Source organism: Photobacterium arenosum (assembly GCF_014841115.1).
Lineage (GTDB): Bacteria > Pseudomonadota > Gammaproteobacteria > Enterobacterales > Vibrionaceae > Photobacterium > Photobacterium arenosum.
The window spans coordinates 1-57,671 of record NZ_JACYTP010000015.1 but is presented as its reverse complement, the minus strand read 5'-3'; the positions used below and the strand labels follow the sequence as shown (position 1 = coordinate 57,671).

50 protein-coding genes (1 of these 50 running past the window's edge) are annotated in these 57,671 nt (G+C 53.2%); 26 read left to right on the top strand and 24 right to left on the bottom strand.

All coding sequences use genetic code 11. From position 1 onward, the window contains the following. The 3 genes from IFO68_RS18675 to IFO68_RS18665 all read right to left on the bottom strand — a co-directional run. A protein-coding gene (locus tag IFO68_RS18675; protein WP_192017323.1) for a hypothetical protein crosses the window boundary here: on the bottom strand, window positions 1-96 show its beginning. It extends 495 nt beyond the left edge of the window; 96 of the gene's 591 nt are visible here — the first part of the coding sequence; its start codon is at window positions 94-96; its stop codon lies beyond the left edge, outside the window. Window positions 97-387: 291 nt separating this feature from the next. After that, a complete protein-coding gene (gene groL, locus IFO68_RS18670) occupies window positions 388-2,028 on the bottom strand; it encodes a chaperonin GroEL (protein WP_192017322.1) in 1,641 nt (546 codons plus the stop codon). A gap of 41 nt (window positions 2,029-2,069) precedes the next feature. After that, window positions 2,070-2,360 (bottom strand): co-chaperone GroES, encoded by a 291-nt coding sequence (locus IFO68_RS18665; RefSeq protein ID WP_027254091.1) that lies wholly within the window; start codon window positions 2,358-2,360, stop codon window positions 2,070-2,072. Window positions 2,361-2,576: 216 nt separating this feature from the next. On the opposite strand from IFO68_RS18665, the gene IFO68_RS18660 reads away from it, so the two are divergent. Then, the gene (locus IFO68_RS18660) at window positions 2,577-3,968 is read left to right on the top strand and encodes an MATE family efflux transporter (protein WP_192017321.1); all 1,392 of its coding nucleotides are present in this window, start codon (window positions 2,577-2,579) and stop codon (window positions 3,966-3,968) included. Between the two features lie 87 nt (window positions 3,969-4,055). Here the strand turns inward: IFO68_RS18660 and IFO68_RS18655 are convergent, their stop codons facing one another. Both IFO68_RS18655 and IFO68_RS22040 read right to left on the bottom strand, forming a co-directional pair. Further along, window positions 4,056-4,610 carry an FxsA family protein gene (locus IFO68_RS18655; protein ID WP_192017320.1) on the bottom strand — a complete coding sequence of 185 codons (555 nt, stop codon included), beginning with the start codon at window positions 4,608-4,610 and terminating at the stop codon, window positions 4,056-4,058. 9 nt (window positions 4,611-4,619) lie between these two features. After that, on the bottom strand, window positions 4,620-4,754 hold the full coding sequence (locus IFO68_RS22040; protein ID WP_272872739.1) for a hypothetical protein: 135 nt from the start codon (window positions 4,752-4,754) through the stop codon (window positions 4,620-4,622). 226 nt (window positions 4,755-4,980) lie between these two features. Here IFO68_RS22040 and IFO68_RS18650 point away from each other — a divergent pair, with 226 nt between their 5' ends. Both IFO68_RS18650 and IFO68_RS18645 read left to right on the top strand, forming a co-directional pair. After that, window positions 4,981-6,843: a protein-disulfide reductase DsbD gene (locus IFO68_RS18650; protein WP_192017319.1), complete on the top strand. Its 1,863-nt coding sequence runs from the start codon at window positions 4,981-4,983 to the stop codon at window positions 6,841-6,843. Window positions 6,844-6,981: 138 nt separating this feature from the next. Continuing rightward, window positions 6,982-7,620, top strand: coding sequence for a response regulator transcription factor (locus IFO68_RS18645; RefSeq protein WP_192017318.1), 639 nt, complete (start codon window positions 6,982-6,984; stop codon window positions 7,618-7,620). Between the two features lie 4 nt (window positions 7,621-7,624). On the opposite strand, the gene IFO68_RS18640 is transcribed toward IFO68_RS18645, so the two are convergent. After that, window positions 7,625-9,373, bottom strand: a complete 1,749-nt coding sequence (locus IFO68_RS18640; RefSeq protein WP_192017317.1) for a potassium/proton antiporter — start codon at window positions 9,371-9,373, stop codon at window positions 7,625-7,627. Window positions 9,374-9,778: 405 nt separating this feature from the next. Here IFO68_RS18640 and IFO68_RS18635 point away from each other — a divergent pair, with 405 nt between their 5' ends. Next, window positions 9,779-10,045, top strand: a complete 267-nt coding sequence (locus IFO68_RS18635; RefSeq protein WP_192017316.1) for a DUF4212 domain-containing protein — start codon at window positions 9,779-9,781, stop codon at window positions 10,043-10,045. A 14-nt stretch (window positions 10,046-10,059) separates the two neighbouring features. Next, window positions 10,060-11,763, top strand: a complete 1,704-nt coding sequence (locus IFO68_RS18630; RefSeq protein WP_192017315.1) for a sodium:solute symporter family protein — start codon at window positions 10,060-10,062, stop codon at window positions 11,761-11,763. Between the two features lie 185 nt (window positions 11,764-11,948). Here IFO68_RS18630 and IFO68_RS18625 read toward each other — a convergent pair whose 3' ends face one another. Then, window positions 11,949-15,410 carry a PAS domain-containing hybrid sensor histidine kinase/response regulator gene (locus IFO68_RS18625; protein WP_192017314.1) on the bottom strand — a complete coding sequence of 1,154 codons (3,462 nt, stop codon included), beginning with the start codon at window positions 15,408-15,410 and terminating at the stop codon, window positions 11,949-11,951. A 115-nt stretch (window positions 15,411-15,525) separates the two neighbouring features. After that, the gene (locus tag IFO68_RS18620; RefSeq protein ID WP_192017373.1) at window positions 15,526-16,698 is read right to left on the bottom strand and encodes a 3-phenylpropionate MFS transporter; all 1,173 of its coding nucleotides are present in this window, start codon (window positions 16,696-16,698) and stop codon (window positions 15,526-15,528) included. Between the two features lie 246 nt (window positions 16,699-16,944). On the opposite strand from IFO68_RS18620, the gene IFO68_RS18615 reads away from it, so the two are divergent. The 14 genes from IFO68_RS18615 (at window position 16,945) to IFO68_RS18550 (ending at window position 33,119) form a co-directional block, all read left to right on the top strand. Continuing rightward, the gene (locus tag IFO68_RS18615) at window positions 16,945-18,774 is read left to right on the top strand and encodes a DUF294 nucleotidyltransferase-like domain-containing protein (RefSeq protein WP_192017313.1); all 1,830 of its coding nucleotides are present in this window, start codon (window positions 16,945-16,947) and stop codon (window positions 18,772-18,774) included. 22 nt (window positions 18,775-18,796) lie between these two features. Then, window positions 18,797-19,423, top strand: a complete 627-nt coding sequence (locus IFO68_RS18610) for a 3'-5' exonuclease (protein ID WP_192017312.1) — start codon at window positions 18,797-18,799, stop codon at window positions 19,421-19,423. Window positions 19,424-19,622: 199 nt separating this feature from the next. Then, the gene (gene acs, locus IFO68_RS18605) at window positions 19,623-21,572 is read left to right on the top strand and encodes an acetate--CoA ligase (RefSeq protein WP_192017311.1); all 1,950 of its coding nucleotides are present in this window, start codon (window positions 19,623-19,625) and stop codon (window positions 21,570-21,572) included. A gap of 490 nt (window positions 21,573-22,062) precedes the next feature. Further along, on the top strand, window positions 22,063-22,515 hold the full coding sequence (gene aroQ / locus IFO68_RS18600; protein WP_161446882.1) for a type II 3-dehydroquinate dehydratase: 453 nt from the start codon (window positions 22,063-22,065) through the stop codon (window positions 22,513-22,515). A gap of 22 nt (window positions 22,516-22,537) precedes the next feature. After that, complete coding sequence (accB, locus tag IFO68_RS18595; RefSeq protein WP_192017310.1) at window positions 22,538-22,996, top strand: acetyl-CoA carboxylase biotin carboxyl carrier protein; 459 nt, start codon at window positions 22,538-22,540, stop codon at window positions 22,994-22,996. A gap of 11 nt (window positions 22,997-23,007) precedes the next feature. Next, entirely contained in the window at window positions 23,008-24,351 is a 1,344-nt protein-coding gene (accC, locus tag IFO68_RS18590; protein WP_120513540.1) for an acetyl-CoA carboxylase biotin carboxylase subunit, read from the top strand. Between the two features lie 201 nt (window positions 24,352-24,552). Beyond that, window positions 24,553-24,834 carry a YhdT family protein gene (locus IFO68_RS18585; RefSeq protein WP_192017309.1) on the top strand — a complete coding sequence of 94 codons (282 nt, stop codon included), beginning with the start codon at window positions 24,553-24,555 and terminating at the stop codon, window positions 24,832-24,834. Further along, on the top strand, window positions 24,827-26,302 hold the full coding sequence (gene panF, locus IFO68_RS18580; protein WP_192017308.1) for a sodium/pantothenate symporter: 1,476 nt from the start codon (window positions 24,827-24,829) through the stop codon (window positions 26,300-26,302). The genes IFO68_RS18585 and panF overlap by 8 nt, the downstream gene beginning before the upstream one ends. Before the next feature lie 143 nt (window positions 26,303-26,445). Next, on the top strand, window positions 26,446-27,330 hold the full coding sequence (gene prmA / locus IFO68_RS18575) for a 50S ribosomal protein L11 methyltransferase (RefSeq protein ID WP_192017307.1): 885 nt from the start codon (window positions 26,446-26,448) through the stop codon (window positions 27,328-27,330). Between the two features lie 155 nt (window positions 27,331-27,485). Next, window positions 27,486-28,451 carry a tRNA dihydrouridine synthase DusB gene (gene dusB, locus IFO68_RS18570; protein WP_192017306.1) on the top strand — a complete coding sequence of 322 codons (966 nt, stop codon included), beginning with the start codon at window positions 27,486-27,488 and terminating at the stop codon, window positions 28,449-28,451. Between the two features lie 22 nt (window positions 28,452-28,473). Then, window positions 28,474-28,770, top strand: a complete 297-nt coding sequence (gene fis / locus IFO68_RS18565; RefSeq protein ID WP_027254108.1) for a DNA-binding transcriptional regulator Fis — start codon at window positions 28,474-28,476, stop codon at window positions 28,768-28,770. A gap of 574 nt (window positions 28,771-29,344) precedes the next feature. Further along, window positions 29,345-31,321, top strand: coding sequence for a PTS mannitol transporter subunit IICBA (locus IFO68_RS18560; protein ID WP_192017305.1), 1,977 nt, complete (start codon window positions 29,345-29,347; stop codon window positions 31,319-31,321). 63 nt (window positions 31,322-31,384) lie between these two features. After that, entirely contained in the window at window positions 31,385-32,533 is a 1,149-nt protein-coding gene (locus IFO68_RS18555; RefSeq protein ID WP_192017304.1) for a mannitol-1-phosphate 5-dehydrogenase, read from the top strand. 55 nt (window positions 32,534-32,588) lie between these two features. After that, window positions 32,589-33,119: an MltR family transcriptional regulator gene (locus IFO68_RS18550; protein WP_192017303.1), complete on the top strand. Its 531-nt coding sequence runs from the start codon at window positions 32,589-32,591 to the stop codon at window positions 33,117-33,119. Between the two features lie 194 nt (window positions 33,120-33,313). On the opposite strand, the gene ppnP is transcribed toward IFO68_RS18550, so the two are convergent. Together ppnP and zntR are read right to left on the bottom strand one after the other, a co-directional pair. Next, the gene (gene ppnP, locus IFO68_RS18545) at window positions 33,314-33,595 is read right to left on the bottom strand and encodes a pyrimidine/purine nucleoside phosphorylase (protein WP_161446815.1); all 282 of its coding nucleotides are present in this window, start codon (window positions 33,593-33,595) and stop codon (window positions 33,314-33,316) included. A gap of 107 nt (window positions 33,596-33,702) precedes the next feature. Next, entirely contained in the window at window positions 33,703-34,116 is a 414-nt protein-coding gene (zntR, locus tag IFO68_RS18540; RefSeq protein WP_192017302.1) for a Zn(2+)-responsive transcriptional regulator, read from the bottom strand. 219 nt (window positions 34,117-34,335) lie between these two features. Between zntR and purH the strand changes: the two genes are divergently transcribed. Continuing rightward, on the top strand, window positions 34,336-35,922 hold the full coding sequence (gene purH, locus IFO68_RS18535; protein ID WP_192017301.1) for a bifunctional phosphoribosylaminoimidazolecarboxamide formyltransferase/IMP cyclohydrolase: 1,587 nt from the start codon (window positions 34,336-34,338) through the stop codon (window positions 35,920-35,922). 208 nt (window positions 35,923-36,130) lie between these two features. After that, on the top strand, window positions 36,131-37,417 hold the full coding sequence (purD, locus tag IFO68_RS18530; RefSeq protein ID WP_192017300.1) for a phosphoribosylamine--glycine ligase: 1,287 nt from the start codon (window positions 36,131-36,133) through the stop codon (window positions 37,415-37,417). 81 nt (window positions 37,418-37,498) lie between these two features. Here purD and IFO68_RS18525 read toward each other — a convergent pair whose 3' ends face one another. Both IFO68_RS18525 and hupA read right to left on the bottom strand, forming a co-directional pair. Beyond that, window positions 37,499-38,170, bottom strand: coding sequence for a DUF1481 domain-containing protein (locus IFO68_RS18525; RefSeq protein WP_192017299.1), 672 nt, complete (start codon window positions 38,168-38,170; stop codon window positions 37,499-37,501). Window positions 38,171-38,211: 41 nt separating this feature from the next. Next, window positions 38,212-38,484 carry a nucleoid-associated protein HU-alpha gene (gene hupA / locus IFO68_RS18520; protein ID WP_027254117.1) on the bottom strand — a complete coding sequence of 91 codons (273 nt, stop codon included), beginning with the start codon at window positions 38,482-38,484 and terminating at the stop codon, window positions 38,212-38,214. Between the two features lie 330 nt (window positions 38,485-38,814). Here hupA and IFO68_RS18515 point away from each other — a divergent pair, with 330 nt between their 5' ends. Then, window positions 38,815-39,888, top strand: a complete 1,074-nt coding sequence (locus IFO68_RS18515; RefSeq protein ID WP_192017298.1) for a CNNM domain-containing protein — start codon at window positions 38,815-38,817, stop codon at window positions 39,886-39,888. Window positions 39,889-39,951: 63 nt separating this feature from the next. Here IFO68_RS18515 and IFO68_RS18510 read toward each other — a convergent pair whose 3' ends face one another. Then, window positions 39,952-40,539 carry a YjaG family protein gene (locus tag IFO68_RS18510; protein WP_192017297.1) on the bottom strand — a complete coding sequence of 196 codons (588 nt, stop codon included), beginning with the start codon at window positions 40,537-40,539 and terminating at the stop codon, window positions 39,952-39,954. A 69-nt stretch (window positions 40,540-40,608) separates the two neighbouring features. On the opposite strand from IFO68_RS18510, the gene IFO68_RS18505 reads away from it, so the two are divergent. Together IFO68_RS18505 and IFO68_RS18500 are read left to right on the top strand one after the other, a co-directional pair. After that, window positions 40,609-41,520: a D-2-hydroxyacid dehydrogenase gene (locus IFO68_RS18505; RefSeq protein ID WP_192017296.1), complete on the top strand. Its 912-nt coding sequence runs from the start codon at window positions 40,609-40,611 to the stop codon at window positions 41,518-41,520. A gap of 8 nt (window positions 41,521-41,528) precedes the next feature. Then, the gene (locus IFO68_RS18500) at window positions 41,529-42,128 is read left to right on the top strand and encodes a uracil-DNA glycosylase family protein (RefSeq protein ID WP_192017295.1); all 600 of its coding nucleotides are present in this window, start codon (window positions 41,529-41,531) and stop codon (window positions 42,126-42,128) included. Between the two features lie 62 nt (window positions 42,129-42,190). On the opposite strand, the gene hemE is transcribed toward IFO68_RS18500, so the two are convergent. Next, on the bottom strand, window positions 42,191-43,255 hold the full coding sequence (gene hemE, locus IFO68_RS18495; protein ID WP_192017294.1) for a uroporphyrinogen decarboxylase: 1,065 nt from the start codon (window positions 43,253-43,255) through the stop codon (window positions 42,191-42,193). A 244-nt stretch (window positions 43,256-43,499) separates the two neighbouring features. On the opposite strand from hemE, the gene IFO68_RS18490 reads away from it, so the two are divergent. After that, the gene (locus IFO68_RS18490) at window positions 43,500-43,679 is read left to right on the top strand and encodes a hypothetical protein (RefSeq protein WP_192017377.1); all 180 of its coding nucleotides are present in this window, start codon (window positions 43,500-43,502) and stop codon (window positions 43,677-43,679) included. A 41-nt stretch (window positions 43,680-43,720) separates the two neighbouring features. Here the strand turns inward: IFO68_RS18490 and nudC are convergent, their stop codons facing one another. After that, window positions 43,721-44,515, bottom strand: coding sequence for an NAD(+) diphosphatase (gene nudC / locus IFO68_RS18485; protein ID WP_192017293.1), 795 nt, complete (start codon window positions 44,513-44,515; stop codon window positions 43,721-43,723). Between the two features lie 160 nt (window positions 44,516-44,675). Here nudC and rsd point away from each other — a divergent pair, with 160 nt between their 5' ends. Then, window positions 44,676-45,161 carry a sigma D regulator gene (gene rsd, locus IFO68_RS18480; RefSeq protein ID WP_192017292.1) on the top strand — a complete coding sequence of 162 codons (486 nt, stop codon included), beginning with the start codon at window positions 44,676-44,678 and terminating at the stop codon, window positions 45,159-45,161. A 206-nt stretch (window positions 45,162-45,367) separates the two neighbouring features. Here rsd and rpoC read toward each other — a convergent pair whose 3' ends face one another. The 9 genes from rpoC to IFO68_RS18435 form a co-directional block, all read right to left on the bottom strand. Further along, window positions 45,368-49,585 carry a DNA-directed RNA polymerase subunit beta' gene (rpoC, locus tag IFO68_RS18475; protein WP_192017291.1) on the bottom strand — a complete coding sequence of 1,406 codons (4,218 nt, stop codon included), beginning with the start codon at window positions 49,583-49,585 and terminating at the stop codon, window positions 45,368-45,370. A gap of 94 nt (window positions 49,586-49,679) precedes the next feature. Next, entirely contained in the window at window positions 49,680-53,705 is a 4,026-nt protein-coding gene (gene rpoB, locus IFO68_RS18470; protein ID WP_192017290.1) for a DNA-directed RNA polymerase subunit beta, read from the bottom strand. Between the two features lie 222 nt (window positions 53,706-53,927). Further along, the gene (rplL, locus tag IFO68_RS18465; protein WP_027254128.1) at window positions 53,928-54,293 is read right to left on the bottom strand and encodes a 50S ribosomal protein L7/L12; all 366 of its coding nucleotides are present in this window, start codon (window positions 54,291-54,293) and stop codon (window positions 53,928-53,930) included. Window positions 54,294-54,354: 61 nt separating this feature from the next. Beyond that, complete coding sequence (gene rplJ / locus IFO68_RS18460; RefSeq protein WP_192017289.1) at window positions 54,355-54,843, bottom strand: 50S ribosomal protein L10; 489 nt, start codon at window positions 54,841-54,843, stop codon at window positions 54,355-54,357. 239 nt (window positions 54,844-55,082) lie between these two features. Beyond that, window positions 55,083-55,784: a 50S ribosomal protein L1 gene (rplA, locus tag IFO68_RS18455; protein ID WP_192017288.1), complete on the bottom strand. Its 702-nt coding sequence runs from the start codon at window positions 55,782-55,784 to the stop codon at window positions 55,083-55,085. A gap of 4 nt (window positions 55,785-55,788) precedes the next feature. Continuing rightward, window positions 55,789-56,217, bottom strand: coding sequence for a 50S ribosomal protein L11 (gene rplK, locus IFO68_RS18450; RefSeq protein ID WP_027254131.1), 429 nt, complete (start codon window positions 56,215-56,217; stop codon window positions 55,789-55,791). 125 nt (window positions 56,218-56,342) lie between these two features. Then, complete coding sequence (nusG, locus tag IFO68_RS18445) at window positions 56,343-56,888, bottom strand: transcription termination/antitermination protein NusG (RefSeq protein WP_027254132.1); 546 nt, start codon at window positions 56,886-56,888, stop codon at window positions 56,343-56,345. 12 nt (window positions 56,889-56,900) lie between these two features. Next, window positions 56,901-57,278, bottom strand: a complete 378-nt coding sequence (gene secE, locus IFO68_RS18440) for a preprotein translocase subunit SecE (RefSeq protein WP_161459318.1) — start codon at window positions 57,276-57,278, stop codon at window positions 56,901-56,903. Window positions 57,279-57,487: 209 nt separating this feature from the next. Further along, on the bottom strand, window positions 57,488-57,671 hold a 184-nt coding region (locus IFO68_RS18435; RefSeq protein WP_473741670.1), incomplete at its 5' end, for an EF-Tu C-terminal domain-related protein.

Here is a 57,671-nt window from a genome sequence, read left to right as displayed (position 1 = left end):
TTGGTCAATAAAGCTTTGCTCTTCATCACCGGCATGACTACTCGTAGTGCCAAGAACGCAGCCGGCCATTAACAACGCCAAAGTGTGTTTCAACATAGTGCTCTCTCTGAAATACCGTTGAAAACACAGAGTCTTAAAGCAAGCTCAAGCACAAAGATATGGCTGAGTAGTAAATATGCAATAAAGCTAATAACAAAACTGTACTGATAGTCAGCATGGTTACAGACTGGCGCCCTAGCTGTCACTGATGGCCTAGCCAGCCACTCATCGGTCACCGTGACAGAGAACGCATGTGCTGTAATAGATAGAGGAAACCTCGCCTGCCAGAAACAAAGAACCCGCCATACGGCGGGTTCTTTTATCTTTTTCAGCAGGTGACGGGGCTGATTACATCATGCCGCCCATACCACCCATGCCGCCCATGGCAGCGCTCATGTCCGGCGCGTCAGCTTTAGGCAGCTCAGTGACCATGGCTTCGGTGGTGATCATCAGACCTGCTACAGAAGCGGCGAACTGCAGTGCAGAACGCGTCACTTTAGTTGGATCCAGGATACCCATTTCCAGCATGTCGCCGTACTCGCCAGTGGCCGCGTTGTAACCGTAGTTACCTTCGCCACGCTTCACTTCGTTCGCCACGACAGACTCTTCATCGCCCGCGTTACGCACAATTTGACGCAGTGGTGCTTCCATGGCGCGCAGCGCTACACGGATACCGACAGTTTGCTCTTCATTGTCGCCAGTCAGATTAGTCACTTTAGAGGCTGCACGAACCAGAGCAACACCACCACCGGCAACCACGCCTTCTTCAACCGCAGCACGGGTTGCGTGCAGGGCATCTTCGACGCGGTCTTTTTTCTCTTTCATTTCAACTTCAGTCGCCGCACCGACTTTGATCACAGCAACACCGCCAGCCAGTTTGGCTACGCGCTCTTGCAGTTTCTCTTTGTCGTAGTCAGAGGTAGCGTCTTCGATTTGCTGACGGATCTGAGTCACACGGCCCTGAATCGCCACTTCTTCACCATGACCATCAATGATGGTGGTGTTTTCTTTAGTGATAGAGATGCGCTTGGCCTGACCCAGATCTTCCAGCGTCACTTTATCCAGTTCCATGCCGATTTCTTCAGAAATCACAGTACCGGCAGTCAGCACCGCGATGTCCTGCAACATAGCTTTACGGCGATCGCCAAAGCCTGGTGCTTTCACCGCCGCCACTTTCACAATGCCGCGCATGTTGTTCACCACCAGGGTAGCCAGTGCTTCGCCTTCAACATCTTCTGCGATAATCAGCAGAGGACGAGAGGCTTTCGCCACCGCTTCCAGTGTTGGCAGCAGCTCACGGATGTTAGAGATTTTCTTATCTACCAGCAGGATGAACGGGCTTTCCAGCTCGACACTGCCTGCTTCCTGGTTGTTGATGAAGTAAGGAGACAGGTAGCCACGGTCGAACTGCATACCTTCAACCACGTCCAGCTCGTCATGCAGAGCCTGGCCTTCTTCAACAGTGATAACGCCGTCACGGCCGACTTTTTCCATCGCTTCGGCGATGATGTTACCCACGGTAGAATCGGAGTTGGCAGAGATAGTACCTACCTGCGCGATCGCTTTGCTGTCTGCACAAGGAGAAGACAGCGCTTTCAGTTCTTCTACCGCCGCAATCACGGCTTTATCGATACCGCGCTTCAGATCCATCGGGTTCATGCCCGCTGCGACCGCTTTCAAACCTTCGGTGATGATCGCCTGAGCCAGTACAGTGGCTGTTGTTGTACCGTCACCCGCCGCGTCATTGGCCTGAGACGCCACTTCTTTCACCATTTGTGCGCCCATGTTCTGGAATTTATCTTCCAGTTCAATTTCACGCGCAACAGAAACGCCATCTTTAGTGATAACCGGCGCACCGAATGATTTGTCCAGTACGACGTTACGGCCTTTAGGACCCAGGGTGACTTTTACGGCATCGGCCAGAACGTTGACACCTTCCAGCATTTTTACGCGAGCATCGTTACCGAATTTTACGTCTTTAGCAGCCATGTTTATCTTCCTTTCTTAATTCTTAATTCAAAGTGAATGGATTATTCAACGATTGCCAAGATGTCATTTTCAGACATGATGAGAACTTCTTTACCGTCGATCTTCTCAGACTTGGTGGCATAACCTTCAGCGAAAATAACGCTGTCGCCAACCTTAACGTCCAATGGCTGCACAGAACCATTCTCCAGAATGCGGCCCTTGCCTACAGCTAAAACTGTACCGCGGGTCGATTTTTCTGCAGCAGAACCAGTCAGAACGATGCCACCAGCAGATTTTGATTCAACTTCCTGGCGCTCAACGATCACTCGGTCATGTAAAGGACGAATATTCATCGGGTCGTCTCTCCTGATTTTGGTAATATTTATGGGTTGTTAGAAAGCAGGACGGTGTTTGGTTCCATCCCGCCAAAACTGATACTTAGACATGTTGGGTCGTTTTTCTGGAACCCAAGTCCTGACGATGATTTTTTTTACTTTTTGTGCCAGATTTTTTGCCCGATCACATTCTTTGCATTAGGGTGTGCAGGCAAAGACAGACCTGAGAGCCTTATGACCCAAACTGTACGACCTGATAAACACGGTTTACTGTCCGATCCTATCCCGGAAGTCCTGCGACGCCTGACCATCCCTATGGTGTTTGGCATGGTCGCTATCCTGATGTTTAATCTGGTCGATACCTTTTTCATTGCTTTGCTGGGTACCCAGGCTCTGGCGGCGGTCAGTTTCACCTTTCCGGTCACGTTTGCCATCAACTCCATCACCATGGGCGTGGGCGTCGGGTTATCAGCCTGCATTGGCCGCCTGCTGGGCAGCGGTAGCAGCCAGGCGGCGGCCAGAGTCTCCAGCCATGGTTTGTTACTGGCATTGCTGTTGGTGATCCTCGCTGTGATCGCCGGACTGCTGACCATCAATCCGCTGTTCCGCCTGCTGGGCGCGGAAGACAGCCTGCTGCCGATTATTCATGACTATATGGAAGTCTGGTATCTGGCGATCCCGCTGCTGGTCATTCCCATGGCCGGTAACAGTGCTATCCGGGCTACAGGCGATGCGAAATCGCCGGCAAAAATCATGATGCTGGCCGGAGTGATCAACGGCGTGCTCGATCCCCTGCTGATTTTTGGCTACGGCCCTTTTCCGGAACTGGGTGTGCGCGGCGCGGCCATTTCAAGCGGCGTTAGCTGGGCGTTTGCATTAGTCTGGTCGTTACGGATATTGATTGTGCGCGAAAAGCTGCTGGCGATACCGGATCTCCGGCTGATCGTTGCCGACTGGCGACAGATACTGCACATAGGGACCCCAGCCGGGCTATCCAACGCCCTGGCACCTTTATCCAATGCCCTGGTGATGGTCTTGCTGGCCAGCCAGGGCACCGCCTCTGTCGCAGCCTATGGCGCGGCTATACGGGTGGAATCGTTGCTGATGCTGGTCATGTTCGCCCTGAGCTCAGCCCTGATGCCTTTCATGGCGCAGAATTTCGGCGCAAAACAGCCCAGACGGGCCTTTGATGCCCTGTTCACGGCCATGAAATTCGCGTTGGGCTTTCAGTTGCTGGTGTTTGTGATGATGGTGCCGCTGAGCTGGCCCATATCGCTCATGTTCAGCCAGGATGAAGCGGTGCAGACCCAGCTTTGGCATTACCTGATACTGGTACCGGCCAGCTACGGATTGCTGGCCGTGTGCATGCAATTGATCAATGCCCTGAATGCCATGCATCTGTCCTTTCAGGCACTGTTGTGGAATCTTATCCGTCTGTTCGGTTTGTTGCTGCCGGCAGCCTGGGTTGGCAGCCGGTTAAATGGTACTGAAGGATTATTTACCGGGATCGCCGTAGCCAATCTGCTGTGCGGTCTGGCGGCACTGGGGTATGCACGCAGGCTGCACCGGCAACATGTCAGTTCAGGGCACCAACATGACGCGGGCTCGTCTTCACGCTCGCGATAGCTGCCGCTGACAGTTGCGCGTTTAATGGATTCCCGCCTACGCGGGAATGACATTTATTTCATTTAAATCAACAACCTAACAAATCACTCAGTGCAGCCGGTGCTGATCATCGTCATCTGATTTGTCTTTCTTCTCTTTCTCGTCTTTGTCTTTGTCTTTGTCTTTGTCTTTGCGCTCATATTCGCCGTCAAATACATCACCGTTTTGATCGCGGTGGAATGGGTCGCGGTCTGAAAACGGCCCTTGCGGACCAAAGCCACCGCCAAAGCCGCTCTGATGCATGCTCTGCACTTTCACTTTAGTCATCAGAAACTTCGCCAGCGCGGCACGAGGCCCGGGCAGTAACACCACCAGCCCCATAGCGTCAGTCATAAAGCCCGGTGTCAGCAGCAGCACACCGGCTACCGCCAGCATCACACCTTCCACAATTTGCTGGGCGGGCAATTCCCCCTTATTTAGCCTGTCCTGCACCGACATCAGGGTCGCAATACCCTGGCTGCGAACCAGTGAAGCGCCGACCACGGCCGTCAGCAGTACAAGCAACAGGGTCGGCCACAGACCAATGACACCGCCAACCTGTACAAACAGGGCGATCTCTATGATGGGAACCAGAATGAATAAAAACAAAAGTACCGGAAACACAAACACCCCTTATAAAGGCTGGCGATTATTGAGGAAACGGCTGTCCACAGTTGAGCTGCAGCCGCATTGCGTAAAGATGCCGACTATGATGGCGAGATTGCCCTGATTTTCAACCATAGCAGCAGAGGCTTTTAGCTGGATCACCTTTTCTGCATCGATTTTTTGCCGCTGACTCGGCTGAGGCTCCGAAACCAACAGCGGTTAGTGCACTTCGCCAAGCCTGCCGGGAGCTATAATTGCCTGAGAACACAGACAATGAAACTCTGCCTGATTTCTCGGGTCTGACACATAGTCCCCATATGGGGTATATTGGCGACATGAAGGCGCCATCTTCAAGCCTATGACCCGAGACTGAACGAGCCCGAATCCGATGACTATACTGCGACACTTGCCCATTACGCGTTTATTTGTCTTCTGCCTGCTGATACTCAGCCTGCCGCTGCGGGCGGAATTTTCTCTGCCGGGGCTGACAGGTTCATCGAGTCAGAACAGTTTTGTCCCTGTTGATCAGGCCTTTGCCTTTAACTTTTCGCAGAACACCGATCAACTGGTGCTCGACTGGCAGGTCAAACCGGGTTACTACCTGTATCAGCATCAGTTTTCTGTGGTGGCAAACGGGGCAACCATAGGCGATATCCGTTTGCCGGCAGGCACACCCTACAAAGATGAGTTTTTCGGCGAGGTACAGATATACCCTGAATCTCTGGCACTCACAGTGCCCATTGTACAGGCCAGTGACAACGCGACCCTGACCGTCCGTTATCAGGGCTGTGCCAAGGCCGGTTTCTGTTATCCCCCCGAAACCCGCGAGGTGCCTCTGTTTGCTACCGCCTCCGCCGCGGGTACGCCGTTGTCTGGCCAGGAGCCGGTCAAAGCCAAGCTGATAGTAAGCACTGACAATCAAACAGCAACAGTGGCATCATCCGGCTCAGCCGGACAACCGCTCAGCAGCAGTGCGCCACTGAGCCAGCAGGATCAACTGGCCAGCGATCTGGCGCAGCAGTGGTGGACGCCGCTGCTGTTTCTGGCGCTGGGCATAGGGCTGGCGTTCACGCCCTGTGTGCTGCCTATGTACCCGATCCTGACCGGTATCGTATTGGGCCGTGGCCAGCTCAGCAGCGGACGCACGTTCACTCTGGCTTTCACCTATGTCCAGGGTATGGCACTGACATACACCTTACTGGGGTTAGTGGTCGCTTCGGCGGGCATGCAGTTTCAGGCGGCCTTGCAACATCCTTATGTCCTGATTGGCCTGAGCATTCTCTTTGTCGTATTAGCATTGTCTATGTTCGGCGTCTACAACCTGCAACTCCCTTCCAGTGTGCAGACCTGGCTCAATCAGCTGAGCAATCAGCAGAAAGGCGGCCAGCTCGGCGGCGTATTTGCGATGGGCGCCATTTCCGGCCTGGTTTGCTCGCCGTGCACCACAGCGCCCTTGTCCGGCGCCTTGATTTACGTTGCCCAAAGCGGCGACTTACTGACTGGCGCGGTCGCACTGTACGCTCTGGCGATGGGGATGGGGATCCCGCTGATGCTGGTCGCCATGTTCGGTAACCGCCTGCTGCCGAAAGCAGGCGCCTGGATGGACAGCGTTAAAATATTCTTCGGCCTGGTGCTGCTGGCTGTGCCGCTGTTCCTGCTGGAACGCATTCTGCCCGCAAACCTGATGCCGTATTTATGGGCCGCATTCGGACTGGGTGCCTTCGGTTGGTTGTATCATGTGAAACAAGGTATGGCCCATTCCTGGCGCAGCAGTCTGGTGGGTGTCATCGCCATTATTGGTCTGCTCGTTTCCCTGCAGCCCGTCTATCAGGGACTGACAGGCACTCAGCCACAAACCGTGCAGCAGAACGCACCAGAGATCAGCTTCCAGCGCGTGGCCAGTATGGATGAACTCAATTCAGCGCTGGCTCAGGCCAAAGCCGAAGGTAAACCTGTGATGCTGGATTTTTACGCTGACTGGTGTGTCGCCTGCAAAGAGTTCGATAAGTACACTTTCCACGATGCCAGCGTGGCGCCAGAATTACAGCGTTTCGTCCTGTTGCAGGCCGACGTCACCGACACGAATCCGGACGACATCAAGCTGCTGCAAAAGATGAATGTGCTGGGTCTGCCGACGCTGGATTTCTGGCATGCTGATGGTGAACAGGCTCCGAAAGCCCGCCTGACCGGTTTCGTTGAAGCTGAGCCCTTTCTCGATCACCTGAAAGCCAACCAGCTGATAGGCCAGTAAGCAGAAAAGTATTCTCTTAAAGCATAAAATACCCCCCAAATACACACGGGAACGGATCCAGTTCGTATCTTGGGGGGGAACAAATTGATCTGGCATTTCAGCAATGCTAGCGTTAGGAAAAACAAGAAGCTTAATGTCATGGACGCTCAGTACACTATAGTCATTGCCGATGACCACCCGCTGTTTCGAAACGCCCTGTTTCAGTCAGTACACATGGCGGTCAGCAAGGCCAATCTGCTGGAAGCAGATTCTCTCGATACACTGTTACAGCTGCTTGATAAAGAACCGGATGTTGATCTTTTGCTGCTGGATTTAAAAATGCCGGGTGCCAACGGCATGTCCGGTCTGATCCAGCTTCGCGCCCAGCACCCGGAACTGCCGGTCGTGGTGGTGTCTGCCAATGAAGAAGCTTCCGTCATCCGCCAGGTCCGTCATCACGGTGCTTTTGGCTTTATTCCCAAATCCAGCGATATGCGTGAACTTATCAGCGCACTGAATCAGGTGCTGGACGGAGAGCCTTATTTTCCGCCGGGTATCGGTGAAGATGAAGACAACCCCGAGCTGGATGCACTGGCGGCCCGCATCGCCACCCTGACTCCGCAACAGTACAAGGTCCTGTGCATGCTGTCCGATGGCCTGCTCAACAAGCAGATCGCCTACGAACTCAATGTCTCTGAAGCCACCATCAAGGCGCACATGACGGCCATTTTCCGTAAGCTCGGGGTAAAAAACCGCACTCAAGCGGTTATCCTGTTAAATGAGCTCAGTGACGAGTAAGTAATCACTCACCGTTATCACCTTGTTCCACCTCTTCTTCTGGCAGGCGTAAGCCGACCTTAGTGACCTGCCAGTCGGCGATATCTGCCACCACCCAATGCAAGCCATTCCACTCAAAGTTATCCCCCAGTACCTGATTGGTCCCCAGATGCTGAATAACCAGATCTTTCAGTGTCATGGCTGGATTGACTTCCCCTAACTCCAGACCATAAGCGATGGCGACATCAACCAGCCGGGCTTCGGCATCCAGAAAAAAGTCACCAAAGAAACGCGCCAACTCGGCTTTCTCTGGGGCTTCACTGAACAGCTGACTCAGCGCTTCCAGATCTTTCTCCTGCGCCAGCACACACAAGGTATCCCCCTCTTCCAGCCGGGTACTGCCCGATGGGTGCAGCAATTGCTGCTCGCGGAACACAGCCGCAATCCGGGTGCCCAGCGGGAGTGACAAGTTACGTAAAGGCTCACCGATACACCACTTATCGGCTTTCATTTTGTAGACAAACAGCTCCCACTCACTGGTTGGAAACACTTCCACCCCGGTGCGGAACACAGGTTCGGGACGAGGCGGCAGCTCGACTTTGGCCAGCGACATGGCTTTGGTGAGGGTTCCCCCCTGCAGGATCAGCGATACCATGACCACGAAAAAAGCCAGATTGAAATACAACTGAGCATTGGGCAGTCCGGCCATCATAGGAAAAACCGCCAGGATAATGGGCACGGCGCCGCGCAGGCCCACCCAGGAAATAAACCATTTTTCCCGTGCCGTGAAGCTGCGAAACGGCAGCAGGCTAATCCAGACCGATATCGGACGGGCAAAGACAATCATCCCGAACGCCAATGCCAGTCCGGGCAGTGCAATCGCAATCAGATTTGACGGGGTGACCAGCAGCCCTAGCACCAGGAACATACAAATCTGGCTGAGCCAGGTCATGCCATCCAGCACATTGAGAATAGAATGACGGCAGCGGGTCGGACGATTACCCAGCAGCAACCCCACCAGATAGATGGATAAAATACCGCTGCCGCCCAAGGTGTTTGAAATGGCAAAGATCATCAATCCGCCGCTGACCGCCAGAATTGAGTACAGCCCCTCTGGCAGATGATTACGATTAATCAGGCGCCACAACAGCCAGCCTCCCGCCAGTCCGGCGATGGCACCTATGCCAAACTGCTTGACGAAACTCAGGGCCAGAAAACCGGCGCTGAACTCAGTTCCCTGACTGCTGAGCACCGCAATCAGGGTCACGGTCAGAAACACCGCCATGGGATCATTGGTGCCCGATTCAATCTCCAGGGTCGAGCCTACCCGCTCATTCAGGCTGCGCCCTTTGAGCAGGGAAAACACCGCCGCGGCATCGGTTGAGCCGACAATCGCGCCAACCAGAATGCCCTGCAGCGGCTCCAGATCAAACAACCAGGTTGCCATCAGGCCGGTCAGCGCGGTAGTGATCGCTACCCCTAAGATGGCCAGCGCCACGGAGGGCCATAAGGCGACCCGGAAACTGGCCACCCGGGTCCGCATGCCGCCATCAAGCAGAATAATCGCCAGCGCCAGGTTACTGACCAGATACGCCACAGAATAATCATCAAACAAGATACCGCCCGGGCCGTCTTCACCGGCCATCATGCCGACGATCAGAAACACCAGCAGAATTGGAATGCCTAATTTGGATGATACCGGGCTCAGGAGAACACTTAACGCAATCAGTAAAGCGCCAACCAGAAAAAAACCGTTAATGGTAATCGCGTCCACTCATCCTCCAAAGATTATTATTAATTCAGCAACCTGCTAACAAACCGGTTGCTCCTGTATTTTGCCCTAATATACAGCGACATTAAGAAAACTATATGTAAACAATTCCCCGACATTGCCAGTATTTAACGCTTACCAAACACTGTTTCGCCCGCGAATATTCGGAACGGAGTCATGGTAATCGCCTGATCTTTATCTGCTGACCGCCTTATACTTTCGGCTAACTTAACAGCAATTTAACATCCCATTTTTCTTGAGTCATATCACTAACTTTCTAAATTTAGCTGACATTTGATGGTTTTTTGCCCGACTAAAGTTGCACTGTGCGTCTTCAATAAGCTTGCTATTGTCATCACGTAACATTTTTATAACTGAAAAATGACTGACCATAGTAAGGAGATAACCATGGCGTTTGAATCCAAGGAGCAAGCGCAAGCCTACTGGAAGGAGAACCTGACGATTATGGGTTCTTTGCTTGCCATCTGGTTCCTCGTGTCATACGGGGCCGGTGTGTTGTTTGTGGATGTCCTGAACCAGTTTCAGCTGGGCGGCTTTAAGCTCGGTTTCTGGTTTTCACAACAAGGTTCCATTTACATCTTTGTCGCATTGATATTTGTCTATGTCTACAAGATGAATGCGCTGGACCGCAAATTCAACGTTCACGAGGATTAAGGGAGTAGTCACTCATGGATATTCAAACCTGGACCTTCATACTGGTTGGTCTGTCTTTCGCACTCTATATCGGGATCGCAATCTGGTCCCGCGCCGGATCTACCAGCGAGTTCTACGTGGCCGGCGGTGGTGTCCACCCTGTTGCTAACGGCATGGCGACTGCTGCTGACTGGATGTCTGCCGCTTCGTTCATTTCTATGGCAGGTATCATTTCGTTCGCCGGCTATGACGGCGGTGTGTACCTGATGGGCTGGACCGGCGGTTATGTGCTGCTGGCACTGTGCCTTGCCCCTTACCTGCGTAAATTCGGCAAGTTCACTGTGCCAGACTTCATCGGCGACCGTTATTACTCCCGCACTGCCCGTATGGTAGCTGTGTTCTGTGCCATCTTTGTTTCTTTCACCTATGTAGCAGGACAAATGCGTGGCGTGGGCGTGGTTTTTGCCCGCTTCCTGGAAGTCGACATTAACGTCGGTATCATTATTGGTATGGCTATCGTGTTCTTCTATGCGGTCATGGGCGGCATGAAAGGCATTACCTATACCCAGGTTGCACAGTACTGCGTGCTGATCTTTGCCTTCATGGTTCCTGCCATCTTCACCTCTATCATGGTCACCGGCTCTGCGATTCCGCAAATCGGCTTCGGTTCGACCATCAGTGGGACGGATGTCTACCTGATGGACAAGCTGGAAGGACTGAGTACCGAACTGGGCTTCACCTCCTACATCGACGGCTCCAAGAGCATGGTAGATGTGTTCTTCATCACCGCGGCTCTGATGGTAGGTACGGCGGGTCTGCCGCACGTGATCATCCGTTTCTTCACCGTGCCTCGCGTAAAAGATGCCCGTATTTCTGCTGGTTGGGCACTGCTGTTCATTGCCTTCCTATACACCACGGCGCCAGCTGTGGCAGCGTTTGCCCGTATCAATATGTTTGAAACCTTAAATGGTCCGGACATGCAGGGTGTCGCGGCAGAACAAGCACCAAGCTGGGTAACCAACTGGGAGAAAACCGGTCTGGTAGCCTGGGAAGACAAAAATGGCGACGGCAAAATGTTCTACTCTGGCGATGAGCGTAACGAGATGAACATCAACCGTGACATCATAGTACTGGCAAGTCCTGAGCTGGCCAAACTGCCAAACTGGGTTGTTGCCCTGCTGGCAGCGGGTGGTCTGGCCGCGGCACTGTCGACGGCGGCCGGTTTGCTGCTGGTGATTTCCACTTCGGTGGCGCATGACCTGCTCAAGAAAGGCTTCAAACCGAATATGACGGATAAACAGGAGCTGAGGGCGGCCCGGATAGGGGCAGCGCTGGCCATTATCGGTGCTGGCTATCTGGGGATTAACCCACCAGGCTTTGTGGCACAGGTGGTAGCCTTCGCCTTCGGTCTGGCGGCATCGTCCTTCTTCCCGGCGATTATCATGGGCATCTTCTACAAGAAGATGAATAAAGAAGGCGCTATCGCCGGTATGCTGAGCGGTATCCTGTTCACCGCGGCTTACATCATTTACTTCAAGTTCATCAACCCTGCGGCCAGCACCCCGGACAACTGGTGGTTCGGCATCAGCCCTGAAGGAATTGGTACACTGGGTATGTGTGTGAACTTTGTGGTATCAATTGTCGTGAACAAGTTCACGGCAGAAGTCCCGGAAGATGTACAGGAGCTGGTGGAATCTATCCGTTATCCGAAAGGGTCTGGTGAAGCTCACAGCCACTAAACAACACCGACATAATAACAACACTCAGTAGCAACAAATGGGGGAAACCCCGCTCGCTGACGGAGCCATGATGGCTCCGTTTTTTTGTGCGCAGAATGACAGTTAAGCCACTGAGTTAACCCCCTTCTCTCATCCCGCGAAAGCAAAGATCCACTGGATGGATACAGAAAAGAGAGCAAACGGCTTCAACTGATCCTGGCCTGCGCGTACTGGTTCAGCAAAGAGCGCAGTTTCAGCGGTTTCACCGGCTTACTGATAAAGGCAAAGCCTTTACTGCGGATCGTTTGCTGGTTTTCCGGCAGTCGGTCGGCACTGATGATCACACCTTTAAACACCTCTCCCAGCTTGGCTTCACACTGGATCAGTACATCCAGCCCCGTTTCCAGTTCAGTCAGGTGATAGTCACTGAAAATGACATCTGGTATCCAGCCATCATTACATTGCTCCAGCGCGGCCGACACAGATTCCGCCAGCCGGATGTCACATCCCCAGCGGTTCAGCAGACTTTCCATACCTGTCAGTATGTCTTTCTCATTGTCGACACAGAGCACTCGGGTGCCGTACAGTGGCAACGGCTGTTCCGGCGCTGCCTGCGGTTTTTCTTTCGGCAGATGCATCGCCTGCCCCCGGCGCACAGACAGTGCGAACACTGTCCCCTCGCCCAGCCAGGACCGCAATGACAACGGATGATCCATCACCCGGCTGATCCCCCGGGCGATTGCCAGCCCGAGACCAAGACCGTGATCACCGCGTCCGCGGTCTATACGGGTGAACTCATCAAAAATATTGGCCTGTTTCTCTTGCGGTATTCCGGGGCCGTTATCCCAGACTTCTATCCTGAGCTGGCTGCCAACCCGCCTAACACCCAGCAGCACTTTACCGCCAGGGTTATAGCGAAAAGCATTAGTCAGGAAGTTTTGCAGCGCCCGGCGCAGCAGCTTAGGATCGGAATGCACCAGGGCCTTGCTGTCTACCACGGAAAAATCTATACCCTGCTGTTTTGCCAGCGCACTGAACTCGGCATTAAGATTATTGAACACATCACTGAGCGGGAAAACGTGGACATTGACCTGCAGTTTTCCGGCCTCCAGACGCGATACATCGAGCAAATCACCAATCAAATCTTCCGCAGCCCCCAGGGCACTTTCGATATGGTGTGCCAGTTTTGTGCTTTCTTCATCCTTGGCCACCTCAGACAGCGACGATGAAAACAGACGGGCCGCATTGAGCGGCTGCATCAGATCGTGGCTGACCGCGGCCAGAAAGCGGCTTTTCGAGTGTGCCTGCTGCTCGGCATGCTGAGTAGCCGAGACCAGCCGGCGGTTCAGCTGTTCCAGCTCTTGCGTTCGCTGCCGCACCCTGGCCTCCAGATTTTCATTGGCTTCTTTGAGCGCTTCCTCTGCCTGACGAAATGCCGTGATATCGGTAAAGCTCATGACGAAGCCGCCGCCCGGCATCGGATTACCCTGTACTTCAATCACCCGCCCGTCCGGCCGGATCCGGGAAGAGGTATGTGCCGTGCCGTGCTGCAGGTGCTTTACCCGCTTGGCGACATGGACTTCAGGATCCCCCGGTCCGCACAAACCCAGACGCGCGTTATGGCGGATCACATCCGCAATCGGCCGCCCGACCTGAATCAAACCGGGCGGGAAAGAAAACAGTTCCAGATAACGCTGGTTCCAGGCCACCAGCCGCAGCTGTTTATCCACTACGGCAATCCCCTGGCTGATGTGCTCAATGGCGCCTTGCAGCAGTCCGCGGCTGAAATCAAACAATTCAGAAGCTTCATCGACTATGGTGGCCACTTCTTCCAGCTGCATGTTGCGCCCCTGCAACGCAGAGGTCAGCACTAGGCGGGCCGAAGAGGCGCCAAAAACCCCCGCCAGTACCCGTTCGGTATGGCGAATCAGGCTGGCCGGCGCCTGCTGCTGGGGCTGAAAATTAAACTGGTGTTGCTGGGCAAAGTGAGTGAAGGCCTGACGCATCCGCTTTCGGCCGACAAACCGCGCCGCCAGGAGTTCAAGCTCAGACACTGTCACTCTGGCCTGGTACAGACGGGCGTCATCGGCCTCCGGCATGGGGGCGCCGACAAAAGTGGCCGCCTGCAGGCGCTCTGTCAGTGATGAGCGGGTCACCATAGACACCAGAACGTATAGCAGCAGGTTGGTCGTCAGACTGATCAGCATGCCCCAGTCCACTGTGGTCAACTCGCTCAGTACCGGCAGAGCCGGGGGTGTCAGCAACCACAGCAACAGGTTAGTGTCAGCACTGCCGGCCAGCATACCCGTCTGGCTCATCAGGGTGATCACCCACAGCGCGGTGCCGCCCAGCATACCGGCATAGACACCGTTGCGGTTGCCTTCGCGCCAGTAAATTCCCCCCAGCAACGCCGGTGCGAACTGGGCAATCGCCGCAAAGGATAACAACCCGATCGCCGACAGCGATTCGATTTCATCCAGCACTTCATGGAAGCCCCAGGCCGCCAGCAGCAGCAGCAGAATCAGGCCGCGGCGGATATTGAGCAGCAGTCCGGAAAACGCCGCATGGTTACGGCTCGACACTCGCAGCCGGCGCAGCAACAACGGCAGCACCAGATCGTTGGATGCCATAATGGCCAGTGCTATGGTCGAGACAATCACCATGCCGCTGGCCGCTGAGGTGCCGCCCAGAAAAGCCAGCAAGGCGATGGTGTCAGCCCCTTGCAGCAAAGGCAGGTTGATCACATAGGTATCGGCTGCTACATCCGGCAGCAGCACTTTTCCGGCCAGTGCCAGCGGAATCACAAATATTCCCATCAGTAACAGATACACAGGGAATACCCGGCGGGCGAGGTGCAGATCCGGGGCGTGGGTATTTTCCACCACAGTCGTATGGAACTGGCGCGGCAGACAGATGATCGCCGTCATGGTCAGCAAGGTATGAATGATGAAGCTGCCGGCATTGATATCCATGGACGGCAGCACAGACACGTCCAGCTGGCTCAGTTCCAGTGCCGGTATGTCCCACCACAACAGCATGACAAACAGCCCCACCACCAGAAAGGCCGCCAGTTTGATCAAAGATTCAAACGCCACCGCCATCATCATGCCGCGATGGTGCTCGGTGGTATCGAGATGACGGGTGCCGAACAGCACAGTAAATGCGGCCAGCGCCAGTGTCACCAGCCAGGCGATATCACCGTCATTGAGCATACTGTTGCGGGTCAGATCCGGGGCAACCTGGGCCAGCCCCATGGTGATCCCCCGCAGCTGCAGGGCGATATAAGGCAGAATACCGGCAGTGGCAATCAGGGTGACCAGTACCGCCAGCCCCTGAGACTTGCCATAGCGGGCGGCGATAAAATCGGCAATCGAGGTAATATGCTCGCGCTTGGCGATCAGGATCAGGCGGGCAAAAATACGCCAGCCAAAGGTGAAGACCAGAATGGGCGCCAGATATATCGGCAGAAACGACCACAGATCCCGGCTGGCCTGACCGACAGTGCCGTAAAACGTCCAGGAAGTGCAATAGACCGCAATCGACAGACTGTATATCCAGGGGCGCCAGCGGGACATCCATCCGGCATGTTTATCGCCGTACCAGGCAATAAGAAACAATAGCCCAAGATAGGCCAGTGATACCGGCACGACTATCCATCCCTGCTCCATAGGATCTCCCTGAAAAATGTTCCCTGATTCGGCCCCGTGCCTGGGGCCGAGTGTACCTCACTCTCGGGTGAGTATCCGTCCGGCAGGTCACATCTCACCGGCCAGGCTGTATGACTTAATGCACTTCGCGCGCCGCTGCCCGTTCCGCCTGAGGCGACTCATCAATTTTCATCAGCAATACCGGCAGCCCCATCACGGCCATCAGCCAGAACACATCGGCTCCCCACCAGCCGTATCCCCAGCCGCTCAGGGTGGTCAGCGCCGCCATTACCGCGCCCAGCGGCAAGGCATTGTACAGCGCCTGTAGGGCAACCATCTGGTGGCTTTGCGCATGCTGGATATAACGAATCGCCGCCAGATGCGCCGCCGCAAAGGTCACCCCATGCAGCGCCTGCGTCAGCACCAGCATCGGCAGTTCTGTCATGGTCGCGGTCAGTCCCCAGCGCAACAAGACACCCGCCGCCGCCAGCCGGAACATGGCTGCCACACTCCAGCCGGCAAACAACCGCTTGCTGAGTGCAAACACCGCAACCTCAGCGATCACACTGAAACTCCACAAATAACCACTCACCGCTTCGCTGTAACCGATCGTTTTCCAGTACATGGCGCTGAAGCTGTAATACGCGGCGTGGCTTCCCTGCAGCAGGGCCACAATGATCAGAAAACGCATCACCCGTTTATCGCGCAGAATCCCCAGTAACGGAGGCCGGGGCTGACGTACTGTGGTGGCTTCGCTTGGCAACACAGTTGGTTGGCGCAACGACAATAACAGGGCGGCAGCCAGCCCGCCAACCGCCACCCAGGGGATCACCGCCGCGCCAAACTCGGCAGCCGCCATACCGGCTATGGTCGAACCGACAATAAAAGCGATCGATCCCCACAGCCGGGTTCGACCATAGTCTAAATGCCCGTGTTTGGCGTAATAATTAGCCAAACTGTCTGTCAGCGGGATCACCGGCCCGACGAGAATATTAAACAGCACAATCACGGCTGTCAGTGCGATCAAATTGCCGCTGACCATCACAAATGACACGCAGCAGATCAAACTGAGTACCGCCAGCCAGCGCAACGCCGGCAACAGATGCTCCACCTGGTGCACCCTGGGCGTCAGCACCATATTGGCAAAGCAGCGCACCCCCAGGCCCAGGCCCAGCAACACGCCGATATCACCGGCTGGTATGCCCAGAGAATTCAGCCAGACGGCCCAAAACGGCAGATACACGCCATAGTTAAAGTAAAAGCCGAACATATACTGCGCTGTCCAGCCAAACGGGCTACTTCTTAACATCCCAAAACCCTGCTGCATGAAAATGGTCGCCATTATGCCTGTCCAGCACATGGCAGGAAAGGCGGCAGCAACGTTATTGGCCCTGAAGCCGTACATTATCCCGCCTTTAACCGCACAACAGCGGTTTGGTCGTCCCCTAGACTAAAGTCGGCTGGAGCAAAAGCGGGCACTGGGCGACACTGCTTAGCAGAGGAGTCACCATCACCACTGTGCACACCCGCGCTAGCACCACAAAGTGAGAGAGTAATGCCGGATACCTTTAATACGTCACTGATCCCTTTTGACCGGCTGGATGGCAGCCAGCAGGACGCACTGCTCAAAGCGCTGGATGTGGCATATTTTCGCAGCGGTGGGGTAATCATCCGGGCCGGCGATCCCTGCCAGTCGCTGCACATCATAATCAAAGGCAGCGTGGAAGAAACCTCGGCTGACCGGCAAGAGCACTATGCCCACTACACCACAGATGACCTTTTTGATGTGCGTGCCCAGTTCAGCGGCCACAGCCGCCATCAGTACCGGGCCACAGAAGATACGCTGTGCTACCTGCTCCCTCAGGCCCATTTTACCGCGCTGTGCCAGCAGAATCCGGCATTTGCGGCTTATTTCAACAGCGATCTGGCCACCCGCCAGCAACTGCTTGAACAGGCCCATCAGCAACAGAATCTGGCAGAATTTATTCTGACCCGTGTCCGCCAGGACAACATTCAGCCCTGTCTGATCCTGCCAGCCGGCACAGATCTGCGTACTGCCACCGAACACATGCGCCAGCGCAACTGTGACGCGGCTTTTACCCTAGTGGATGACACGACTGAGCAGGCCGAACACAGGTTTGGCATTGTCACCCGCACCGATCTGCTGCACGCCGTGATGCTGGATAATCGGACTGCCGACACAGCGGTCGGCCAGATAGCTTCCTCACCGGTGATCAGCATTGAACTGGGTGCATATCTGTTCAAGGCCATGATTACCATGACCCGGCACAAGGTCAAACGCGTGCTGGTCACACAGGGCAATGATATCGCCGGTATGCTGGATATGACTCAGGTACTGAGCCTGTTTTCCACCCATTCCCATGTACTGGCGCTGCGTATTGCCCGCGCCACCCGCATAGAGGAACTGGCACTGGCAGCAGCCAGCCAGCAGGCCCTGGTAGAGACACTGTTCAACAACGGCATTCATACCCGGTTTTTGATGGAACTGATTGCCAGTATTAATGAACAGATTATTGAAAAAGCGTTTCAGCTGGTGGTGCCTGAGCAATGGCAGCCGCTCTGTTGCCTGTTGGTGCTGGGCTCAGAAGGCCGCGGTGAGCAAATTCTGAAAACCGATCAGGATAACGCCCTGATCCTCGCTGATGGCGTCGACTGGCCCGAGTGCCGGACTGTAATGGCGCAACTGAGCGACACCCTGTGTCAGCTCGGCTACCCGCCCTGCCCCGGAAAAGTCATGGTCAATAATCCTGACTGGGTCCAGAGTGTCTCCGGCTGGCAACACACCCTGCAAACATGCTGCGATAAAGGGGATGAAGCCGCCATGATGACGCTGGCGATCCTGGCGGATGCTCAGGCCGTTGCCGGTAACAGGCAACTGCTGGCACCGGTCAAAAACCGCCTGCATCAAAGACTCAGCAGTCAGGAATTACTGCTGGCAACCTTTGCCCGCCCGGCGCTCAAGTTCAGCGTCCCCCTGACCCTGTTCGGCCAGATCAAGCGCGGTAAAAGCGGACCGGACATCAAACGTGGCGGTATTTTCCCGATTGTTCACGGCATCAGAACCCTGGCACTCGAACACGACGTGACAGACACCAACACCTTTCGCCGCCTGGCCGTGCTGGAACAGCGCCAGGTGCTGGAGCCGAGTACGGCGTCCAATCTGAGCGAAGCACTGAAACTTTTCATCCGTCTCAGGCTGCGCCAGCAGCTCAGCCTGCCACCGGGCTCGGCCTCAGCCGGACAGCATCATCTGCTGGATCTAGCCACACTCAGCCGGGCGGAACGTGATCTCTTGCGACACAGCCTGCATGTGGTGAAAAAATTTAAAGAATGGCTCGGCTATCACTACCAGCTCAGAGACTGATACTAAGGAATGGTGAGATGAAATGAATATTCTGCGTCGTTGGTGGTATCAGTACAAATTCCGCCATCACCCGATACACGCCCTGTTTCAGCGCTATAGCGGCGATGAGCTGGTGTCGGTTGACTGTGAAACCACCAGCCTGGATCCCGCCAGCGCGGAGCTGGTGACTATCGCGGCCACCCGCATCAAAGCTAATCGGATTCTGACCAGTGAGTCACTGTATCTGACCCTGAGTCCACCCGATAGCCTGAGTGCGGCCTCGGTCACCATCCACAAGATGCGCCATCAGGATCTCAGTCACGGCCTGGCGCCCAGAGAGGCCCTGACACTGCTGCTTGAGTTCATCGGCAACCGGCCCCTGGTCGGCTATCACATCCGTTATGACAAGGCGATTCTCGACCGCTATTTCAAGCGTCTGTTCGGCTTTGCCCTGCCCAATAAACTGGTAGAAGTCAGCCACCTGTACCATGAGCAGCTTGAGCGCCAGTTGCCCAATACCTGTTACGATCTGAGCCTTGAAGCCATCAGCCGTCATTTGGGACTACCGCACCCCGAGCGGCACGATGCCTTGCAGGACAGTATTACCGCCGCCCTGATCTATGTCCGGCTCAAGCACGGGGATCTGCCCGCTCTGACCTCGCCCTTGTGAGTTTTTTGCTCGCCACTCCTCCAACCAGCCTGGCGGAAAATAATGTAAGCCAATGCAAATACACAGAAAAAGCCATGACAGCGCACACTCATCCTAAAGTCTAATTGAGCCTGTTCCGAATCTGGCTCAAGTTAACACAACTATAATGATCAATGATCCGGTCCGCGCAGGACGAAGACGGAAACACAAGGAGAATGAGATGAGTGAGGTTCATGTTTACCCTGTCAACCAGCAGATTGCTGAGCGGGCTCATATCACGGAAGAGCAATACAGCGACATGTACCAGCAATCTGTCAGCGACCCGGAAGCCTTCTGGCGTGAGCATGGTAAGATTGTTGACTGGATCACCCCGTACAACAAAATTAAACAAACCTCTTTCGATACCGGCCATGTCAATATCAAATGGTTTGAAGACGGCACACTGAACGTCTCCGCCAACTGTCTCGACCGTCACCTGGCAACCCGCGGCGATCAGCCTGCCATCATCTGGGAAGGCGACGACCCGGCCGATGACGCTACCCTGACTTATAACCAACTGCACCAGCAGGTCTGCCAGTTCGCCAACGCCCTTAAAGCACAAGGGGTCAAAAAAGGCGACGTGGTTTGCCTTTACATGCCTATGGTTGCTGAAGCCGCGGTGGCCATGCTGGCCTGTACCCGCGTCGGTGCGGTACACACTATCGTATTCGGTGGCTTCTCACCGGAAGCACTCGCGGGCCGTATCATAGATTCAAAAGCCAAAGTCGTTGTGACTGCCGATGAAGGTGTCCGCGGCGGCCGTGCTGTACCACTGAAGAAAAACGTCGACGATGCCCTGAAACATCCTGAGGTCACCAGCATCGAGAAAGTGGTGGTGTTCCAGCGTACCGGCAATCCGGTAGAGTGGGACAATCAACGTGACGTCTGGTGGCATGACGCAACCGCAGCCGTGCCGGATCATTGCGACCCGGAACCTATGAACGCCGAAGATCCGCTGTTTATCCTCTATACCTCGGGTTCGACCGGTAAGCCGAAAGGCGTGCTGCACACCACAGGCGGCTATCTGGTGTACGCGACCATGACCTTTAAATACGTCTTCGACTATCAGGAAGGTGAAGTGTACTGGTGTACCGCCGATGTAGGCTGGATCACGGGCCACAGCTACCTGGTGTACGGGCCACTGGCAAACGGTGCCACCACCCTGCTGTTTGAAGGCGTTCCTAATTATCCGTCCACCGCCCGCATGAGCGAAGTGGTCGACAAGCATCAGGTCAACATTCTGTATACCGCCCCGACCGCCATTCGCGCCCTGATGGCCAAAGGCGATGAGGCCATTGCCGGTACCCAGCGTTCATCACTGCGTATCATGGGTTCTGTCGGCGAGCCGATTAACCCGGAAGCCTGGGAATGGTATCACCGCACTATCGGTGACAGCCGCTGCCCTATTGTCGATACCTGGTGGCAAACCGAAACCGGCGGCATCCTGATCACCCCGCTGCCTGGCGCGACCGCGCTGAAACCCGGCTCGGCCACCCGTCCGTTCTTTGGCGTTCAGCCGGCTCTGGTCGATAACATGGGCAACATTCTCCCTGGTGCAACTGAAGGCAACCTGGTGATGCTGGACAGCTGGCCGGGTCAGATGCGTACACTGTGGGGTGACCATGAGCGCTTCGAACAGACTTACTTCTCGACCTTTAAAGGCATGTATTTTACCGGTGACGGTGCCCGCCGCGATGAAGACGGTTACTACTGGATCACCGGCCGTGTCGATGACGTACTGAACATTTCAGGTCACCGCATGGGGACAGCGGAAATTGAATCGGCGCTGGTGGCCTTCGATAAGATTGCAGAAGCCGCTATCGTCGGCGTACCGCACGACATCAAAGGCCAGGCGATCTATGCCTATATCACCCTGAACGACGGCGTGATACCAACGGCTGAACTGCATAAAGAAGTCAAAGACTGGGTACGTAAGGAAATCGGCCCGATAGCCACACCGGACTTCCTGCACTGGACTGACGCTCTGCCGAAAACCCGTTCAGGCAAGATCATGCGCCGGATTCTGCGTAAGATTGCCACCGGTGATACCGGCTCGCTGGGGGATACCTCCACCCTGGCCGATCCCAGTGTGGTCGACAAACTGATCGCCGAAAAAGAAAAAGTCGTCTAACCGACAAAACCTGCATTCAATCCAAGCCGCCGCCAGGCGGCTTTCTTCTTTGTCCTCCCAACTGGCTCCAGTGCCCGCGAATACACAGCAGATCCGTATTGCAGGAACTCCCGGCCACCTCCCATTGTCTGATTTGTCTTATTCACCGCCACAGCATCATTGTTTGAACCTGCTGCATTGTGCGGTGAATTTCAGCAAAACTGATTAAGATTCAAGGTGATTGGCCGCTTATCTTGTAAGTGAGGTTAATCGATCCGCTATCTTACTGAAAAATGGGGGCTGCAGGCGGCTGCTTACGCTAATTGCGTACAGTTGTAAGGTCAAAAAAGTGGTGATTAGACCAGTATTTTGCTGCGAATTGCGCTGAATTCTCTATAATTGAGCAACTAACAGGTTTTCAGCCGTGATGGTTTGCATGAAAGGAAGCAAAGTCACAGTTTTTTTGTGCTTTGTCGCTTGAATTAGCAAGAACAGGTATAGATAACAGAATATGTCGACTAATTACCGCATTTTACTGCTTAATGGACCCAATCTGAATTTGCTGGGCCTGCGCGAGCCGGGACACTATGGCCAGCAGACACTGGATCAGATTGTAGCAAACCTGAGTGCCAAAGCCGCCAGTCTGGGCGTGACACTGGATCACCTACAGTCCAATGCAGAACACGAACTGATTGAGGCCATCCACCAGGCGCACGGTAACGTGGATTTTATCCTCATCAACCCGGCAGCCTACACCCATACCAGCGTCGCCATTCGCGATGCGCTGTTGGGCGTGGCTATCCCGTTTATTGAAATACATTTGTCAAACGTGCATGCCCGCGAGCCCTTCCGCCACCATTCCTACCTGTCTGACAAGGCAGTCGGAGTGATCTGCGGCCTGGGCCCGGATGGTTATGAATTCGCCCTGGAGGCAGCTGTCCGCCGCCTTCAGAACGCTCAATGAACAACATTAAGAGTAAAGATACATGGATATTCGCAAGATCAAGAAACTTATCGAACTGGTAGAAGAATCAGGCATCTCCGAGCTGGAAATCTCTGAAGGTGAAGAATCGGTACGCATCAGCCGTACCACAGCAGCACCGGTTGCTGCACCTGCGCAAATGTACGCAGCGCCGGCACCAGCCGCTCCTGCGGCACCGGTTGCCGCACCTGCTGAAGCGGCGGCACCAGCTGCTCCTGCTGCGCCTGCCGGCCACCAGGTACTGTCTCCTATGGTCGGTACTTTCTACCGCGCGCCTAGCCCGGAAGCAAAATCCTTTGTGGAAGTCGGTCAAAGCGTAAACGTTGGCGATACCCTGTGCATCGTTGAAGCCATGAAGATGATGAACCAGATCGAAGCCGATAAAGCCGGTACCGTTGTGGCTATCCTGGCCGAAAACGGTGATCCGATTGAATTCGATCAACCTCTGGTTATCATCGAGTAACTGAGGCGCATATGTTAGATAAAGTAGTCATAGCAAACCGCGGCGAAATCGCCCTTCGTATCCTGCGTGCCTGTAAAGAGCTGGGGATCAAAACGGTCGCTGTGCACTCCACAGCTGACCGCGATCTGAAACACGTTCTTCTGGCAGATGAGTCTATCTGTATCGGTCCGGCACGAGGCACAGACAGCTACCTTAACATTCCCCGCATCATCAGTGCGGCAGAAGTGACCGGGGCTGTCGCCATCCACCCGGGTTACGGCTTCCTGTCTGAAAACGCGGATTTTGCCGAGCAGGTTGAACGTTCAGGTTTCATCTTCGTGGGCCCCAAAGCGGACACTATCCGTCTGATGGGTGACAAAGTGTCAGCCATCAACGCCATGAAAAAAGCGGGCGTGCCTTGTGTGCCGGGTTCTGACGGCCCGCTGGGCGATGATGAAGCCAAAAACAAGTCTATCGCCAAGCGTATCGGTTATCCGGTAATCATCAAAGCCTCCGGTGGCGGTGGTGGCCGTGGTATGCGTGTGGTACGCAAAGAAGCGGATCTGATCCAGTCGATCGCCATGACACGTGCAGAAGCCAAAGCGGCGTTCAGCAACGACATGGTGTACATGGAAAAATTCCTGGAAAACCCGCGTCACATCGAAGTACAGGTGCTGGCTGACGGTCAGGGCGGTGCTATCCATCTGGGCGAGCGTGACTGCTCCATGCAGCGCCGTCACCAGAAAGTGGTTGAAGAAGCACCGGCACCGGGCATCACCGAAGAAATGCGTAAATACATCGGTGAGCGCTGTACCCGTGCCTGTATCGAAATCAACTACCGCGGTGCCGGTACGTTCGAGTTCCTGTATGAAAACGGCGAGTTCTATTTCATTGAAATGAACACCCGTATCCAGGTTGAACACCCAGTTACCGAAATGGTCACTGGCGTTGATCTGATCAAAGAGCAGCTGCGTATCGCTGCCGGTCAGCCGCTGTCATTCAGCCAGAGCGACATTCACCTGCGTGGTCACGCGATTGAGTGCCGTATCAATGCTGAAGATCCGGTGCGTTTCCTGCCTTCTCCGGGCAAGATCGAGCGTTTCCATGCGCCAGGTGGTATGGGTATCCGTTGGGAATCCCACATCTACAGCGGCTACACGGTTCCGCCGCACTACGATTCAATGATCGGCAAACTGATTGCCTACGGTGAAAACCGTGACGTGGCGATTTCGCGCATGCGTAACGCCCTCAACGAAATGATCATCGACGGCATCAAGACCAATGTTCCGCTGCAGAAAGACATCATGGCAGACGAGAACTTCCAGCACGGTGGCGCTAACATCCACTATCTGGAGAAGAAGCTGGGTCTGCAATAACAGACACCTCGCTTACAGAACTGAACCAAGGCTGCCGCAAGGCAGCCTTTTTATTTTCCGAATCAATGGTCTGCCGCTGGTGAAGACGAATGTCATTTGTCACAATACTTTTCTTTTTCTTCTTTTTCTTCTTTTTCGGAACGATTTCGAACAGATTTCGACGTCGTTCGACGTTTTACACTGACTGACCGGAAATTCAGTATGAAGACACTTTCCACCCGATACCGTCAGGCGCACAGAGAAGCCAGATGGGCGCTGGGACTGGCTGTCGCCTATTTTCTGTGGTGGTACTGCTCTGCCTATTTCTTTGCCCCTGACCCCATACAGAGCAGCCTTCCTGCGCTTTACTGGGGGTTACCGCTTTGGTTTCTGCTCGCCTGTATCGTCGGCCCGGTACTCTTTACGCTGCTGTGCGCCCTGATGGTGAAATGTATTTATCAGGATATGCCGCTGTCAGCGGATGCGGAGGATGACGATGCATAATCAATTACTGATCCCGCTCGTGCTGTATCTGGCAGCCGTGTTTGCCCTGGCCCTGTTTACCCGCCGCCGCGCTCAGCAAGGCAGCGGGTTTTTAAGCGAATATCTGCTGGGTAACCGCAGTATGGGCGGCTTCGTGCTGGCGATGACGCTGGCGGCCACCTATGCCAGTGCCAGTTCCTTCATTGGCGGCCCCGGTGCGGCTTACAAGATGGGGTTGGGCTGGGTATTGCTGGCGATGATCCAGCTCCCGGCCGCCTGGCTGACACTCGGGGTACTGGGGAAAAAATTTGCGATTGAAGCCCGCAAACATAACGCGCTGACCCTCAATGACATGCTCTATGCCCGCTATCAGCACCGGGGCGTGGTAGTCTTTGCTTCCCTGGCACTGCTGCTGGCGTTTTTCGGTACCATGGTGGTGCAGTTTGTCGGTGGGGCCCGGTTGCTGCAAACCGTAACCGGCCTGTCTTACTCTCAGGGGCTGATGATTTTTGCCGCCACCGTCGGGCTGTACACCACGATTGGCGGATTCCGGGCCGTGGTCATGACCGACACCTTACAAGGCATCATGATGATCATCGGCACGCTGGCCCTGCTGGCTGGCATTATTCACGCAGGCGGTAGCCTAGGTGAGCTGGTCACCACGCTGCACCAGATCGATCCGGCGCTGATTTCGCCGTACGGTCCAGACAACTTTATGTCACAGCCCTTTATGCTCAGCTTCTGGATATTGGTCTGCTTCGGCGTCATTGGTCTGCCCCATGCCGCCGTGCGTTGTATGTCCTACAAAGACAGTCAATCCCTGCATCGCGGCATGGTGATCAGTACCGCCATGGTCGCTTTTCTGATGCTGGGGATGCACCTGGCTGGCGCACTGGGGCGGGCGATTTTCCCGGATATTGCCACGCCGGATCAGATCATGCCGACTTTGATGATGGGCGTACTGCCACCTGTCGTGGCTGGCATTTTTCTCGCCGGCCCGATGGCGGCCATTATGTCGACCATTGATTCCCAGCTGATTCAGGCTTCCGCGACACTATTGAAAGATTTGTACCTGAATTACATCAACCCCAAAGCAACGGAACAGCCTGATATCGAAAGTCGGTTGCCAAAGTTATCGCTGTGGGTGACCGGCATTTTCTCGGTGCTGGTTTTTATCGCGGCAACCCACCCGCCGGATATGATTATCTGGCTTAACCTGCTGGCCTTTGGCGGGATGCAGGCCGTCTTTCTCTGGCCACTGGTGCTGGGGTTGTACTGGCAAAAAGCCTCGGCCGCCGGGGCATTTGCCTCCATGCTGAGCGGGCTGGGATGTTACATCACACTATCGCTTTTCAAACCGGATATGCATGGTGTGCATGCGATTGTTCCAACCCTGCTGGTCGGGCTGATCAGCTTTATCGCCGCCAGCTACCTCTGGCCCAACCGGGCACATTGCCAGAACGCAAAGGCGGAATTCACTGCAAACTGACAAAATAGCACCATGGGGTGCTATTTTTTACTCTACCGTCAGTATCCTCTGCCGTGCGCGCTAGGAAGCTAATGCGAGCTGACTACTTTTCGTGCTAAACTCCGCGGCCTTATGCCAAAGTCTCTTTGATAGCGAATTTACTCATGCCTTGGATTCAACTGAAACTGAATGCCACTGCGGCCAATGCAGAAGCCATTGGCGACTTGCTGATGGATGAAACCGGCGCTCTGTCGGTCACTTTTCTCGACGCACAGGACACCCCTGTTTTCGAACCGCTGCCGGGCGAAACCCGCCTGTGGGGCGATACCGACGTCATTGGCCTGTACGATGCGGAAAGTGACATGGACATGGTGCTCTCGCTGCTGAAAAACAGTCCGTTGCTGGCTGACGATTTTGCCTACAAGGTTGAGCAGCTGGAAGACAAAGACTGGGAGCGCGAGTGGATGGATAACTTCCACCCGATGAAATTCGGTCAGCGTCTGTGGATCTGCCCGAGCTGGCGTGAAGCGCCTGAGCCGGGAGCCGTCAACGTGCTGCTCGATCCGGGCCTGGCATTCGGCACCGGGACGCACCCAACCACCTCTCTGTGCCTGGAATGGCTGGACGGCCAGGATCTGACTGGCAAAACCGTGATCGATTTCGGCTGCGGCTCCGGCATTCTGGCTATCGCTGCACTCAAGCTGGGCGCCGCCAAAGTGATCGGGATTGATATCGATCCGCAGGCAATTCTGGCCTCGCGTGACAACGCTGAACGCAATGGTGTGTCTGACAACCTGGACTTGTATCTGCCAAAAGATCAGCCGGAAAATCTGCAAGCCGATGTGGTAGTTGCCAACATTCTGGCCGGCCCGCTGCGTGAGCTGTCACCGGTTATCAAGAGCCTGGTCAGGGACAATGGCCTGCTGGCGATTTCCGGGGTACTTGAATCTCAGGCGGAAGATGTGGCCAGCCATTACAGCGACGAACTGGCACTGGATCCTATCGCCGCCCGTGAAGAATGGTGCCGGATTTCAGGTCAAAAAGCCTAATCCTGACAAATTTATCCATTGTGCATTTTGTGAGCAATACACTGAATTCCATGACCTTTTGCAATCCAAAATCAGGATGCTCAAATATTGGCCTTTTCAGCACAGCAAAAAATGCGTAAAATGCGCGCCCTTACTGGCATAGTCAGGAACAGACATTGAAGATCGGTCCATATCAATTAGACAACCCGTTAATTGTCGCGCCAATGGCAGGTGTGACCGATCGTCCGTTTCGTGAGTTGTGCCTGCGCCACGGCGCAGGTATGGCGGTCAGCGAAATGATGTCTGCCAACCCAGACGTTTGGAAAACGGCCAAGTCGCTCAACCGCATGGTGCATGAAGGTGAGTCTGGACTTCGTTCGGTACAGATTGCCGGGGCAGATCCCCGCCAGATGGCCGACGCCGCCCGCTTCAGTGTGGAGCACGGTGCCCAGATCATTGATATCAACATGGGTTGCCCGGCCAAGAAAGTGAACAAGCGCCTGGCTGGCTCTGCCCTGCTGCAATACCCGGATCTTGTCGAGGATATCCTCAAGGCCGTGGTAAGCGCCGTGAACGTCCCTGTGACGCTGAAAACACGGACCGGCTGGGATACAGAGAACCGAAACTGTGTCGAGATCGCACAGCTCGCTGAACACTGTGGCATTCAGGCACTGGCCCTGCACGGCAGAACCAAGGCCTGTATGTACAAAGGGGAAGCGGAATACGATTACATCAAGGCAGTGAAACAGGCGGTGTCGATTCCTGTGATTGCGAACGGTGATATCGACTCACCGGAAAAAGCACGCTTCGTCCTGGATTATACCGGGGCCGATGCCTTGATGATTGGTCGCCCAGCGCAGGGACGGCCGTGGATTTTTCGGGAAATCCAGCATTATTTAACAACCGGTGAACACCTGCCAGCGCCTTCTTTTGAAGAAGTCAGCAGTATCTTGCTGGAGCATGTACAGGCACTCCACGCTTTCTATGGGGAGTACCAGGGGTTACGCATCGCACGTAAACACGTGTCGTGGTACCTCAAAGAACAGGCTTCTGCGGGTGATTTCCGCCGGACCTTCAACGCACTCGAAGATGCTCAAGAGCAAATCGATGCGCTGCAAGGCTACTTCGACAACGTTGCATAAATACCAGAAGAGCTTACAGAATATGTTCGAACAAAATCTGACTTCCGAAGCACTTACAGTGACTACTGTCACTTCTCAAGACCAAATCACTCAGAAACCACTGCGTGACTCCGTCAAAGCCTCGCTTAAGAACTATCTCGCCCAGCTGAACGGTCAGGACGTCGATGATCTGTACGAGCTTGTACTGGCTGAAGTCGAGCAACCCCTGCTGGACACCATCATGCAGTACACCCGCGGCAACCAGACCCGCGCGGCAACTATGATGGGCATCAACCGCGGTACCCTGCGTAAGAAACTGAAAAAATACGGCATGAACTGATCATCAGTTCAGATGACGCTGATTTTACAGGGTTATGCGCACGCATAGCCCTTTTTTGATGGCCCTTCCCCTGTCCACCCCTGACGCTCACCCAGCCACACTTTCCCGATGCAAGCCCATAAGCCTGCAGACGCATAACAACAAACTGTAACTAAGCTACAAATTTATAGCACCTGAATAATACATTTTTATTTCACAGCGCGAACAAAATCAGAGGAGTGATTCAGATCACTAACACCACCAGAGACCTTTTGATCAGATGCATGATACGTGATCAAGATCACCATAAGATTAATAACCAATCAGTTAATAAATGTGACATCAAGCAGCTAAAATTAATTGACTATTAAAAACAGCGGCAAATGTAATTTTATTACACAGAGTAAATGTTAAATTGCTCACGATATCTTAATGGGGAATAGCTAAAAAAGGAGACGGGGATCACGAGAACCCCGTTATCAGTTCCGTTTTCAGGATCTGTGGTAGATTGATTGGGTACGAAGCAATCGACGGTTTTGGCGAACCGTTATCGACACAACAGAACTTGAAGCTGAACATCAAACGGGGAAACGTTATGATATCACCAGACACCAAGGTCAAGATACAGAATTTTGGCCGCTTCCTCTCCAACATGGTGATGCCCAATATTGGCGCATTCATCGCTTGGGGGTTTATTACCGCTCTCTTCATTCCGACCGGCTGGCTGCCCAACGAGACGATAGCCAAACTGGTTGGCCCTATGATTACTTACCTGCTGCCACTGCTGATCGGTTATACCGGGGGTAAACTGGTGGGTGGCGATCGGGGCGCCGTGGTGGGTGCCGTGACCACCATGGGTGTGATCGTAGGTACAGATATCCCCATGTTCATGGGCGCCATGATTGTCGGCCCTATGGGCGGCTGGGCGATTAAGCACTTTGATAAAGCCGTTGAAGGCAAAATCAAAAGCGGCTTCGAAATGCTGGTCAACAACTTCTCGGCTGGCATCATAGGGATGTTGTGTGCCATCGTTGCCTTTTTCCTGATCGGCCCTTTCGTGAAAATCCTCTCTGGCGGTCTGGCTGCCGGGGTCAACTTCCTGGTCGATGCCGGTTTGCTGCCGCTGACTTCAATCTTCGTTGAACCGGCGAAAATCCTGTTCCTCAACAATGCCATCAACCACGGTATCTTCTCGCCGCTGGGCATTCAGCAGGCCAATGAGCTCGGTCAGTCTATTTTCTTCCTGATTGAAGCGAATCCGGGTCCTGGCCTGGGCATTTTGCTGGCTTACATGGTGTTCGGCCGCGGTACGGCTAAACAGACTGCCGGTGGTGCTGCCATCATCCATTTCTTTGGGGGGATCCACGAGATTTACTTCCCCTATATTCTGATGAATCCGCGCCTGATCCTGGCCGCGATTGCCGGTGGCATGACAGGTGTCTTCACCCTGACCCTGTTCAATGCCGGTCTGGTCTCGCCTGCATCACCTGGCTCTATTTTTGCCGTGATGCTGATGGCGCCGAAAGCCTCCATAGTGGGCGTGCTGTGCTCTATCGTGGCAGCCGCGACTGTGTCCTTCCTGGTAGCTGCACTGCTGCTGAAAACCCAGAAAGTGACCGAAGACGACGACGGCAGCGCGCTGAAGAATGCCAGCGAGAAAATGAAAGCCATGAAATCGGGCAAAGCCGCTGAAGGCAGTGCTGCCACAGGCTCTGCGGCGACCACTGCCAGCAGCCACCCAGCATCCAAGGTTCAGCTCAGTCAGGTTCGCCGCATCATAGTGGCCTGTGATGCCGGTATGGGTTCCAGCGCCATGGGGGCCGGTTTACTGCGCAAGAAAGTCAGTGAGGCCAGACTGAATATTGATGTCACTAACAGCGCCATCAACAACCTGCCCGATGATGTCGACATTGTTATCACCCACAAAGATCTCACTGAGCGTGCCCGCAAGCATGCCCCGCAGGCTCAGCATATTTCGCTGACCAACTTCCTTGATGGTCAGGTATACAATGATTTGATCACCCGTATCATTGCCGCGTCCAGCCCGGAAGCGGCGAATGACCCGAACCTGGTGAAACTGACACCGGTTGCCGCCAATGACGACAGCCTGGAACCGCAGCAACCCTCTGTTTTCCAGATCCAGGCGGCCAACATCCATCTTGGGCTCAAAGCCACCAATAAGGACGATGCCATCCGCTTTGCCGGTGAGCAGCTGGTCAAAATGGGCTATGCCGAACCTGAATACATTGATGCCATGTTTGCCCGCGAGGCACTGGTGCCGACTTATCTCGGTGAGTCAATCGCTGTGCCGCATGGTACGGTGGAGGCCAAAGACAGAGTGATCAAAACAGGTATCGTCATTTGCCAGTACCCTGCCGGGGTGGCATTTACCGATGACGAAGACGACATTGCCCATCTGGTGATCGGCATTGCCGCCAAAAATGACGAACACATTCAGGTGATTACTACCATCACTAACGCACTGGATGACCACGAGGCCATTGAACGCCTCAAGCGTACCCAGGATGTCCGGGAAGTACTCAGCATTCTGGCCAGTGAAGAAGCGGCGTAACCGCCAGTGCAGATTCCGGGGCCGCCCAGCGCGGCCTCTTACAAACTTAAGGTAGTCATCATCATGAAAGCAGTTCATTTTGGCGCCGGCAATATCGGCCGGGGGTTTATTGGTAAAGTACTGGCAGATGCCGAGGTTAACGTCACTTTTGCCGACGTTAACGGGCCTTTGATCGATCAGCTCAGCCATGCGCAGTCTTACAATGTCAAAGTGGTAGGCAATGACTGTCATCTGGATACCGTCAGCCATATCACAGCGGTCAATGCCGCCGGACCGGATGTAATCAATCAGATAGTGCATACCGATCTGATCACCACAGCCGTCGGCCCTGCAGTGCTGGATAAAATTGCCAGTACCATAGCAAACGGGCTGGCCAAGCGATTTGAAGCAGGTAACACCCAGCCGCTCAATATCATCGCCTGTGAAAACATGGTGCGGGGCACCACGCATCTGAAAGAAGAAGTCTATAAGCAATTAACGCCGGTGCACCGGCAGCTGGCGGATCAGTATGTCGGTTTTGTCGATTCGGCCGTCGACCGCATTGTGCCGCCGGCGGAAGCCGCTAACGATGATCCCCTGGAAGTCACAGTGGAAAGTTTCAGCGAGTGGATTGTCGACCAGCAACAGTTCAAAGGCGAGATTCCCAGCATTGCCGGGATGGAAGCCACAGATAACCTGATGGCATTTGTCGAGCGGAAGTTGTTTACCCTCAATACAGGCCATATCATTACCGCCTATCTGGGCGCGCTGAAAGGTTACCAGACGATCCGCGACGCGATAGAAGATGAAGACATCCGCGGACAGGTCCGAACTGCAATGCTGGAAAGCGGCGAAGTGCTTATTCGCCGGTATGGCTTTGATCGTGAGCAGCATTATGCTTACATCGAAAAAATCCTGACCCGCTTTGCCAATCCCTTCCTGCGCGATGAGATTGACAGGGTAGGCCGCCAGCCGCTGCGCAAGCTGGGCAGCAACGACAGATTGATCAAGCCCCTGCTGGGCACTCTGGAGTATGGCATTGACAACCGCATGCTGATCAAAGGCATAGCTGCGGCCTTGAAGTATGTTAACGATACCGATCCGCAGGCAATGGAACTGCAGCAAACATTACACGAGAAAGGGGTCCGTCAGACACTGGCACAGTACACAGGTCTGGACGCTGACAGCGAAGTGGCCCGTGATATTGAACACTGCTATCAGACGCTGACCTGATCACCTTGCGGGGAGTTCGCTCCCCGCCTTTGCGGCACAAAGAGAAGACGAAGCCATGGCACCCTGTGAACACGAAGCTGACATGATTGAACGCCTGAACCAGGCCACCACAGTACGCGGCTTTTTTATTACCTCTGTGGATATCTTGGAAAAAGCCGTCGATGCACTCATCCAACGGATTTTCCGCAAGGACGACTTTGCGGTGAAATCTGTGGTGGAGCCGCTGCTGCACGACACAGGTCCGCTTGGGGAGCTCAGCGTGCGCCTTAAACTGCTGTACGGCCTGGGGGTGATTGCCCAGCCTGTCTATCAGGATATTGAACGCTGCCTGCATATCAAAGACATGCTCAACCGTGATGTGACCGAATACCATTTTACCGACCCTAAAATCATTAAAGAAATCAAGGCGCTTCACCAGGCCAATGTGATGGGCATTGCCCAGTTGGACATGGCCCCGATCACAGAAGACATCGATCTTGCTTTTTACCAGATGCAGACCGCTCGTCAGGAACAGATAGTCAAATCCACTCTTGCACTGGCCATTTCCGGCATTGCCACTTCCCTCAACAAAGACAGCCCGTTTTAAATCCGTCCGCTTTACCCTGCCCTGCCTTGTGGCAGACAACCTGAACAACGACTCGTCCCGTCAATTGCTCCGCTCACATGAACGCTCAGTAAGCCATTGATATAACCAAATATAAAATATAAGAAAGGGATGGCAGGAGGGATTATCGGGCAGGAAAACCAGCTGGTATCCCAGCTGGCGGGTATCACGACAGATTACAGATAGTCACACAGATAAGCGGTTGTTTCTGCAATCTTGACATCGAATGAGGCATCACCCGGGACTTCAAAATCATCACCGGCATTGTAGGTTTCCCAATCGACATGGCCCGGCAGCTTGACCGAAATCGCCCCTTTGACCACTGTCATGCGCTCTGGAGCAGCGGTGGCAAAGGTATAAGATCCCGGAAGCATCACGCCGACACTGCTGCGCGCACCCTCGGCTTCGAAACCAATAGATTTTACATTTCCATCAAAATATTCGTTAGTATTCAGCATGATAATCCTTATCCTGTTATTCTGTTCGGGCATTGGAAACCCATCACGCTATCACAGTTTTTTGCGGTCGCATACACCTTTATCAGCCCTTGCTGAGGGCTGAGTCATTACTGTTCATCGGCCAGGGCTTCCAGGATGGAGCAGTGGCTGGCATCGTCATCCGCCTCGCCGCAACAGGCATCATTCAAGCGCTTCAGTGCCCGGCGTATTCGCTGTAATTCCGCCAGTTTGCTGTCAATATCGTCTAACTTGGCCTGAGTGATGGCTTTTACTTCCGCACAGCTGTGCTGATCGGCTTCGACCCGTATCGCCAGCAGCTCCCGGATCTCCTCCAGGCTCAGGCCGATGGCTTTTGCCCGCAGAATGAAGCGAATGCGGGAGACATCGTCGTCGCTGTAGAGCCGGTAGCCGCTTTCACTGCGCTCGCCGGGGATCAGCAAGCCATTCTTCTCGTAAAAGCGCAAGGTATCACTGCTGACCTCGCAGAGCTTTGCCAGTTGTCCGATCAAGTACCTAGCCATATAACCTCATGATCCTTATTAACTCTCCCTGCACAGCGCTCACGGCTGACCGTTTACGGCCCAAGGCAAACGTTTGCGCAATGCCGGGAATCATGTAAAATACGCGCCATTACGCAAATCCCATCCCGCCTGACGGATGAGGCTATTTGCCAAAGGCAATCTCAGTATAACAGGTCAGCTTTTGGCAAATAATTCACCGCAATCAAAGAGATGGTAGCAATGGAAAACGCTCGTCCTATTCGCCGTGCTCTGATCAGCGTATCAGACAAAACGGGAATTGTTGAATTCGCACAAGCTCTTGCCAACCGTGGCGTCGATATCCTGTCCACTGGCGGTACTGCCCGCCTGCTGGCTGATAAAGGTATTCAGGTGACTGAAGTCTCCGACTATACGGGCTTCCCTGAAATGATGGATGGCCGTGTTAAAACCCTGCACCCGAAAGTGCATGGCGGCGTACTGGGCCGACGTGGCCAGGACGATACGATCATGGCTGAGCATGGCATTGCACCGATTGATATGGTGGTGGTTAACCTCTATCCGTTCGCGGCGACAGTCGCAAAGCCGGGTTGTACATTAGAAGACGCCGTTGAGAACATTGATATCGGTGGTCCGACTATGGTACGCAGTGCCGCAAAAAACCATAAAGATGTGACTATAGTCGTGAATGCGCACGATTATGACCGCGTGCTGGCTGAAATGGCCGACAACGACGGGTCACTGACTCACGCTACCCGCTTCGATCTGGCGATTGCGGCGTTCGAACACACAGCCGCTTACGACGGCATGATCGCCAACTATTTCGGCACCATGGTGCCCTCTTATGGCGACCCAGCTGACGAGGACTCTAAGTTCCCGCGCACCTTCAATCAGCAGTTCGTCAAGAAGCAAGGCATGCGCTATGGCGAAAACAGCCATCAGGATGCCGCTTTCTACGTCGAAGCACAGCCGGAAGAAGCCTCTGTGGCCACAGCGCGCCAGTTGCAGGGCAAAGCTCTGTCTTACAACAACATAGCCGATACCGATGCCGCGCTGGAATGCGTTAAAGAATTCGACCAGCCAGCCTGTGTGATAGTGAAACACGCCAACCCTTGCGGTGTGGCACTGGGTGCTAACCTGCTGGAAGCCTATGATCGCGCTTACAAGACAGACCCGACATCTGCGTTTGGCGGCATCATCGCCTTCAATGGCGAACTGGATGCTGCAACCGCCAAAGCCATTGTTGAGCGCCAGTTCGTTGAAGTGATTATTGCCCCCAGCGTCAGCGCCGAAGCCGCTGCTGTGGTGTCTGCCAAGCAAAACGTCCGTCTGCTGGAATGCGGCCAGTGGCACAGCAAAACCACAGAGTTTGACATCAAACGCGTCAACGGTGGCCTGCTGGTGCAGGACCGCGACCAGGGCATGGTCGGCCTGGATGATCTCAAAGTGGTCACCCAACGCCAGCCAAGCGACGAAGAGCTGCGCGATGCCCTGTTCTGCTGGAAAGTGGCTAAATACGTGAAATCCAATGCGATCGTCTACGCCAAAGGCAACATGACCATCGGTGTAGGCGCCGGCCAGATGAGTCGCGTATATTCAGCCAAAATTGCCGGTATCAAAGCGGCGGACGAAAAGCTGGAAGTGGCTGGCAGTGTGATGGCATCAGATGCCTTCTTCCCGTTCCGCGACGGTATCGATGCGGCGGCAGCAGCCGGTATCACCTGTGTGATTCAGCCGGGCGGGTCAATGCGTGATGACGAAGTGATTGCCGCTGCCGACGAACACGGCATGGCCATGGTCTTCACAGGCATGCGTCACTTCCGTCATTAATCAATCGTAAGGCTCCGCGATCACTGTGGAACCTTGCTTTATTTCTTGGGCGCTCAACAGGTTTGGGCGCTTTCGATTAAGCAACTTTTAAGCATTTAGCGCTAAGCCAGGTTTTCGATCTCAAGGAAAGCGCACGCAGTTGATACCGAATCAATGAGTACGCTTGACACAGAAATCGCCAACCTGGCGACGCGATAAGGATCAAAAGATGAAAGTTCTTGTCATTGGTAATGGCGGCCGCGAGCACGCCCTGGGCTGGAAAGCCGCACAATCGGCACAGGTAGAGAAAGTCTTCGTGGCACCGGGCAATGCTGGTACTGCCTTAGAGCCAAAACTGGAAAATGTCGCGATTGGCGTGGAAGACACTGCGGCACTGGTGGCGTTTGCCAAAGAGCAGCAAATCGGCCTGACCATTGTTGGCCCGGAAGCACCACTGGTGATAGGTGTGGTTGACGCATTCCGTGCTGCGGGCTTGCCGATTTTCGGTCCGACCCAGGCCGCCGCCCAGCTGGAAGGCTCCAAAGCCTTCACCAAAGACTTCCTGGCCCGCCATCAGATCCCGACGGCAGAATACCAGAACTTTACCGAGATCGAGCCAGCTCTGGCTTACCTGAAAGAAAAAGGCGCGCCCATTGTGGTCAAAGCCGATGGTCTGGCAGCCGGTAAAGGCGTGATCGTGGCCATGACGCAAGAGGAAGCCGAGGCGGCAGTCCGCGATATGCTGGCAGGCAATGCCTTTGGTGAAGCCGGTCACCGCGTTGTCATTGAAGAGTTCCTCGACGGCGAAGAAGCCAGCTTCATTGTGATGGTGGACGGCGAACACATACTGCCGATGGCAACCAGTCAGGATCACAAGCGCGTAGGTAACGGCGACACAGGTCCGAATACCGGCGGCATGGGCGCTTACTCGCCGGCCCCTGTAGTGACTCAGGAAATCCACCAGCGCGTGATGGACGAAGTGATTGTTCCTACCGTGCGTGGCATGGCAGCCGAGGGCAACCCCTACACAGGCTTTCTGTATGCCGGCCTGATGATCATGGCCGACGGCACACCGAAAGTGATTGAGTATAACTGCCGCTTCGGCGACCCGGAAACTCAGCCTATTATGCTGCGCCTGCAATCGGATCTGGTTGAGCTGTGCCTGGCGGCTGTCGATGGCAAACTGAATACCGTGGACTCTCAGTGGGATCCGCGTGCAGCGATTGGTGTGGTGCTGGCTGCCGGTGGTTATCCGGGCGACTACAGCAAAGGGGATGTGATTTCCGGTCTGCCCCTGCAAGACGGCAACGCACAAAAAGTCTTCCATGCCGGCACTACCAGCAAAGACGGTGCCGTGGTGACCAATGGCGGCCGCGTGTTATGTGCCACTGCTATGGGCGACACAGTGTCTGATGCTCAGCAACGTGCTTATGCGCTGGCAAAACAAATCCGCTGGAACGGTGTGTTCTTCCGTGACGACATTGGCTACCGCGCCATTGCCCGTGAACAGGACTGATCTGCCACCGCACACAAACTAAAAATAAGGCGCCGAAAGGCGCCTTATCTGTTGTTATCCACTTATCTTTCGCTCTGTCCGTCAGGACACATCCAGTAATCTGGGCGGCGTCAGGCAGTGCTGCGCGGTTGTCCGGTTCAGCACCATCTGCTGCGCGGTGACCTTGCCCCGGCCATCCGATTTTCCGATCAGTGCGATATAACCTGGCTGGGCATTGATCTGCTGCCAGTTAATCTCAATCTCAGCCTGAGCATCACAATGGACAAACCGTTGACCGTCCCACACACCCTGCACCAGCTGGAATCCCTCTCGCGACTGCTCTCGGACAAGAGCCACCGCCATGTCAGCCTGCTGGCTGAGCTGATGCAGCTGAGTATCAGACAAAGGAAAAACCGTGTCGCCAACTTTATAGCGCTGGAACACCGCCTCGCCGTGCTGATCGTAACGCACATGCAATTCAAACGGCTGGTGTTTATCGTCTTTCAGCGCTGTGCCGGCCCGCTTCAATTCACGCAACTGCCCGTCATGCCAGCGATAATCCGTCTGATACTCACCGTAATCGCCCATCCAGACCCGTTCAGCCAAAGACTCGGTTTTCGATTGACGCAGGTTGACCCAGTACAGTGATGACGCATCACCGACGACCTGACCGCCGCTAAGGCGTTCCAAAGGAGACAGTGTGTGTTGTGATAAAGCAGAGCTGCCACAGGCAGAAAGCAGGAAAGTCAGTACAATCAGGCAGGTTCGTTTCATAAATAAAAACTCCGCCGAAGTTATCCCCGGCGGAGTTAAGATTATTTTACAGAATCTTTCAGCGCTTTACCTGCAACGAAAGCAGGTACGTTGGCTGCAGCGATCTGGATTTCTTTACCAGTCTGCGGGTTACGACCTGTACGCGCTGCGCGGTGGTTTACTTTAAATGTGCCAAAGCCAATAAGTTGAACCTGGTCACCGGATTTCAATGCTTCGGTGATGCCGCTCAGGGTTGATTCCAGCGCATCTTTTGCTTGCGCTTTAGTCAGGTCCGCTTGTTCAGCAATCAGGTCAATCAGTTGGGTCTTGTTCATTCGGTTTCCCTTCTAAGGTTTTTTCTTCAGACTTATCCACTCTAATTCAAAAGAAGCCCATGTGGCAAAGGTTTGTCGGCTTTCCTGTGGTTAGCTGCGGGGTCTTTAACCATAAACTGAGCGCAAGTTCACAAATTGTTACTATCCTGAAGAAGACGCTGGTTGCTTTTGCTTCTTATTGCACCAATTAATACTCAAATAACTCAAGAAGCTAGGTGCCGTGAGTTCAACGTATTCATACACACCAGTGCTGTTGCGGTCCTTATCATTCGACAATTTGAGGCCACTTGAGTCCTTCATAGTTATTCCACTAAGAGCAAATCAAAACGCATGTTACTTCTGACCTTCTATATCTCAATCGCAATAGGTATTTCTTTTATCTGCTCTGTGCTGGAAGCTGTACTGCTCAGTATTTCTCCCAGCTACATTGGCACCCTGCGTCAACAAGAACATCCCATGGCAGACAAACTGGCAGAGCTGAAAGGCAATATCGATCGTCCACTGGCGTCGATTCTGACCCTGAACACCATAGCCCACACCATTGGTGCCGCAACGGCCGGTGCCCAGGCCGCCGTCGTCTTCGGCAGTCAGTGGCTAGGGGTATTCTCTGCTGCGCTCACAGTCGGCATTCTTCTGCTGTCAGAGATCATTCCCAAAACCATAGGCGCGACCTACTGCCGCCAGTTGGCACCGTTCACGGCTCATGTACTGGAATGGATGATCTGGCTGCTTCGTCCTTTCGTGTGGGTCTCGGAGCAAATCACCCGCCGTTTGTCGCAGGGCCACCAGCCCCCGAAACTGCGTGATGAGCTCTCAGCCATGGCCATGCTGGCCAAAGAGTCCGGCGAACTGGCCGAAGGGGAATCGAAAATCATGCATAACCTGCTGCAGTTCTGTGATGTCAGCGTGAGTAAAATCATGACGCCACGGCCGGTCCTGTTCCGTGTCGAGGGCAGTTTGTCTATCAACGAATTTTTGAGTCAGGCCAAAGACAGCCCTTTTTCACGCCCGTTGATCTACCAAGGCAGTAAAGACAATATTCTCGGATTTGTTCACCGTCTCGAACTGTTTGCCGCCAGTCAGAGCGGACAGGGCAATCTGCTGCTCAGTGACTTAATGCGTCCGCTGCCTGTGGTTCTGAATCTGGATACTGTTCCGGTGGCGTTTGAAAAACTGATGAAAGAGCGCGTCCAGCTGGCGTTAGTGGTCGATGAATACGGCACTGTGATGGGACTGGTTACCCTGGAAGATATTTTCGAGAGCCTGGTCGGCGAAGAAATTGTCGATGAAGCCGATACCAGCACCGACATGCAGCAACTGGCGTTTCAGCGCTGGGAACGCTGGAAGAAAAAACACGGGGTGATTGAAAACCGCGACGACGACGAAGACGATTACAACAACTGACCCCTCAACAAAGACGAACCAGGCAGGATAGCGATCCTGCCTTGTTCGGCACAGACTCTCAAATCAGAGCGCAATCCCGATATTACTCACCCCGTCGTCACGCAGTTCACGGCGCAGGCTTTTAATCAGCTCGATATCCCGGCCATCTGTCTCTTTCAGTGCACGGTAGATAGCCCACTGGACATCCCATTCTTCGCACACGGCCTGATTGTTCTTCTGGTTGTCGTTGGTGATTTCCTCACCCTCGCGCGCTTGTTCCAGATTGGCTACCGTTTCAACCGACAGGGAACTGATGCTCAGTGCGGTCTCAGGGATCAGATCACGATCCAGCAGCGCATGCAGCAGATCAGACAGCCCGACACAGGCATCGATCGCCGGATTCACCGCATACAAATCAAAATCGTCGGCAGCAGGCACCATCTCTTCCAGCTTCTCCAGCTGGTTTTCAAAATTGATCTTGGCATTTTTCACCGTCAGGATTTCCCAGACGCTGTCGAGGATAAGACGATAAGGCTGAGGATCCGCAAATTCAGTCTCGCGGCAGAAGAAAGCGTAATTGGGATACATCCGCTCGCAAAGTGAGGCCATAAAGGTCAGGTATTGCCAGGGTTCAAATTTTTCTAGGCGAAGCTGAATTGGATTCTTAAGCATGGGATAATCTGTCTGAAAACGTTAACTTGAATTTTACTTGATAACCCGCCAGCGCAAAAGGAAAAAGCCATGCATCAACTCTGTATTGTTTCCCGACGGGCAGACCTGTACCGCCAACTGATTGAAGAAGCAGACTTACCGGCGCTGTCACTGACAGACAATCCTGACGAGGCGACGCTGGTGCTGGCCGATCCGCCATTAATCACTGACAGGTTGACGCAATTTCCGCAGCTGCGCTGGCTGCAATCCACCTATGCCGGCATTGACGCCCTGATCCAGCCCGGATTGCGCAACGATTATGCGCTGACCAATGTCCGGGGGATCTTCGGCCAGTTGATCAGCGAATACGTGCTGGGTTTGCTGATCAGCCACCAGCGCCATTTCGGCCGTTATCAGGTCCAGCAACAGCAGGCGCAGTGGCAACCGCACAGCTACGGCGCTCTGTCTGACAAAACCATGGTGATTCTGGGCACCGGCTCGATTGGCCAGCATCTGGCTGGCGCAGCCAAAGCGTTAGGAATGACAGTGCTGGGCGTGAACCGCTCCGGCGAAAGTGCTGCCCCTGATTTTGATAAGGTCATGGCTATCAAGGATCTGAACGAGGCACTGCAACAGGCTGATGTGCTGGTGTCAGTGCTGCCTGCCACTGCGATGACAGACAATCTGCTCAATGCCGACAGCCTGAGCCATTGCCGCGGTAGCTTACTCTTCAATGTCGGCCGGGGTAATGCGGTGTGTGAGCCAGGCCTGCTGCAGGCACTGGCCAGTGGCGCGCTCAGCCATGCTTTTCTGGATGTGTTCAAACAAGAGCCGCTGCCGGCTGAGCACCCTTTCTGGTGTCACCCTCAGATAACTGTCACCCCGCACATTGCCGCCGAGAGCTTCCCGCAACAGGTCATGGAGATATTCAAAACCAACTACCTGCGCTATGTTGAAGGTAAGCCGCTGCAATACCAGATTGACTTCACACTCGGTTATTAAGGCTGATTATGGCAAATCTCAACCCTCCGCACACCTTATCGGCATTGCTGAACCAGATCCGTCAGTGCGAGCTGTGTAAAGCCCACCTGCCGCTCGGTCCGCGGCCGGTGATTCAAGCCAGCAGCGAAGCACGCTTAATGATAGTCGGCCAGGCCCCGGGCACCCGGGTCCATGACACTGGCATTCCCTGGAACGATCCAAGCGGCGACCGGCTGCGCCGCTGGCTGGATCTCGATCGTGATACTTTCTATGATCCCAGCCGTATCGCCATTATGCCGATGGGGTTTTGTTATCCGGGAAAAGGCAAGAGCGGGGACTTGCCGCCAAGACCCGAATGCGCGCCGCAATGGCATGGCCAGGTCTGGCCGCTGCTGCCCAATATCGGCATGACACTGCTGGTCGGCCAGTATGCGCAGAATTACTATCTGTCAGATAAACCCAAAACCCTGACCGACACAGTCAGAGCCTGGCGGCAATGGGCGCCAGATTATCTGCCACTGCCTCACCCATCGCCGCGCAATACCTTGTGGCTGAAGAAAAACCCCTGGTTTGAAACCGATGTCGTGCCCTACATCCGCGACTATGTCCACCAGCACCTGGGGCTGTAAGCTGCCTGTAAAACGCAAAAAGCGAGCCATTCAGCTCGCTTTCTGGTGTCATCAGCCGCCGCTTACTTGTGATAAGGGGCAGACAGCTCATGGACCGCCTCGACAAAGACGCCGGCATTTTCCGGCGGTACGTCGAGATGGATACCGTGGCCCAGGTTAAAGACATGACCCGTGCCTTCACCGAAGCCAGACAGAATACCGGCCACTTCTTCACGGATACGCTCTGGCGACGCGTACAGCATGGACGGGTCCATATTGCCTTGCAGGGCCACTTTGTCACCCACACGGCGCTTGGCGTCGGCAATATCAATGGTCCAGTCCAGACCCACCGCATCACAACCGGTTGCCGCAATCGCTTCCAGCCACATACCACCGTTTTTGGTAAACAGGGTCACAGGGACACGGCGGCCTTCGTTTTCACGGATCAGGCCATCGACAATCTTGTGCATGTACTGTAGCGAAAACAGCTGGTAATCACGCGGGGTCAATACGCCACCCCAGGTGTCAAACACCATCACTGACTGGGCACCGGCTTTGATTTGAGCATTCAGGTACTGAATCACACTGTCGGCCAGTTTATCCAGCAGTGCATGCAGAACTGCAGGTTCGGCGTACATCATTTTTTTGATTTTTGTAAACGCCTTAGTGCTGCCGCCTTCCACCATGTAAGTAGCCAGCGTCCACGGGCTGCCGGAAAAGCCAATCAGCGGCACCTCACCTTTCAAATCTTTTCGGATTTGACGCACGGCGTTCATAACATATTGCAGCTCACCTTCCGGGTCAGGGATACCTATCTTATCGACATCGGCTTTACAGGTGATAGGACGCTCGAATTTTGGCCCTTCACCGGTTTCAAAATACAGTCCAAGACCCATAGCATCTGGAATGGTCAGGATGTCAGAAAACAGGATAGCGGCATCCAGCGGAAAACGGCGCAAAGGTTGCAAAGTCACTTCGCTGGCCAGTTCAGCATTCTTACACAGCGACATAAAGTCGCCAGCCACGCCGCGGGTTGCACGGTATTCTGGTAGATAACGGCCTGCCTGACGCATCATCCATACAGGGGTGCAGTCAACCGGCTGCTTGAGTAAAGCACGCAGATAGCGATCGTTTTTCAATTCTGTCATTGTCAACATCCTGGCAAATAATTGAGTACATTGTAACACCCTGATCCGGCAACAGCAGCTATGCATTCACCCTGAATGGCAATTAATGCCGCGTAGAGCACATCGCTTGTCAGCCGTACGGTTTAAGCATCTGCTGTTTCATTTTTGGCAATCTAATGTTGCAGATATTTTAATCAATAGCCTATCGGTTCTCTGATACTGTTATTAACAGCCAACATCGGCTAATGCAAAAATTGGAGGATCTATGGACCTGCAAGTTGTTATCGAATTTACTGAAACCGGTGTGTACAAAGACCGCTGTTGGGAAAACTCTTTCAAAGCCATGAAAGGACAGTTGCATAAAGTCACCCCGCATTATGCCGCACACCTGATTAAGCATTCCAAAGCCATTTTCCGCGGACTGCCAGAAAGCCACTCAGGCTGATAGGAGCCTGGGTCCCTTCCAGTAAATTATCTCCCTGGCATTTACTGGTCACCATCTTTCCGGATTGCTGCTTCCTGCCTGATAGCCTCGCAAGTAGCCTGAATAAGACGATGCGCAATCGTCCCTGGTGGCGCGATCTGCGGTAACTGATCATGTTTAAACCAGCGGGCATCCACCAGCTCTTCGTAATCCGGACGGATAACACCACTTTGGTGTTCCGCCAGAAATCCCATCATAATGTTGGACGGAAACGCCCAGGGCTGACTGTCAAAGTAGCGGATATTGGTCACTTCAATACCCGTCTCTTCTTTGACTTCACGAGCCACACATTGCTCCAGGGTTTCTCCGGCTTCAACAAAGCCGGCAATAACGGTATACATGCCACTTTTGTGGCGGGGATGCTGCGCCAGCAAAATGCAGTCATCTTTCTTCACCGCAACAATGATACAGGGAGCAATGCGCGGATAATGGTAGCTGTCACAGGCCTGGCAACGCATAGCGTGTGCACCGTCTGCCAATGTCGTTTTCCCGCCGCAGGAAGAACAAAATGCCTGCGTCTCGCACATATGGGATAACTGCATCGCTTTGCCGGCCAGCGCAAACAGATCCTCATGCTCGTGAAGAAATTCCCTGAGAGAATAAAATTTTTTATCGGCCAATAAATCAGGATCTTCCAGCCATCTCACCGGGTATCCCTGATGAAAACCGATCACGGTGGATCTTGCAAGATCCAAGTCAGTAAAGCCTTCCAGTGTAAGCGGTAACTTACCATTTTCTAAATAAATTCTGCGGTCACGAATGACACACCAGTAGCTGTGTTCTTGCTTTTTTGACATTAGCTGCTCCTCCATCCTTGCAGGGTATCAGTTTTGCTGGCAATCTAAACCTAACAGTGGAATTTGGCTTTGCCATATTGGTACTCTTAGTGTCACTAAGAGTTTGACAGGTATTGTTTTCGGCTCCTGCTTCTTGCGGGGCGATCATGAGGACATGGTCATGCTTAGTAAATTCGAACAAGTGCAAAAACAATGGGGTGGCAACAATGATGTCATCGATCATTGGCTGATGTCGAGGCAGCAGCTGCTGATAGATTACTGCAAATTAGCAGGCTTACCTCCCTTTGAAAATAAATCCCGGCAACTTCCCACGTCATCGCAGCTCCAACTCTTCAGCCAGCAACTGGTTGATTACATCTCCGAAGGTCACTTTAAAATTTATGACAAGGTGATGGCAAGGTGGCAGGCGACCGGATATTCCCCAACCACAGAAATCTCACAGCTCTACAACAAAATTACTGATACCACAGATCCCTTGCTGAATTTTGCAGACCGCTATTGTGAGATCACAGACGACAGTGATGATTGGGATAATTTTGATAACGAATTGTCCATGGTGGGTGAACAAATCGAATTAAGGTTCGAGCTGGAAGATGATCTGATTGAGCTGATCAGTGAAAGTTTAGCCGTTCCACCCGGCGCTTAATCACAGCAAATCACACGCTGTGCTACCAAGAACGGGTAATCAGAATCCCTGATTACTGTATGCATCTTTGTCTGTTTAAAATCAGCCAGAGCCCAAAAACAGTCAGGCCGCTGAAAACACATAACCAACGAATTTAAACATAAAAACAAAAGGCACCCCTGAGGGTGCCTTTTTCAGTTTTCGGTTATGCAAGAACCAAACAGATCTTAATCTTCGTCGTTCAAACCGGCATTCAGCAGTGCTGCCAGGTCTTGAGACGCCTGCTCGGCATCAACCTGAGGCTCTACCGGAGCCAGATCCGCATCACGACGACGCTGACGCTGCTGGTGATAAGAGAAACCTGTACCCGCAGGGATCAAACGACCCACGATGACGTTTTCTTTCAGACCACGCAGCTCATCACGCTTACCGGCAACCGCAGCTTCAGTCAGTACGCGAGTCGTTTCCTGGAACGACGCGGCAGAGATGAAGGACTCAGTAGCCAGAGACGCTTTGGTAATACCCAGCAGATCACGCTCAAACAGTGCAGGCTGCTTGTCTTCAGCAATCAGCTGACGGTTGGCGATGTTCACGCGGGAGAATTCCACCTGCTCGCCTTCCAGGAACTCAGAGTCACCCGGAACCGTAATGGTTACCTTACGCAGCATCTGACGGATGATAGTCTCGATGTGCTTATCGTTAATCTTAACGCCTTGCAGACGGTAAACTTCCTGAACCTCGTTAACGATGTATTCTGCTACCGCGTGAACGCCACGCAGACGCAGGATATCGTGTGGAGCTTCCGGACCATCGGCAATAACATCACCTTTTTCAACTTTCTCGCCTTCAAAGACGTTCAGCTGACGCCACTTAGGAATCATTTCCTCATATGGCTGGCCATCAGTTGGGGTGATGATCAAACGACGCTTACCTTTGGTCTCTTTACCGAAGGATACTGCACCTGTGATTTCAGCCAGGATTGCAGGCTCTTTCGGCTTACGCGCTTCGAACAGGTCAGCAACGCGTGGCAGACCACCGGTGATATCTTTCGTACCGCCAGATTCCTGAGGAATACGAGACAGCGTGTCACCGATACCAACCGCAGAACCGTCTTCCAGCTGAACAATGGCTTTACCCGGCAGGAAGTACTGCGCAGGCATATCTGTACCCGGAATCATGACATCGTTGCCTTTGTCATCAACCAGTTTCACCATTGGACGCATATCTTTACCTGCACCGGTACGCTCGGCACCGTCCAGGATTACGATAGAAGACAGACCGGTCAGGTCGTCCGTCTGGCGAGAAACCGTCACACCATCGATCAGATCCACAAACTGGATATGACCTGCCACTTCAGTAATGATTGGCATTGTGTGTGGGTCCCAGTTCGCCACCACTTCACCGGCTTCAACCGCATCGTTGTCGCCTTTGCCCAGCATCGAACCGTATGGCAGCTTGTAGCTTTCCTTGGTACGACCGAACTCATCAACAATAGTCAGCTCAGCAGCACGCGAAGTGATAACCAGCTTGCCATCGTTATTAGTAACGAACTTGGCATTGTGCAGCTTCAGAGAACCTTTGTTCTTCACCTGAATACTGTTTTCTGCTGCCGCACGAGAAGCCGCACCACCGATGTGGAACGTACGCATCGTCAGCTGTGTACCTGGTTCACCGATGGACTGTGCTGCCACAACGCCGACTGCTTCACCCTGGTTAACCAGGTGACCACGAGCCAGGTCACGACCATAACAGTTACGGCAACAACCGAAGTCGTTTTCACAAGTAACAACAGAACGCACTTTAATCTGGTCAACTGAGTTGTCTTCCAGAATGTCACACCACTTCTCGTCCAGCATAGTGTTGCGTTGAACCAGTACTTCTTCAGTACCTGGTTTCAGCACATCATCGGCCACGACTCGACCCAGTACGCGATCTCGCAGCGGCTCTTTAACATCACCACCTTCGATCAGCGGCATCATAGTGATACCTGCGTGCGTACCACAGTCATCAGCTGTGATCACCACATCCTGGGCAACGTCTACCAGACGACGAGTCAGGTAACCTGAGTTCGCTGTTTTCAGTGCCGTATCCGCCAGACCTTTACGCGCACCGTGCGTGGAGATGAAGTACTGGAGTACGTTCAGACCTTCACGGAAGTTCGCGGTGATTGGCGTTTCGATGATCGAACCATCTGGTTTCGCCATCAGACCACGCATACCCGCCAACTGACGAATCTGTGCAGCCGAACCACGAGCACCGGAATCGGCCATCATGTATACGCTGTTAAACGATTTCTGCTGTTCTTCTTTACCTTCGCGGTTGATAACTGTGTCAAACGACAGGTTATCCATCATCGCTTTAGCAACCTGTTCGTTCGCGGTTGCCCAGATATCGATCACTTTGTTGTAACGTTCGCCAGCTGTTACCAGACCCGACTGGAACTGATCCTGAATTTCTGCAACTTCAGCTTCAGCTTCAGCGATCTTGGTGTACTTAGCGTCTGGCACCACCATGTCGTCGATACCAACAGATACACCAGACAGGGCCGCGTAAGCAAAGCCTGTGTACATGATCTGGTCAGCAAAAATGACAGTTTGCTTCATACCCAGTTCACGGTAACAGGTGTTCAGCAGGTTCGAGATCTGCTTCTTACCCAGTGCTTCAGTGTTCACCAGGCTGTATGGCAGACCCTTAGGCACGATTTGCCACAGCATGGCTCGGCCAACAGTGGTGTCCATCAGCTGGGTGTTTTTCACCAGCTCACCTTGCTCGTTTTTCACGTGCTCAGTGATACGCACTTTAACGCGAGCATGCAGCTCTGCATTACCGGTACGGTACGCTTTCTCTGCTTCCGCAGAGCCGGCCAGGTACATGCCTTCGCCTTTAGCGTTGATCTTGTCGCGGGTCATGTAGTACAGACCCAGTACAACGTCCTGAGACGGTACGATGATTGGATCACCAGACGCCGGAGACAGGATGTTGTTGGTCGACATCATCAGCGCACGTGCTTCCAACTGCGCTTCCAGCGTCAGCGGTACGTGTACCGCCATCTGGTCACCATCGAAGTCGGCGTTATAAGCCGCACAGACCAGCGGGTGCAGCTGAATCGCTTTACCTTCGATCAACACAGGTTCAAACGCCTGGATACCCAGACGGTGCAGTGTTGGTGCACGGTTCAGCATAACCGGGTGTTCGCGGATCACTTCGTCCAGGATATCCCAAACAACAGCTTCTTCGCGCTCAACCATCTTCTTGGCAGCTTTGATGGTGGTCGCCAGACCACGGGTTTCCAGCTTGCCGTAGATGAACGGTTTGAACAGCTCTAGTGCCATTTTCTTCGGCAGACCACACTGATGCAGACGCAGGTATGGACCCACGGTAATCACCGAACGGCCTGAGTAGTCGACACGCTTACCCAGCAGGTTCTGACGGAAACGACCCTGCTTACCTTTGATCATGTCAGCCAGAGATTTCAGCGGACGCTTGTTCGAACCCGTGATGGCACGACCACGACGACCGTTGTCCAGCAGTGCATCCACAGACTCTTGCAACATACGCTTTTCGTTACGTACGATGATGTCTGGGGCAGCCAGATCCAGCAGGCGCTTCAAACGGTTGTTACGGTTGATCACACGACGGTATAGGTCGTTCAGATCAGAGGTCGCGAAACGACCACCGTCCAGCGGTACCAGAGGACGCAGATCCGGCGGCAGTACAGGCAGTACTGACAGGATCATCCACTCTGGGTTGTTACCGGATTGAACAAATGCTTCAACCAGCTTGAGACGCTTGGTCAGCTTCTTACGCTTGGTTTCAGAGTTGGTTTCTTCCAGCTCTTCACGCATCAGTTCGATTTCAGCATTCAGATCCATGTTGGCCAGCAGTGCTTTCACTGCTTCGGCGCCCATGCGCGCGTCGAACTCATCGCCCCACTCTTCCAGCGCGTCCAGATACTGTTCTTCAGACAGCAGCTGACTACGCTCAAGATTGGTCATGCCAGGTTCGATAACCACATAAGATTCGAAATAAAGCACACGCTCGATATCACGCAGCGGCATGTCCATCAACAGGCCGATACGGGATGGCAGTGATTTCAGGAACCAGATGTGGGCAACAGGAGAAGCCAGCTCAATGTGACCCATACGCTCACGACGTACTTTGGTCTGAGTAACTTCTACACCACATTTTTCACAGATCACGCCACGGTGCTTCAGGCGTTTGTATTTACCACAAAGACATTCATAGTCTTTGACCGGGCCAAAGATACGTGCACAGAACAGACCGTCACGCTCAGGCTTAAAGGTACGGTAGTTAATGGTTTCTGGCTTTTTCACTTCACCGAAAGACCATGAACGAATCATGTCAGGTGAAGCAAGACCGATTTTGATCGCATCAAATTCTTCGGTCTTGTGCTGTGCTTTCAGAAACTTAAGTAAGTCTTTCACATTCGGCTCCTGTGAGGAGTTGACCCATAAAGGCGCCGTGGCGGCGGCGCCTTCATATTGATACCGGATTCAAGTAGTACTGACAGCGTCAGGCTTACTCGTCTTCCAGCTCGATGTTGATACCCAACGAGCGGATCTCTTTCAACAGTACGTTGAAGGATTCCGGCATACCTGGTTCCATACGGTGATCACCATCGACGATGTTTTTATACATCTTCGTACGGCCATTCACGTCATCCGATTTCACTGTCAGCATTTCCTGCAGCGTATAGGCGGCACCATAAGCTTCCAGTGCCCACACTTCCATCTCACCGAAGCGCTGACCACCGAACTGAGCTTTACCGCCCAATGGCTGCTGAGTTACCAGACTGTACGAACCGGTAGAACGGGCGTGCATCTTGTCGTCGACCAGGTGGTTCAGTTTCAGCATGTACATGTAACCAACAGTTACAGGACGCTCGAACTGCTCACCGGTACGGCCATCAAACAAATTCAGCTGACCTGATTCTGGCAAGTCCGCCAGTTTCAACAGCTCTTTGATTGCTGGCTCAGGCGCACCGTCAAAGACAGGTGTCGCGATCGGCAGACCCGCACGCAGGTTCTCAATCAGGGTACGAACTTCATCATCAGACATAGATGCAATATCAACATTCTGACGGGTATCGCCCAGATCATAGACCTTCTGAAGGAATTCGCGGAACCTATGCAGTTCCTGCTGTTCTTTCAGCATCTGATTGATCTTGTCGCCGATACCTTTTGCCGCCAGACCCATGTGAGTTTCCAGGATCTGACCGATGTTCATACGCGAAGGTACACCCAGTGGGTTCAGTACGATGTCGACCGTCTGGCCTTTCTCATCGTAAGGCATGTCTTCAACCGGACAAATCTTCGAGATAACACCCTTGTTACCGTGACGGCCGGCCATCTTATCACCAGGCTGAATACGGCGTTTAACGGCCAGATAGACCTTAACGATCTTCAGGACGCCAGGGGCCAGGTCATCACCTTGGGTGATCTTACGACGCTTGGTTTCGAACTTCTTATCGAACTCAGATTTCAGCTCGTCGTACTGCTCTGCCAACTGCTCCAGCTGGTTTTGCAGTGACTCGTCATCCAGAGTCTGAGAGAACAGCTTCTCACGGTCCATGGAAGACACACGCGCGTCATCATAACCGGCAGACAGCAGCAGAGTACGGACACGAGCCAGCAAACCACCTTCCAGGATCTGGAATTCTTCGGTGATGTCTTTCTTCGCTTCTTTCAGCTGCATCTCTTCAATTTCGAGTGCACGCTTGTCCTTCTCTACGCCATCGCGCGTGAAGACCTGAACGTCGATGATGGTACCAGACACAGAGTTAGGTACACGCAGCGACGAGTCTTTCACGTCAGACGCTTTTTCACCGAAGATGGCACGCAGCAGTTTCTCTTCCGGTGTCAGCTGAGTCTCGCCCTTAGGCGTTACTTTACCAACCAGAATATCGCCACCCTTCACCTCCGCACCGATGTAAACGATGCCGGACTCGTCCAGTTTGGACAGGGCTGCTTCACCCACGTTCGGGATGTCTGCTGTGATTTCTTCCGCACCCAGCTTAGTATCACGTGCCACACAGGACAGTTCCTGAATGTGGATAGTCGTCAGGCGATCTTCCTGAACCACACGCTCAGAGACTAAGATGGAGTCTTCGAAGTTGTAGCCGTTCCAAGGCATGAACGCGATACGCATGTTCTGGCCAAGAGCCAGCTCACCCAGGTCAGTAGACGGACCATCAGCCAGCACGTCACCACGTGCTACAGGTTCACCCGGCATCACAGTTGGACGCTGGTTGATACAGGTGTTCTGGTTAGAACGGGTGTACTTAGTCAGGTTGTAGATGTCGATACCGGCTTCGCCCGGTACCAGCTCGTCTTCGTTCACTTTGATAACGATACGAGACGCATCTACCGACTGAACCATACCGCCACGTTTAGCCACCGAGGTTACACCGGAGTCAACCGCTACCGCACGCTCAATACCTGTACCTACCAGCGGCTTATCAGCACGCAGAGTCGGTACTGCCTGACGTTGCATGTTCGCACCCATAAGGGCACGGTTAGCATCATCGTGCTCCAGGAACGGGATCAGGGACGCTGCCACAGATACCACCTGGTTGGTTGCAACGTCCATATACTGAACGTGGTCACGTGGGTGAAGACCAGATTCACCTTTGTGGCGGGCAGTGATCAGCTCATCGGTAAAGCTACCGTCTTCTTCAAGAGCGGCGTTTGCCTGAGCGATAACAAACTGACCTTCTTCAATCGCTGACAGATAATCAATCTGGTCGGTAACCTCACCATCAACCACTTTGCGGTATGGTGTTTCCAGGAAACCGTACGGGTTACAACGCGCAAATACAGACAGCGAGTTGATCAGACCGATGTTCGGACCTTCAGGGGTCTCGATAGGACACAGACGACCGTAGTGCGTGGCGTGAACATCTCGAACTTCAAAGCCTGCACGCTCACGTGTCAGACCACCTGGACCCAGGGCAGAAATACGACGTTTGTGCGTCACTTCTGACAATGGGTTGTTCTGATCCATAAACTGAGACAACTGAGAAGAGCCAAAGAACTCTTTCACTGCCGCAGAGATAGGCTTAGCGTTGATCAGATCCTGTGGCATCACAGCATCCAAATCGCCCAGGCTCAGACGTTCTTTAACTGCGCGCTCAACACGTACCAGACCGACACGGAACTGGTTTTCAGCCATTTCGCCAACACTACGGATACGGCGGTTGCCCAGGTGGTCGATATCATCAACTTCACCTTTACCGTTACGAATGTCGATCAGCTTACGCATCACGTCGATAATATCGTCGTGATCCAGCGTGCCAGAACCTGTTGTTTCTTCACGTACCAGAGAGCTGTTGAACTTCATGCGGCCAACCGCAGACAGGTCATAGCGATCTTCAGAGAAGAACAGGCTTTCAAACAGCTGCTCTGCCGCTTCGCGCGTTGGTGGCTCACCAGGGCGCATCATGCGGTAGATTTCAACCAGGGCGCTCAGACGATCTGTTGTACTGTCAATACGCAGGGTATCAGACATGTACGGACCGTAATCCAGGTCGTTGGTAAACAGCACTTCGATGGCTTTGTGGCCAGCCTGAGACAGCTTAGCCAGAATTTCCAGGCTCAGCTCTTGGTTAGCTTCAACAATCAGCTCACCCGTGTCTTCATTCACATATTCACGTGCTGACACTTTGCCCACGATGTACTCAACCGGTACTTCGATGTGGTCAATGTTATCTTTCTGCAGCTGTCGGATATGGCGCGCAGTAATACGGCGGCCTTTCTCAACGTACACAGTGCCGTTCGCTTCAATATCGAAGCTCGCAGTTTCACCGCGCAGACGGTCTGGCACCAACTCCATAACCAAAGACTTGCCTTGTACTTCGAAATTGATCTTCTCGAAGAACAGGTCAAGGATTTGCTCAGTGGTATAGTTCAGCGCACGCAGAATGATAGACGCAGGCAACTTACGACGACGGTCGATACGAACGTAGACGTTATCCTTTGGATCAAATTCGAAATCCAACCATGAGCCACGGTAAGGAATGATGCGTGCGTTATAAAGCACTTTACCTGAAGAGTGGGTTTTACCCTTATCGCTGTCGAAAAAGACGCCCGGGCTACGGTGCAGCTGGGATACGATAACCCTCTCGGTACCGTTAATAACGAATGTACCGTTATCTGTCATGAGCGGAATTTCGCCCATGTAAACTTCTTGTTCTTTAATGTCTTTTACTGTGCCAGCTGGTGCGTCCTTGTCATACATAACAAGACGTAATTTCACGCGTAACGGCGCGGAATATGTTACACCACGAATCTGACATTCTTTGACATCGAACACCGGCTCACCGAGACGATAGCTAACGTATTGCAGCTCGGAATTGCCGTTATAGCTCTGAATTGGGAATACAGAACGAAAGGCAGCTTCTAGACCGTAATGCCCTTCCGGATCCTGCTCGATGAACTTATCAAAAGACTCAAGCTGGATCGACAGCAAGTAAGGTACATCCAATACTTGAGGACGCTTACCAAAATCCTTACGGATACGCTTTTTCTCGGTATAAGAGTAAACCATAGGTTCCTCAGATCGCTGATAAGTGATCCAAACTACCTCTAGTAAGAGGCAGTGACTAATAACATTGTTTGTAGCAGGAACAGCACTGGAGTACAGGCTGTGATTTGCACGGGAAGCGGTTGCAAAACAATGTGAAAAACACCACTACCCTACAGCGCAAAAGGGCCGGTGGCTTTTTAGCCACCAGCCCATAGCCATAAAGGCTAAGAAATTAAGTAATAATTACTTGATTTCAACAGATGCACCAGCTTCTTCCAGCTGAGCTTTCAGAGCTTCAGCTTCAGCTTTCTCAACACCTTCTTTCAGAGGTGCTGGAGCGCCGTCAACCAGAGCTTTAGCTTCTTTCAGGCCCAGACCAGTTGCGCCACGTACTGCTTTGATTACAGCAACTTTGTTACCGCCAGCAGCAGTCAGGATTACGTCGAATTCAGTTTGCTCTTCAGCAACTGCTTCAGCAGCGCCGCCAGCAACTACTGCTGCAGCAGCAGTAACACCGAACTTCTCTTCCATTGCTTCGATCAGTTCAACAACTTGCATTACAGACATTTCTGCAACTGCGTCTAGGATTTGCTCGTTAGTGATAGACATAACAATTCTCTTTTAAAGTCAACAATTAGTTTAAATAGCAACCAATAAAAAACCAAACTTATTAAGCGGCTTCTTTCTGATCGCGAATAGCTGCAATAGTACGAACCAGCTTGCCAGCAGAAGCTTCTTTCATGCACATCATCAGACGTGCGATAGCTTCGTCGTAAGTTGGCAGTTTCGCCAGAACATCTGCATCAGTCAGTACGCCTTCGAATGCAGCAGCTTTGATCTCGAAATCTTTGTTCTCTTTAGCAAAGTCTTTGAAAAGACGTGCTGCGGCACCTGGGTGCTCTGTAGAGAAAGCCAGCAGAGTAGGGCCTACGAAAGTGTCAGCAAGACACTCGTAGTTAGTACCTACTACTGCACGACGAGCCAGAGTATTACGAACAACACGTACGTAAACACCCGCTTCACGCGCTTGTTTACGCAGAGTCGTCATAGCACCCACGGCTACGCCACGAGAGTCAGCAACAACTGCAGACAGGGCACCACTGGCAGCTTCGTTGACTTCAGCAACAATTGCCTGTTTGTCTTGAAGGTTTAAAGCCATTGGATTTGCTCCTGGATTGTGTTTACCCACTCACTGCAAAATTGCAGGAGAGTTTGTACGGCGCAGATCCAAGAAAGACAGTAAATCAATCATGTTCCTGGCACCGTCTACGTAGGTTGAAGTATTAAGTTCTGAGAACACCTACGGTCTAGGACGAAGATCCCGGCAGAATGCTGCCCAGATCTTAGCCATTAATTCGAAACGCAGGATTATACATAATCCCAGCGATTCTGCAAATATTAAACGTTAGCGTCCAGAGTATTCTGGTCTAGCGCCACACCTGCACCCATAGTGGTAGAGATGCTGACTTTCTTGATGAAAGTACCTTTAGCTGATGCAGGTTTTGCTTTTTTCAGCGCAACCAGCAGAGATTCCAGGTTAGCTTTCAGTTTGTCAGCGTCGAAATCAACCTTACCGATAGTGGTGTGGATGATACCGTTCTTGTCGTTACGGTAACGAACCTGACCCGCTTTAGCATTCTTCACAGCTTCAGCAACGTTAGGCGTTACAGTACCCACTTTCGGGTTAGGCATCAGGCCACGAGGACCCAGGATAGTACCCAGCTGACCAACAACGCGCATTGCGTCTGGAGAAGCGATAACAACGTCAAAGTTCATTTCGCCTTTCTTAACCAGTTCAGCCAGATCTTCCATACCAATCAGATCTGCACCCGCTTCTTTCGCTGCTTCAGCGTTAGCACCTTGAGTGAAAACCGCTACGCGAACATCACGGCCAGTACCGTGTGGCAGTACAGTTGCGCCACGAACGTTCTGATCAGATTTACGAGCATCGATACCCAGGTTAACTGAAACGTCAACACTTTCTACGAATTTAGCAGTAGCCAGTTCTTTCAGCAGAGCAACAGCTTCGTTGATGTCGTACTCGCGAGTAGCGTCAACTTTCTCACGGATTACGCGCATACGCTTAGTTAGTTTTGCCATTGTCTTAACCCTCAACTACCAGACCCATTGAACGGGCAGTACCCGCGATAGAGCGCTTCATCGCTTCGATGTCGGCACCAGTCATGTCTGCAGCTTTAGTTTCTGCGATCTCTTGGATCTGAGCTTCAGTCACTTTACCCACTTTTTCAGTGTTAGGACGGCCAGAGCCTGACTTAACACCAGCTGCTTTCTTCAGCAGAACTGCAGCAGGTGGAGTTTTAGTAACGAAAGTGAAAGAACGGTCGCTATAAACAGTGATAACCACTGGAGTTGGCAGACCTTTCTCCATTGAATCTGTTTTAGCGTTAAACGCTTTACAGAATTCCATGATGTTCACACCGTGCTGACCCAGAGCTGGACCAACTGGCGGAGATGGGTTTGCCATACCAGCTGCAACTTGCAGCTTGATGTAAGCTTCTACTTTTTTAGCCATTGCTTAATTACCTTAATTTGGGTTCAAACGTCTGCTTTTAGCAAACAGACTCCCCGTCTAACGAAAGGGCGCGAAATTATAGTGTAATTCCACGCCCTTGACAATATGACTTGATTACTTATTGATCAGTTTTTCTCAACCTGACCAAACTCCAGTTCAACCGGAGTCGCACGGCCGAAGATAGAGACCGAGACTTTCACACGGCTCTTGTCATAATCGACTTCTTCAACCACACCGTTAAAGTCAGCAAACGGACCATCCGTCACGCGAACCACTTCACCCGGCTCAAACACAGTTTTGTGAACAGGCGATTCACTCGCCTGCTGCAGACGATTCAAAATCGCAGCAGCTTCTTTGTCTGAAATTGGCGCCGGACGATCAGATGTTCCGCCAATGAACCCCATCACACGAGGAATACTACGTACCAGATGCCAGGTTTCATCATTCATCACCATCTGTACGAGAACGTAACCAGGGAAGAACTTACGCTCGCTTTTGCGGCGCTGGCCAGCACGCATTTCCACTACTTCTTCTGTAGGTACTAATACCTCGTCGAAGTAGTCTTCCATGCCATGCATCTTGATATGTTCACGTAGTGACTGTGCAACTCGCCCTTCAAAACCAGAGAAGGCCTGCACAACATACCATCGTTTTTTTGGAGCTTCGCTCATGAACTCTTACCTCTATACACCGGTAACCAGGCGGACCAAACGGACCATAATGCCGTCGATGCCCCACAGGGCTAACGCCATAATGACAGTGACAGCTAAAACGATAAAGGTTGTCTGCGTAGCTTCCTGACGAGTTGGCCACACTACCTTGCGGACTTCCATGCGCGATTCACGGGCAAAAGTGATCGCTGTTTTACCTTTTGCTGTTAGAGCTGCAACACCACCAGCAGCGGCAACCAGGACCACTACAGCTGCGGCACGCAACGCTACAGATACATCACTGTACAGGTAATTACCAACCACCGCGGCTGCCAGCAGGGCAAATACAACAACCCATTTCAGGCTATCCATGCTACTAGAGCTGCTTTGGTTTTCGGCATTCGCTTTCATACAACCAACCTGTAACTTGTCTCAATATAGACGAAAATAACCTCGCAGGTAGCGAGGCTTCTAAGGATTAAGTAAATCCCTTTCGTAACGCTCTGTACACCTTAACGCATTTTTCACTCGGCACACTGACCAAAAAATACGCTAATCTGAGGCGGAGCGTAGAAAAAGGGCATCAAATGATGCCCTTTTTCGTACCTTGTCGTCAAATATTATTCAACGATCTTAGCAACAACACCAGCACCAACGGTACGGCCACCTTCACGGATTGCGAAGCGCAGACCTTCGTCCATTGCGATAGGTGCGATCAGAGTAACAACCATCTTGATGTTGTCACCTGGCATTACCATCTCAACGCCTTCTGGCAGTTCGATAGTACCGGTCACGTCAGTTGTA

Coding starts and splice junctions, on each gene's coding strand:
- groL (WP_192017322.1), bottom strand. CDS start 2,028: ATGGCTGCTAAAGACGTAAAATTCGGTAACGATGCTCGCGTAAAAATG.
- IFO68_RS18665 (WP_027254091.1), bottom strand. CDS start 2,360: ATGAATATTCGTCCTTTACATGACCGAGTGATCGTTGAGCGCCAGGAA.
- IFO68_RS18660 (WP_192017321.1), top strand. CDS start 2,577: ATGACCCAAACTGTACGACCTGATAAACACGGTTTACTGTCCGATCCT.
- IFO68_RS18650 (WP_192017319.1), top strand. CDS start 4,981: ATGACTATACTGCGACACTTGCCCATTACGCGTTTATTTGTCTTCTGC.
- IFO68_RS18645 (WP_192017318.1), top strand. CDS start 6,982: ATGGACGCTCAGTACACTATAGTCATTGCCGATGACCACCCGCTGTTT.
- IFO68_RS18635 (WP_192017316.1), top strand. CDS start 9,779: ATGGCGTTTGAATCCAAGGAGCAAGCGCAAGCCTACTGGAAGGAGAAC.
- IFO68_RS18630 (WP_192017315.1), top strand. CDS start 10,060: ATGGATATTCAAACCTGGACCTTCATACTGGTTGGTCTGTCTTTCGCA.
- IFO68_RS18625 (WP_192017314.1), bottom strand. CDS start 15,410: ATGGAGCAGGGATGGATAGTCGTGCCGGTATCACTGGCCTATCTTGGG.
- IFO68_RS18620 (WP_192017373.1), bottom strand. CDS start 16,698: ATGTTAAGAAGTAGCCCGTTTGGCTGGACAGCGCAGTATATGTTCGGC.
- IFO68_RS18615 (WP_192017313.1), top strand. CDS start 16,945: ATGCCGGATACCTTTAATACGTCACTGATCCCTTTTGACCGGCTGGAT.
- IFO68_RS18610 (WP_192017312.1), top strand. CDS start 18,797: ATGAATATTCTGCGTCGTTGGTGGTATCAGTACAAATTCCGCCATCAC.
- acs (WP_192017311.1), top strand. CDS start 19,623: ATGAGTGAGGTTCATGTTTACCCTGTCAACCAGCAGATTGCTGAGCGG.
- aroQ (WP_161446882.1), top strand. CDS start 22,063: ATGTCGACTAATTACCGCATTTTACTGCTTAATGGACCCAATCTGAAT.
- accB (WP_192017310.1), top strand. CDS start 22,538: ATGGATATTCGCAAGATCAAGAAACTTATCGAACTGGTAGAAGAATCA.
- accC (WP_120513540.1), top strand. CDS start 23,008: ATGTTAGATAAAGTAGTCATAGCAAACCGCGGCGAAATCGCCCTTCGT.
- IFO68_RS18585 (WP_192017309.1), top strand. CDS start 24,553: ATGAAGACACTTTCCACCCGATACCGTCAGGCGCACAGAGAAGCCAGA.
- panF (WP_192017308.1), top strand. CDS start 24,827: ATGCATAATCAATTACTGATCCCGCTCGTGCTGTATCTGGCAGCCGTG.
- prmA (WP_192017307.1), top strand. CDS start 26,446: ATGCCTTGGATTCAACTGAAACTGAATGCCACTGCGGCCAATGCAGAA.
- fis (WP_027254108.1), top strand. CDS start 28,474: ATGTTCGAACAAAATCTGACTTCCGAAGCACTTACAGTGACTACTGTC.
- IFO68_RS18560 (WP_192017305.1), top strand. CDS start 29,345: ATGATATCACCAGACACCAAGGTCAAGATACAGAATTTTGGCCGCTTC.
- IFO68_RS18555 (WP_192017304.1), top strand. CDS start 31,385: ATGAAAGCAGTTCATTTTGGCGCCGGCAATATCGGCCGGGGGTTTATT.
- IFO68_RS18550 (WP_192017303.1), top strand. CDS start 32,589: ATGGCACCCTGTGAACACGAAGCTGACATGATTGAACGCCTGAACCAG.
- ppnP (WP_161446815.1), bottom strand. CDS start 33,595: ATGCTGAATACTAACGAATATTTTGATGGAAATGTAAAATCTATTGGT.
- zntR (WP_192017302.1), bottom strand. CDS start 34,116: ATGGCTAGGTACTTGATCGGACAACTGGCAAAGCTCTGCGAGGTCAGC.
- purH (WP_192017301.1), top strand. CDS start 34,336: ATGGAAAACGCTCGTCCTATTCGCCGTGCTCTGATCAGCGTATCAGAC.
- purD (WP_192017300.1), top strand. CDS start 36,131: ATGAAAGTTCTTGTCATTGGTAATGGCGGCCGCGAGCACGCCCTGGGC.
- IFO68_RS18525 (WP_192017299.1), bottom strand. CDS start 38,170: ATGAAACGAACCTGCCTGATTGTACTGACTTTCCTGCTTTCTGCCTGT.
- hupA (WP_027254117.1), bottom strand. CDS start 38,484: ATGAACAAGACCCAACTGATTGACCTGATTGCTGAACAAGCGGACCTG.
- IFO68_RS18515 (WP_192017298.1), top strand. CDS start 38,815: ATGTTACTTCTGACCTTCTATATCTCAATCGCAATAGGTATTTCTTTT.
- IFO68_RS18510 (WP_192017297.1), bottom strand. CDS start 40,539: ATGCTTAAGAATCCAATTCAGCTTCGCCTAGAAAAATTTGAACCCTGG.
- IFO68_RS18505 (WP_192017296.1), top strand. CDS start 40,609: ATGCATCAACTCTGTATTGTTTCCCGACGGGCAGACCTGTACCGCCAA.
- IFO68_RS18500 (WP_192017295.1), top strand. CDS start 41,529: ATGGCAAATCTCAACCCTCCGCACACCTTATCGGCATTGCTGAACCAG.
- hemE (WP_192017294.1), bottom strand. CDS start 43,255: ATGACAGAATTGAAAAACGATCGCTATCTGCGTGCTTTACTCAAGCAG.
- IFO68_RS18490 (WP_192017377.1), top strand. CDS start 43,500: ATGGACCTGCAAGTTGTTATCGAATTTACTGAAACCGGTGTGTACAAA.
- nudC (WP_192017293.1), bottom strand. CDS start 44,515: ATGTCAAAAAAGCAAGAACACAGCTACTGGTGTGTCATTCGTGACCGC.
- rsd (WP_192017292.1), top strand. CDS start 44,676: ATGCTTAGTAAATTCGAACAAGTGCAAAAACAATGGGGTGGCAACAAT.
- rpoB (WP_192017290.1), bottom strand. CDS start 53,705: ATGGTTTACTCTTATACCGAGAAAAAGCGTATCCGTAAGGATTTTGGT.
- rplL (WP_027254128.1), bottom strand. CDS start 54,293: ATGTCTATCACTAACGAGCAAATCCTAGACGCAGTTGCAGAAATGTCT.
- rplJ (WP_192017289.1), bottom strand. CDS start 54,843: ATGGCTTTAAACCTTCAAGACAAACAGGCAATTGTTGCTGAAGTCAAC.
- rplA (WP_192017288.1), bottom strand. CDS start 55,784: ATGGCAAAACTAACTAAGCGTATGCGCGTAATCCGTGAGAAAGTTGAC.
- rplK (WP_027254131.1), bottom strand. CDS start 56,217: ATGGCTAAAAAAGTAGAAGCTTACATCAAGCTGCAAGTTGCAGCTGGT.
- nusG (WP_027254132.1), bottom strand. CDS start 56,888: ATGAGCGAAGCTCCAAAAAAACGATGGTATGTTGTGCAGGCCTTCTCT.
- secE (WP_161459318.1), bottom strand. CDS start 57,278: ATGAAAGCGAATGCCGAAAACCAAAGCAGCTCTAGTAGCATGGATAGC.